Origin of the sequence: Streptomyces sp. NK08204 (assembly GCF_020400585.1) — a bacterium.
Classification (GTDB): domain Bacteria; phylum Actinomycetota; class Actinomycetes; order Streptomycetales; family Streptomycetaceae; genus Streptomyces.
Genome location: NZ_JAINVF010000016.1, coordinates 55,938 through 112,631 on the forward strand (window position 1 = coordinate 55,938; position 56,694 = coordinate 112,631).

A 56,694-nucleotide genomic window follows, 5' to 3' on the forward strand; every position below is an offset into this window, starting at 1 on the left:
GAACCCGAACTCCCCCGCAACATGCGGCGGTTCGACGTTCGCCGTGGTCACCCACGGCTCCCCGACCGCGAGGAAGGCCCCGCGGCTGAGGCCGTCCGCAAAGGACGGATCACGACCGGCCGGAACATGGGCCCGCAACTTCCCGGTTCTGTAACGGTATTGATCGATGAGATCAACCCCCCGGCATACTTTGTGCTCCGGGGGGTGTCGCATATGCGCACGAGACCACCCCCGGCTGGGTGAACGGGGAATTCGCCCGGTACTTCATCTCCAGGGGGAGAACTTGCGCAGACAAGTGAAGAGAGCTGCTGCGGCCACCGTGGCCACCGCCGCAGCCGTCGCCCTCGCAGCGGGTATGACCAGCCCCGCGTCGGCGAAGCCCGAGCAGCGCGCCCTCACCGCTGCCTCCTCGCACACCGCGAGGCACCACGTCACACTGATCACCGGCGACCGTGTCGCCCTCGACGCCAAGGGCCGCGTCGTGGGACTTCAGCGGGCCAAGGGCCGCGAGCACATACCCTTCCAGGTCCGCAAGGCCGAGGGGCACACCCTGGTCATCCCCGCCGACGCGGCCCACCTGGTCGCCTCCGGCAAGCTGGACCAGCGGCTGTTCGACGTCACCGAGCTGAACAAGGCCGCCACCCGCAGGGCCCAGAAGAACGGCCTGAAGGTCATCGTCCAGTACCGCGGTGCCGCCGCGGCGGCCAAGTCCGGCGTCCGCGGCGCGGGCACCCTGCGCCGCAGCCTCACCGCACTGAACGCGGACGCGGTGCAGACCCCGGTCAAGGACACCGCCGCGCTGTGGCACGCCGTGACCCACGGCGACCGCACCGCCTCCGGCATCGCCCACGTCTGGCTCGACGGCGTCCGCAAGGCCGCCCTCGACCAGTCCGTTCCGCAGATCGGCGCCCCCACCGCGTGGGCGGCCGGCTACACCGGCAAGGGCGTGAAGGTCGCCGTCCTCGACACGGGCGTGGACACCACCCACCCGGACCTCAAGGACCAGGTGATCGCGTCCAGGAACTTCACCTCCGCCGCCGACGCCACCGACCACTTCGGCCACGGCACCCACGTCGCCTCCATCGTGGCGGGCACCGGCGCCAAGTCGGGCGGCAAGTACAAGGGCGTGGCCCCGGACGCCAAGATCCTCAACGGCAAGGTCCTGGACGACACCGGCTCCGGCGACGACTCCGGCATCCTCGCCGGCATGGAGTGGGCGGCCGACCAGGGCGCCTCCGTCATCAACCTGAGCCTCGGCGGCTACGACTCGCCCGGCATCGACCCGCTCGAGGCCGAGGTCAACAAGCTCTCCGCCGACAAGGGCGTCCTGTTCGCGATCGCCGCGGGCAACGAGGGCCCCCACTCGATCGGTTCGCCGGGCAGCGCGGACGCCGCGCTCACCGTCGGCGCCGTCGACAAGAAGGACAAGCTGGCCGACTTCTCCTCCACCGGACCGCGCAACGGCGACGGCGCGATCAAGCCGGACGTCACCGCGCCCGGTGTGGACATCACGGCCGCCGCCGCCAAGGGCAGCGTCATCGACCAGGAGGTCGGCGAGAAGCCCGAGGGCTACCTGACCATCTCCGGCACCTCGATGGCCACCCCGCACGTCGCGGGCGCCGCCGCGATCCTCAAGCAGGAACACCCCGACTGGGGTTACGCCGAGCTGAAGGGCGCCCTCACCGGCTCCGCGAAGGGCGGCGACTACACGCCGTTCCAGCAGGGTTCGGGCCGTATCGCGGTCGACAAGGCCATCAAGCAGTCCGTGGTCGCCGACCCGGTCTCGGTGAGCTTCGGCACCCAAGCGTGGCCGCACACCGACGACAAGCCGGTCACCAAGAAGGTGACGTACCGCAACCTCGGCACCAAGGACGTCACCCTCACCCTCGCGGCCACCGCCAGCGACCCCAAGGGCCACACGGCTCCGGCGGGCTTCTTCAAGCTGGGCGCGACCAAGGTGACCGTCCCGGCGCACGGCAAGGCGTCCGTCAACCTCACGGCCGACACCAGGCTCGGCGGCACCCTCGACGGCGCGTACTCCGCCTATGTGACGGCGACGGGCGGCGGGCAGAGCGTCCGCACGGCCGCAGCGGTGCAGCGCGAGGTGGAGTCGTACGACGTCACGCTGAAGTTCGTCGGGCGTGACGGAAAGCCCGCCAAGTACTACGACGCCGACCTCAGCGGCGTCGCCGGCCTGGCGAACGGCACCCAGCTGAACCCCTACGACCCGTCCGGCACGGTGAAGGTGCACGTCCCCAAGGGCACGTACATCCTCAACAGCTCCACCTACGCGGACCCGGACAACGCCGCCAAGGGCATCGACTGGATCGCCCAGCCGAAGCTGAGCATCACCAAGAAGCAGACGATCACGATCGACGCACGCAAGGCCAAGCCGGTGGACGTCACCGTCCCGGCCACGGGCGTCAAGCCGGAGTTCGCCGCGCCGGAGTACGACGTCACGGTCGGGGACGGCCAGTACGGCTACGGCTGGTTCCTGGACTCGTACAAGAACTTCCACACCGCCCACCTGGGCCCGCAGCTGCCCGCCGGCTCGCTGTTCCAGCAGTGGGACGCCCACTGGACCAAGGGCACGGCCGAGGAGTACGACGTCACCAGCGGCGGCCCGGTCACCCGGCTCGCCACCGGCTACACCAAGCACTACAAGGCGAGCGACCTGGCCACCGTCAAGGTCCGGATGGGTGCGGCTGCGAGCGGCAAGAAGGGCTCCGTCAGCGCGGTCGGCTGGCTGCCCGGCAGCTCCAGCGCCTCCTCCGTCGGCATCCAGCAGAAGCTGCCCGGCAGCCGCACCCTGCACCTGTCCGCGAAGGACGGCACGAGGTGGGGGCTGGAGTTCGAGCAGGTCGGCGGTGTGGACCAGGACGGCTTCCCGGTCACCGAGGTGTCGTACGCGCTCGGCGACCAGGTCTTCAAGGCCGGCCAGACCTACAAGAAGACGGTCAGCACCGCGGTCTTCGGCCCGCACGTGGGCGCCGACTTCGGTCTCTACCGCGAGGGCAACCGGATCTACGGCTCCCTGCCGCTGGTCGCCGACTCCGCCAAGGACGCCGGGTACTCGCAGTTCACCTCGGTGACCACCACCCTGTACCGCGACGGCGTCAAGGTCGGCTCCAACGACGACCCGCTGTTCGGCGAGAAGACCTTCAAGGTCCCCTCCGGTGACGGCGCCTACAAGCTGACCACCTCGGTCAAGCGGTCGGCGAAGGTCGCGGCGGCGTCCTCGCGGATCGACGCGACCTGGACCTTCCACTCCAAGAAGCCGTCCACCGGCTCGGTGAAGCTCCCCGCCTCCGCCCTGCACTTCGGCGCCACGACCGGCCTGGACAGCCGCGTCGACGCCGGGAAGACGGTCACCTTCCCGGTCACCGTCGAGGGCTCGGCCGCGGGCAGCAACCTGAAGTCCCTGGCGGTGTACGTCTCCTACGACGGCAAGACCTGGAAGAAGGTCGACGTCCGCGGCGGAAAGATCACCGTGAAGAACCCCGCGAAGGGCAAGTCCGTCTCCTTCCGCGCCAAGATCGCCGACAAGCAGGGCAACACGTCGACGATCACGATCCACGACGCGTACTACGGCAAGTGAGCCGCCGTACCCAGTGGACCGAGTAGGCGTGGACTGAGCAGTCCATGAGCGGACGGCCCGCCGGAGGCACAGCTTCCGACGGGCCGTCCGTGCCTGTGCGCACGCATGAAGGCCCGGCTGGCCGAACGACGTAGGGTCCCCTCGTGACCGCAGCACTCTCCGCCATGATCACCGCCGTCGTCGGCGTCCTCGGCACGCTCCTCGCCCCGGTGCTGAGTCAGCGCCACGCGGCACGCCAACAGGTCCGGGAAACCGAACGCGCCGAGCGCAGGCTGCTGTTCGAGGAACGGCGCGCCGCGTACACCGCGATGAACCGTGCCTCCCGGCAGTTCCACACGCTCCTCAAGGACGCCCTGCACCGGCTCCGGGACGGCGTCTACACCGAGCACGACCGTGAGCAGCTGGAGGAGGCCCGCCGGGAGTACCGCGACCGTTACGCCGAGGCGCAGATGGTCGTACCCGAGCGCGTCCTGGACGCTTCCCGCGCCGTCAACGAGGTGCTCGCCGGCATCGACGCCGTCATCAAGCGTCTGGACCGCGGACTGGCCCGCGAGGGCGAGAGCGCCGAGCGGTCCCTGCAGGACCTGAAACAGGCGGACCCACTGCTGACGACGATGCGCCGCCTGATGAGGGCCGACCTCGGCATCCAGGACTAGGACAGGCTAGGACAGCACCAGGACAGGACCAGGACAGGACCAGGGGCGAGCGTCAGGGGACAGGACCAGGGGAGAGGACCAGGGGACAGGACTAGGACCGGGGCCAAGGCTCGGCGGACGGCGCCCGGTGGGGTGTGTCCGTGCCCCAGCTGGACAGCAGACGCAGGGAGTCGGCGCTGGAGGAGCCGGGTTCCGCGTGGTACGTCACCAGCGTCTGGTCCGTGTCGTCCGACAGGCGGAAGGACTCGAAGTTCAGGGACAGCTCGCCCACCAGCGGATGGTGGAAGCGCTTGACGCCGTGGTTCTTCTCCTTGACGTCGTGCGTGGCCCACAGCCGCCGGAACTCCTCGCTCTTGACGGAGAGTTCACCGACGAGAGCGGACAGCCTCGGGTCGTCCGGGTAACAGCCGGCGTTCATGCGCAGGGCACAGACGATGTCGATCGCCTTCTGATCCCAGTCGACGAACAGCTCGCGGTACTCCGGCTTCAGGAACACCAGCCGTGCCCAGTTGCGTTCGGCGGGCGGCAGCTGCCCCCAGTCGCCGAACAGGGCCGCCGCCGTCCGGTTCCAGGCGAGGATCTCCGCGCGCCGCCCGACCACGTACGCCGGCACCCCCTCCATCGAGTCCAGCAGATGCCGCAGCGCGGTCCGCACCTGCTGCTGCCGCGCGGCGGGCTTCTTCTTGTGCGCCTTCGGCTTGGCCAGATGGGTCAGATGCGCGTGCTCCGCGTCGGTCAGGCGCAGGGCACGCGCGATCGAGTCCAGCACCTCCCCCGAGACGTTCCGGCCGTTGCCCTGCTCCAGACGCGTGTAGTACGCCACCGAGACCCCGGCCAGCTGCGCCAGCTCCTCGCGGCGCAGCCCCGGCACCCGGCGGTGCCGGCCGAAGACGGCCAGGCCCACGTCCTCCGGCTTCAGCCGGGCCCGGCGGCTGCGCAGGAACTCGCTCAGCTCGGCCCGCCGGTCCAGGGGCCGGCCGGCTGCGGCTTCCGCCTGTTCGTCCATACCGCCCAGTATCGGCTGTCCCGGCTGGTCCTACGCATGGGAACCTGACACCGTCAGTAGTACGCACGACAGTCGTACGCAAAGGCGTGGTCTGGGTCCCGCGCGAACCGTCCGGCAGGCTGAGGCCGCACAGGTGAAAACGACCGGGCACGAGACCCGCTCACAGTTCCGCTAGGAGAACCCTCGGCATGACCACTGTTGCTGCGTACGCCGCGCCCGCCGCGAAGGCCCCGCTGGAGCGGACGACCATCGAGCGGCGCGCGGTCGGTGAGTTCGACGTCCTGATCGACATCAAGTTCGCCGGCATCTGCCACTCCGACATCCACCAGGCGCGCGAGGGCTGGGGCGAGGCGATATTCCCCATGGTCCCCGGCCACGAGATCGCGGGCGTCGTCCGCGAGGTCGGCTCCGGCGTCACCGGGTTCGCCGTCGGTGACCGGGTGGGCGTCGGCTGCATGGTCGACTCCTGCCGCGAGTGCGAGTACTGCGTCAAGGGCTTGGAGCAGTACTGCCTCAAGGGCATGACCGGCACGTACAACGCCATCGGCAGGGACGGCGAGCCCACCTACGGCGGCTACTCCGAGAAGATCGTCGTCGACGAGAACTACGTCGTCCGCATCCCGGACGGACTCTCCCTCGACGTGGCCGCCCCGCTGCTGTGCGCCGGCATCACCACGTACTCCCCGCTGCGCCACTGGAACGCCGGTCCCGGGAAGAAGGTCGCGATCGTCGGCCTCGGGGGCCTCGGCCACATGGGCGTCAAGCTCGCGCACGCGATGGGCGCGGAGGTCACGGTCCTCTCGCAGTCCCTGCGCAAGAAGGACGACGGCCTGAAGCTGGGCGCCGACCACTACTACGCCACCAGCGACCCGAAGACCTTCGACGAACTGCGTGGCACCTTCGACCTGATCATCTCGACGGTGTCGGCCCCCATGGACTTCGGTGCGCTCCTGTCCCTGCTCAAGGCGGAGGGCGCGCTGGTGAACGTGGGCGCCCCCGAGGAACCTGTCTCCCTCAACCTCTTCTCGGTGATCGGCGGTCGTAAGACCCTCGCCGGCTCCATGATCGGCGGCATTCGCGAGACCCAGGAGATGCTGGACTTCTGCGCGGAGCACGGCATCGGCGCGGAGATCGAACTGATCGACGCGGAGCAGATCAACGAGGCGTACGAGCGGGTCCTGTCCAGCGACGTCCGCTACCGCTTCGTGATCGACACGGCGACGATCTGACCCTCACCCGCCCCGGCAGCCGCACCGGCCGCCGGCAGCCGTGAGCACCACCGCACCTGCCGGCGCCGAACAGCGGCGGGTGTGGTGGTGCGCTGCGCCCCTACGCGACCGGGAAATCCTGGCCCGCGCGGTACGCCCGCACGTACACGCCCCCCTGGCGTTCCTCCCCGCCGGGCCGTACAACGTGAACACGCCCGAGCCCCGTCACCCGGGCCCTGGTGCCGGCCACCTCCAGCAGGGTGTTCTCGTCCACGGCGACTCCGTACGGCATGTCCCCGCGCCCGACCGCCGCGACGAGCCGCGCCAGTGTCCCCCACTGGGCGGCGTGGACATCGACACCGAACGGTACGAGCCCCAGCCCGGCCCGTACCTCGACCTCGGCCAGGTCCTCGCCGGTCTCCTCCGGACACACCGCAACCCCGTCCAGCAGCCACCCGCCGACCACGGCCCGCCGGGCGGCGAGTGCGGCGCCGGCGGAGAAGCCCGCGTACGGCACACCGCGCTCGGCGAGCAGCTCCGGCAGCCGTTCCAGGCACCCGGCGAACGCCTCCTGGTAGGCCGGGGTGAGTCCGCCGCACACCAGCAGCCCGTCGATCCCGTCGAGCGCCCGATCCGGTTCGAACCGCCCGCCGAGCGGCACGAGCAGCGGCTCGGGCGCACGCGTCGCACCGGCCTTGCTCAGCGCTCCCGCATACCGCTCGAACTGCGCGGCCCCGTCCCCCTCGTCCACGATCACACACCCGATCCGCGCGCCGCTCCCACCTGCGGCCCGCAGAAACGGCTCGTACAGCTCGGCGGCGTCCCACCCACCACCGACCAAGAACACCTGACGCTCGTGCACCCTCGCTCCTCCCCGACGCGCCCCCGCGCGGAACGGCGACTGTACGACGCGAGCCCCGCCCTCGTCGCCCGATTTCTGCCGCCCACCACCCGCGCCGACTGCCGGATGCGGGCGGGACGCCGCCGTGCAGGGGTGCTGTCGGCTGCGCCGCAGGGCGGGACGGTTCACGAGTGCGCTTGCCCGGCGAGTCTCGATGCCGAGTTCGTCCCGGATACGGAGCCGGTGTTCGTCCAGGCCGACCAGCTAGTTCACGGCTTGGCTCACAGCGTCGTGCACTTCAGACGTCGGGACCCAGCATCCCCGGTGTTTCTTGACGAGGGAGCCACGCAGGCCCATGGACAGCTTCAGCTCGACGATGTGGAGGGTGCCGTCCCCGCGGATCCGAGGGATGTCCATTTCGTCTCCCGGAACCAGGCGGCGCCGTACCGCCTGGCTTGCGAACTGGCCGCCGAGGATCCAGTGCTGACCGTCCAGGGCGCGTTGCAGGTCCGATTCGTTCGCTCGGGATCCTCCACCACCTTGCACAGTGCCTTGAGGTCGTGCCTGCGCCGCTGGACCTCTGCGGCTCGCAGCAGCAGCCGACCCTCGTTGTCCGCCGCCAGGACCGCCAGGACCGCCAGGGAGCCGGGGGACATCACGATGCGGCGGGCAGCTTGCTCCGGGTCTTCCAGGCCGACCCGCTCGAGGACGACCTGCTCGAGCCATGCGGCGACCTCGGCACTGCCACGAAGGATCCGGTACCGTCCCGGCCGCTCTGCGACTGTTGCAGATACGCGCGTCGCCGCCGACAGCCCCCACATGGGCGAGCAGCTCGCTCGGGCTCGACTCAGGATGCTGATTCAGGTAGTCGTTGCCGAGTTGCGCGAAGAACTTCAGAATCGCGGAGAGCGACCTTGCAAGATAGTCCTGGTGAGAGCTCAACGACGCTGTCGGTCGCTGAAACAGCCGGTATCGCTCCTCGAACTCGGGCCGCAGGATCCGCCCTTCGGCATAGTCCAGTGAGTCCTGCACCAGTCGCACGACCTGCCACTCATCCGCAGTCGCCGCCGTGGACCGTACGTGCTGCAGCAGGCCGATGAGCAGTTTCCCGTCCCTGCGGTTACGGCTGCGCCCACCGGTCATGTGCATGCACGCTGCTTCGAGCGCGTCCTTGACCCGGGGATCCACGACATGCTCCGCGAGGCACTCCAGCTGCAGTTGCAGCGCAAAATCAGACCTCACATCCACGGCGTGGATTGTGATGTGCGGCACTGACAATGGGGCAGGCGCATGTAAGCGCGGTCGTGGCCGCGGATCGCAGGCATCGCCATGCTGCGGTCCCAGCCGGCCGTGTTCGGACCGGTCACCTCCGACCCGGCCGCCTCGTCTCCGACCCAAGTCATTGTCGAATGACTTCACTTCCGCGGCCCTAGCGAGAATATTGTGCCCCGAGTTACGGTCTGGACCGTAGGGCTCTTCGTCCATAGAAATGCGAAAAATCTCAACGGGGGTATTATGTCCGGAATAACCGGTGCGGAAGACCTGTATTCGGCTATAGAGGAGTCGGCCGAGCTGTTGGGCGTGGACTGCTCGCGCGACAAGGTCTGGCCTGTCCTGACGGCGTACGAAGACGCGCTCGCGGATGCTGTGATCGCTTTCAGGGCGGGGACCGGTACGCGCCACGCGGGGGATCTCGACTGCCGCTTCACGATGGCCCCGGGTGAAATCGACCCGTACAAGCAGGCTCTGTCGACGGGCTTGCTGACGGACACCGACCACCCCGTCGGTGTCCTGCTCTCGGACATCGAGGAACGGTGTCCTGTCGGGGCCTACGCCATTGACTTCGGGGTCGTGGGCGGCTTCAAGAAGACCTGGCTGTTCTTCTCTCCGGAGAATATGCAGGAGCTGTCGAAGCTTGCCGAGATTCCGTCCATGCCGCGCAGCCTGGCCGAGAATCTCGACACCTTCGCCCGTCACGGCCTGGACGGCGAGGTGAGCCTGATCGGAATCGATTACCGGCACCGAACGGTGAACCTGTACTTCAGCAAGCCGCCCGCTGAATGTTTCGAGCAGAAGACCATCCTGTCGATGCACAGCGAAATGGGTCTCCCGGATCCGACCCAGCAGCTGCTGGAGTTCGGCCAGGAGGCATTCGGAATCTATGCGACCTTGAGCTGGGATTCCCCGAAGGTCGAGCGGATGTGCTACGCCAGAATGACCCAGGACCTGACGGAACTTCCCATTCCGGTCGACTTCGAAATTGAGAAGTTCTCGAAAAAGGTGCCGTGTGCCGATGGCGAACGCAGGTTCGTCTACGCCATCGCCGCGTCTTCCAAGGGCGAATACCACAAGGTCCAGTCGTACTACCGGTGGCGGCCTCAGATGCTGAAGCAGATGCTGATCGACCCCGCTGCCGGCTGACGTACTCCGGGCGAGCCCGAACTGACCGCGCAGGCCGGCGGTCCTCCGTCGCTGCCGGTTCGGGCGAGGCGACGCATCCCGCCCCGCCCGGCCGGCGGCCCTGTCCGGCGTCCGCCCTGGCGTAGTGGCCGTTCGAGCGCTTCCCGGGCATCCGCCGCTGGACGAACTCCGCGGCCGACGCCCGGTAGGTCGGCCATGCGGCCGATTCGGTGCACCAAGGGCCCCGTCGGGCCGGGAGCGGGGCCGGCCGCAGCGGGCCGACTGGTGCGAGGACGTCCGCAAGGGCAGGCGGAATCCCGGCCAGGTGTGCCCTCGGGTCAGCCGGGCAGCGTCGCCGGGCTGCCGCCGTTCGCCTCGTAACCGGCCACGGCCAGCGCGCGGTAGAGCGCGAACTCGGCGGCCGGGTCGGCGGACAGGGTCCAGGGGAGCGCGCCGACGTGACCGTCGACGTGTATCAGCTCGCGCATGGCCTCCGTCCAGCTCTCGGCCCGTACCAGGAAGAAGACCAGCAGATGGCGCACGTGCGCGAGCATCGGGTCGTCGGGGCGGGCGGCGTGCACCGCGTGCAGTGCGCCGTGGATCGCCCTGGTGACGACCTCGCTCTGGTAGAAGCCCGCGACCAGGTTGACCTCGGGAAGGTGCTCGAACACCGCGAACAGCGGCAGCGCGGCGAGCAGCGAGCCCTGCGGTGCACGGGCCGCCGCGCTCTCGGCGAAGGAGTACGCCAGCTCACGTGAGCCGTGCCACTTCTCGCACCAGTAGTGCAGCGCCGCCAGATGCGCACCCATGTGGTTCGGCGCGCGGTCGAGGATCTTCAGCCACAGCTGCTCGAACTCCGGCCGGGGGTAGGCGAGGGCACGGGCGACGGACAGCTCGACGATGTACGGAACCGGGTCGCCGGGGGCCAGCAGCGCCGCCTGGCCGCACGCCTCCCGGGCCTCCTCCATGATGATCCGGAAGTCCTCCGTGCCGGGTCGTGACGTCCGCCAGGCCTGCTGCACCAGGAACTCGGCGTGCACGGCCGCGCCGCCCGCGTCCCTGGGCTGCTCGACCCGCCACACCCTGAGCCACTGGCCCCCCGGCGTCTCGTGCACCCCGCCCGGCCGCTGCTGCAGCTCCAGGGCCGCGGCACCGGCGAAGGCCTGCACGCGCTGCCAGCGCAGCTCCCCTTCGCTCTCCGTACCGGCCAGCAGCTGGGCCGCCGCGCGGTAGTCATGCGTGCGCTCCACCAGTTCCAGGACGTCCAGCAGGTCCTGGTCCGGGCCGGGCATGCGCACGTCCAGCTCCTCCTGGCGCAGGAAGCCGTAGTCGGCCGGGTCGGCGGCATCGGGGTGATCGGGCGTGACCTGCTCGATCAGCCCGCGCCTGCGCCGGATGACCGGAAGCAGCACGAAACTCAGCATGAGCAGCGCCATCAGCAGCCAGAGAATCACCATGCCTCAAGCGAACCAGACGCCGCCGACAAATGGCCAACCCCCCTCCTGGCGCCTGTGGAAAACTTCCGGCCGGCTCATGACAGGCATATGCGGCCGCCTCCGCACGGCCCGGACGAGACCCTCATCCGTACGTCATCATCCGGCCAGGCGCACTACGCTCGGTGCAATGAGCGACACTCATGACAGCCAGCACTTCGAGACCCTCGCGATCCATGCGGGCAACACCGCGGATCCCCTCACCGGCGCGGTCGTCCCGCCCATCTACCAGGTCTCGACCTACAAGCAGGACGGCGTCGGCGGGCTGCGCGGCGGCTACGAGTACAGCCGCAGCGCCAACCCGACCCGCACCGCCCTGGAGGAGAACCTCGCCGCGCTGGAGGGCGGCAGGCGCGGGCTCGCGTTCGCGTCCGGCCTGGCGGCCGAGGACACCCTGCTGCGGACGCTGCTCACTCCCGGCGACCACGTGGTGATCCCCAACGACGCCTACGGCGGCACCTTCCGCCTCTTCGCCAAGGTCGTCAGCCGGTGGGGCGTGGAGTGGTCCGTGGCCGACACCAGCGACCCGGCCTCCTTGCGCGCCGCGATCACCCCGAAGACCAAGGCCGTATGGGTGGAGACCCCCTCCAACCCGCTGCTCGGCATCACCGACATCGCCGCCGTCGCTCAGATCGCCCATGAAGCGGGGGCCAAGCTCGTCGTCGACAACACCTTCGCGACTCCCTACCTCCAGCAGCCGCTGGCGCTCGGCGCCGACGTCGTCGTGCACTCCCTGACCAAGTACATGGGCGGCCACTCGGACGTGGTCGGCGGTGCGCTGATCGTCTCCGACCAGGCGCTGGGCGAGGAACTGGCCTATCACCAGAACGCGATGGGCGCCGTCGCCGGCCCCTTCGACTCCTGGCTGGTGCTGCGCGGCACCAAGACCCTCGCCGTGCGCATGGACCGGCACAGCGAGAACGCCACGAAGATCGCCGACATGCTGACCCGGCACCCGCGCGTGACGCGCGTCCTCTACCCGGGCCTGCCGGACCACCCCGGCCACGAGGTCGCCGCCAAGCAGATGAAGGCGTTCGGCGGCATGGTGTCCTTCCGGGTCGAGGGCGGCGAAGAGGCCGCCGTCGAGGTGTGCAACCGTGCCAAGGTGTTCACCCTCGGCGAGTCGCTGGGCGGTGTCGAGTCCCTCATCGAGCACCCGGGCCGCATGACGCACGCCTCCGCCGCCGGCTCCGCCCTGGAGGTCCCCGCCGACCTGGTGCGCCTGTCCGTGGGCATCGAGAACGTCGACGATCTGCTGGAGGACCTCCAGCAGGCCCTGGGCTAGCAGAACTGGCCGGCGGGCCCCCGGCTGGCAGAACCTGGCCGGCGGGCCCTGCGCCGGCCTGACCCGGTCCGGTGGGCGCAGGGCCCGCCGGCCCGTCACCAGCTGGTGACGACCGGCGTCGTCTGCGAGGGCCGCTCCGCCCACGGGCGCGCGTTCGCCGCCCACACGGCGAACACCACCACGGCGGCGCACAGCAGCAGCCACAGCGACCAGCCAGCCAGCCGTCGGCGCCGCAGCAGACGGGTGCCGCGGCGCACCACCTCCGCGTACAGATCAGGCGGCACCGGCGGTGGCGTCCGCTCCATGAGCCGCCGTGCGGCGGCCTCCCGCTCGGTCCGGTTCACCGGGCCCTCCCCGTGTGCCGTGGGCTCATGACGGCGCGACCTTCCTGCCCACCGCGCGCGGTGCGGGCGGCCGTACGGGATGCAGCAGCGTGGCGGTCGCGCGGTCGCAGACGGTGTGCACACGCTCCACGGTCAGTCCCAGCAGAGCCGCCGCCTGGTCCGCGGCGACGCCCTCGTACAGCCGCAGCACCACGATGAGCCGCTCCAGGGGGTCGAGGACGGCGAGCGGGCCGCCCGGGTGCGGGCGGGCACGGCCGAAGGCGCCGTACTGCTGCCACATTCCGCGCGCGAAGCGCGTGGCCAGGTACCGGCGGGCGCAGTCGTAGGGGTCCTCGCCGCGCAGCCGGTCCCAGCGGGCGTACGTGTGGGCGAGAGCCAGCGCCAGCAGGCGCCGCGCGCGCGGGTTGTCGTCCGGCGCCTCCCCGGTGAGCAGCGTGGCGGCATGCAGCAGCCGCCCTGCCGCGCCCGCGACGAACGCCTCGAACTCCCGGGCCCGACGGGCCCCACGCAATGCCTGCCGATCACGCACCGCGCCTCCCCCTCGACGGGGCCCTGCCCGGTACCGGCCAGGCGGACCGCGCACGACGCAGGACCTGGTCTCATATGAGGCCAGCCGCGGCCCCGGGTCAAGGGTCCGGGCCCCGCCGCATCCGCGGAAGCGGGCCGCGGGGGCTTCAGGAAGCCGGCGTCCGCTCCGCCGGCGGCAGGCCCTGCACCGCTGTCCGCGCGGAGAGCGCGTTGTTGAAGCGCGTCAGGAGCGTGCAGAACTGCTCGCGCTCCTCCGGCAACCAGTCGTGCGTCAGCTCGGCCATCAACTGGCGCCTGGAAGAGCGCACTTCCTCAAGCCGGGACAGGCCGCGCGGCGACAGCTGAAGAACCACCGCGCGTCCGTCTTCCGGGTGCGAGGTGCGCTTGACGAGCCCTGTGTCGACCAGGGGAGCCACCTGCCGGGTGACCGTGGAGGAGTCGATGCCCATGCTCGCGGCGAGTGCCTTGACGCCCATCGGGCCTTCGTCGTCGAGGCGGTTGAGCAGCAGGTACGCGGCGCGGTCCATGGAGGTGCGCACCTGTCCGACACCGCCGAGCCGGGTCTGTTCGGCACGGCGCGCAAACACCGCCACCTCGTGCTGGAGGGTGTCGAGGAGACCGGTGTCACCGACGGTCGTCATGTCCATCGACATGTCAGGTGTTGTGGGCATGGCCGGAGGCTCGCTTCATGAAGGAAGGTGCTGGGTTGGGGGACAGGTTACGCGGCTCGGGGCCGGGCCGTACCGGCGCTGCGCGAACCGGTCTCGGAGGATGGTCGGTACCGCCGTCCGTCACCGTGAACTGCGAGACTTGAGTCATGAGCTACGGCACCGCTGACTCCTTGCGTTCCGTCACCCTGGACGACGTGCTCGGAGCCCAGAAGATGCTCTCGGGCGTCGCACGGGTGACGGCGATGGAGGGCAGCCGGTACCTGTCCCAGCTGGTCGGCGCGCCGGTCCACCTCAAGTGCGAGAACCTCCAGCGGACAGGGTCGTTCAAGCTCCGCGGCGCCTACGTGCGCATCGCCGGGCTGCTGCCGGAGGAGCGGGCGGCCGGCGTGGTGGCCGCGAGCGCCGGGAACCACGCGCAGGGCGTGGCGCTCGCCTCCTCGTTGCTGGGCGTGCACGCCACGGTGTTCATGCCGAAGGGCGCTCCGTTGCCGAAGATCAGCGCCACCCGGGACTACGGCGCCGAAGTGCGCCTGTACGGCCAGGTGGTGGACGAGACGCTGGCCGCCGCGCAGGAGTACGCGTTCGAGACCGGTGCGGTGTTCATCCACCCCTTCGACCACCCGGACGTCATCGCCGGCCAGGGCACGGTCGGCCTGGAGATCCTGGAACAGTGCCCGCAGGTGCGCACGATCGTCGTCGGTATCGGCGGCGGCGGCCTGGCGGCCGGTGTCGCGGTCGCGGTGAAGTCGCTCAGGCCGGACGTCAGGATCGTCGGCGTACAGGCGGAGAGCGCGGCGGCGTACCCGCCCTCACTCACGGCCGGGCACCCGGTGTCGGTGGAGAACCCGACGACGATGGCCGACGGCATCAAGGTGGGGCGGCCGGGCGTGGTGCCGTTCGGGATCATCAGCGAGCTGGTCGACGAGGTGCGCACGGTCAGCGAGGACCAGCTGTCGGCCGCGCTGCTGCTGTGCCTGGAGCGGGCCAAGCTGGTGGTCGAGCCGGCCGGTGCGAGCCCGGTCGCGGCGCTGCTCGACGAGCCCGGCGCCTTCGCCGGACCGGTCGTCGCCGTGTTGTCCGGCGGCAACGTCGACCCGGTGCTGCTCCAGCGGGTGCTGCGGCACGGCATGGCCGCGCAGGGCCGGTACCTGGCCGTTCGACTCCGCCTGACGGACCGGCCCGGTGCCCTCGCCACGCTCCTCGGGGTGCTGTCCGCGGCGGACGCCAACGTCCTCGACGTGAGCCACGTACGGACCGACCCGCGGCTCGGGCTCACGGAGGCAGAGGTGGAGCTGCACCTCGAGACCAAGGGGCCGGCGCACTGCGCGGAGCTCGGCCAGGCGCTGCGTGCGGCCGGTTACACGGTCATCGACTGAGGCTGTCCGTCCGACCATCCCGGGCTGTCACCCGTTCGAGGAAATCCATTGAGAAACGCGATATATCGCGTTAGTGTGTGTCGTGTCGCGCTTCCGGTCGCCTGCCGACCGACCGGAAAAGCAGGGGCGGAGGCCGGCGCGCGAACCTAGCCTGTCCTTTTCCTGAATGAATCCCCGACGACGTGGAGGCCCATATGCCAGGCGCCATCTATGCCGAAGGCCTGGTGAAGACCTTCGGTGACGTAAGGGCACTGGACGGCGTCGACCTCGATGTTCCCGAGGGAACCGTCCTCGGCCTGCTCGGACCGAACGGCGCCGGCAAGACGACGACCGTCCGCTGCCTGACGACGCTGCTGCGCCCCGACAGCGGCAAGGCGGTCGTCGCGGGCGTGGACGTGCTCAAGCACCCCGACGCCGTGCGTCGCTCCATCGGCCTGTCCGGCCAGTTCGCCGCGGTCGACGAATACCTGACCGGCCGGGAGAACCTGCAGATGGTCGGGCAGCTGTACCAGATGAGGTCCAGGGCGGCCAAGGCGCGCGCGGCCGAGCTGCTGGAGCGGTTCAACCTCGCGGACGCCGCCGACCGCCCCGCCAAGACCTACTCCGGAGGCATGCGCCGCAGGCTCGACCTCGCCGCCGCCCTCGTGGTCTCGCCGCCCGTGATGTTCATGGACGAGCCGACGACCGGCCTCGACCCCCGCAACCGGCAGCAGTTGTGGGAGGTCATCCAGGAACTCGTCTCCGGTGGCACCACGCTGCTGCTCACCACGCAGTACCTGGAAGAGGCCGACCACCTCGCCCACGAGATCGCGGTGGTCGACCACGGCCGCGTCATCGCCAAGGGCACCTCCGATCAGCTCAAGGCTCGCACCGGCGGCGAGCGCGTCGAGGTCGTGGTGCACGAGAGCGAGCGCATACCGACAGCCGCCCAGGTGCTGCGCGGCTTCGGCAAGGGCGAGGTCACGGTGGAGGAGCACACCCGCAAGCTGACCGTCCCCGTCTCCGGTGGCGCCAAGCTGCTCGCGGAGGTCATCCGGGAGCTGGACTCCCGTGGGATCGAGATAGACGACATCGGACTGCGTCGTCCCACCCTCGACGACGTCTTCCTGTCCCTGACCGGACACGTGGCCGAGGCGAAGGACGAGGACAACGGCAAGGAGGCCGTCAAATGAGTGCCGTCACCGACGCCGTGCGCGTCACACTGCCCGCGAATCCCCTGGGGCAGTCGTTCCGGGACTCGATGGTGATCGCGAAACGCAATCTGATCCGCATGTCCCGGATTCCTGAAATGATCGTCTACGGGCTCATCCAGCCCATCATGTTCGTGGTGCTGTTCACCTACGTCTTCGGCGGTTCCATGCGGATCGGTGGCAGCAGCAGCGCCGCCGACTACAAGAACTTCCTCATCGCCGGCGTCTTCGCACAGACCGTCACCTTCGCGACCGCCAGCTCCGGCGCGGGCATCGCCGACGACATGCACAAGGGCCTCATAGACCGCTTCCGCTCCCTGCCGATGGCGCGTGGCGCGGTGCTGACCGGGCGCACGTTCGCCGATCTCGTGCAGACGGCCCTGACCCTGGTCGTGCTCGCCGTGGTCGCCCTGCTGGTGGGCTGGCGCGTCGGCTCCGACGGCGACACGAACGCCGGCAAGGTCCTCGCCGCCTTCGGTCTGCTGCTCCTCCTCGGCTACGCGTTCACCTGGATCGGCGCCCTGATCGGCATGTCCGTGCGCACCCCCGAGGCGGCCACGTCCAGCGGACTGATCTGGCTGTTCCCGGTCACGTTCATCTCGAACGCCTTCGTGGACACCGGGCACATGACCCCGTGGCTGCGGCACATCGCCGAGTGGAACCCCTTCTCCGCCACCGCGCAGGCCTGCCGGGTGCTCTTCGCCAACCCGGGCCAGTCCACGTCGCACGCCTGGCCCATGGAGCACCCGATCTGGGCGTCGCTGATCTACTCGGTCCTGATCATCGCGATATTCCGCAGCCTCGCGGTGCGCAAGTACCGCTCGGCCACGGCCTGAGCGAGGATCTCCCGGCACGCCGATGCCCCCGGCGTCCGATGGCGGACGCCGGGGGCATCGGCGCAGATCAGGGGGCTGGGATCAGCCCGAGTAGGGCTCGGCCTTCAGGATCCTCACCGAAGCCTTCTTGCCGTTGGGCAGCTCGTACTCCGCGTCCTCGCCGACCTTGTGGCCGATGACGCCGGACCCGAGCGGGGACTGCGGCGAGTAGGTCTCGATGTCGGCGCTCGCGTACTCGCGGGAGGCGAGCAGGAACGTCAGCGTGTCGTCCTCGTCACCGTCGAAGGCGATCGTCACGACCATGCCGGGCGCCACGGCGCCGTCCGCCGAGTCAGGGGCCTCGCCGACCTTCGCGCTTTCGAGGAGCTGGGTCAGCTGCCGCACACGCAGCTCCTGCTTGCCCTGCTCCTCCTTGGCCGCGTGGTACCCGCCGTTCTCGCGCAGGTCGCCCTCCTCGCGCGCCGCCGCGATCTTGGCGGCGATCTCGGTGCGCGCAGGACCAGTAAGGTACTCAAGCTCGTCCTTGAGCTTGTTGTACGCCTCCTGGGTCAGCCAGGTGACGTTCTCGCTGGTCTGGGTCACAGGGTGCTCCTCGTCGGTACTGGGAATACAAAGCATCGCCCTACCCAGAAGAATGTTCCCTCTGGGGTGGGCGAAACCACGAGCCTAACAATTCACAAGCGGAAGGGGGAGGACATAAGCCATAAGAATCGCATCAGTGCAGGTCGAGGCGGTTCTTATTCCGGGCGACATCGGTCATGTCGGCCGCGGTGCCCCAGGAGGATCAGCCGGCGTGGCAGCCGAGCAGCTCGGCCGTCGTGCCCGGGCCCGTCGTGCGGAGCGTGACGACCTTGTCGATGCGTGTGGCCGATCCGGTGAAGCGGAAGTCCGCCCGGCCCACCTCGGAGCCGTCGGCCGCCTGGGAGCGCAGCGTGCAGTAGCCGGAGACCCCCGCGTCCTTGTGGACCTCGAGATGGATCCTGACCGCGTCCCGGGACGCCTGGAACGTGATCACCTGGGCGCTGATCTTGTTCTGCGTGACGTAGTGGTACCCGAAGTAGCCGACGAGGGCGATCAGGGCCGCGCCGAACACTGCTCCGGCGACCTTGAGCCTGCGGTCGGAGCGCTCGTCCGAGGAACGGCCGTAGCGCCCCTCGGGCAGCCGGGTGCTCGCCGTACTCATGATCGTCCTCTCGGCAGGGACGGGACGGATGTCCCGAAAGGGGCCCCGAAGCCGGAGCCCGGAATTATTCGCCCCCCGATTCGGTCACTATAGAAGCCGCCGATCGCACCCGGAGCCACGGGGGCGCCGAGTTACCGAGGATTGAGTCTTGACTGACCAGCTGCGACTGATGGCCGTGCACGCCCACCCCGACGACGAGTCGAGCAAGGGCGCGGCCACCATGGCGAAGTACGTGTCCGAGGGGGTGGACGTGCTGGTGGTGACCTGCACCGGCGGAGAGCGTGGGTCCATCCTCAATCCGAAGCTGCAGGGCGACACGTACATCGAGGAGCACATCCACGAGGTACGCAAGAGGGAGATGGACGAGGCCCGCGAGATCCTGGGCATCAAGCAGGAGTGGCTCGGCTTCGTCGACTCAGGCCTGCCCGAGGGCGACCCGCTGCCGCCGCTGCCCGACGGCTGCTTCGCCCTGGAGGACGTCGACAAGGCGGCCGGAGAGCTGGTTCGCAAGATCCGCTCCTTCCGCCCGCAGGTGATCACCACCTACGACGAGAACGGCGGGTACCCGCACCCCGACCACATCATGACCCACAAGATCAGCATGGTGGCGTTCGAGGGTGCGGCGGACACCGAGAAGTACCCCGAGTCCGAGTTCGGCCCGGCCTACCAGCCGCTCAAGCTCTACTACAACCAGGGCTTCAACCGCCCCCGCACCGAGGCGCTGCACAACGCCATGCTGGAGCGCGGCCTGGAGTCGCCCTACGGGGAGTGGCTCAAGCGCTGGAAGGAGATCCAGCGCGTCGAGCGCACGCTGACCACGCACATTCCGTGCGCGGACTTCTTCGAGATCCGCGACAAAGCGCTGATCGCCCACGCCACGCAGATCGACCCCGACGGCGGCTGGTTCAAGGTACCGATGGAGCTCCAGAAGGAGGTCTGGCCGACGGAGGAGTACGAGCTGGCTAAGTCCCTCGTCGACACCTCCCTCCCCGAGGACGACCTCTTCGCAGGCATCCGCGACAATGCCTGACATGACTGCAAGCCTGGCACTGACGCATCTCGTCCCCCTCGCCAAGGAGGTGGACGAGAACAAGGTCACCCCCGGCGTCCTCGGTTTCATCGTCTTCGCGGTGATGGCCCTGGCGGTGTGGGGCCTGATGAAGTCGATGAACAAGCACATGCACAAGGTCGACTTCGAGCAGGCCCCGGAGGCCGGAGCCGACGCCGGGACCGGCAAGAAGGCCACGCCCAAGGCCCAGCGGAGCTGAGCCGCCGGGCCGGTGCCCCGGTCGGCACGGCGACCCCCTGAGCTTGCGCGCCCGGCGGCTCGGCACCGTGCCGAGCCGCCGGACCTGCAGCCCGCCTCCAGCTGTACGCCCCGCTTCAGCGGCAGGGCGTACGTGGTCACGCACTCCTGCGGCTTCTCGTCCCGCAGCGGTGCGCGCGGCGCCCCGCCGGCCCGGCCGGATCGGCTCCTGCTGTGTGAACGCCGCACCGGGCCGGCATCTGGCAGCCGACCCGCCCTCCGCATACGGGGTGCTCTTCTGCGGCGGCGGGAGGGGGCGGGGTGGCGATCATGGGGCTGGTGGGGACATGGTGCCGAATTCGCAGTCCTGCGCGCCGTGCGTCGTCAGCCTTCGCCGGGACAACGCCAGGTATGCACAGACGCCGGCCAGGGTCGCCTCCGCGACCGCGCAGGCCAGGGCCTGAGCGAGGGCGGTTCCTGCCTGTGCCGTCGTTATGTCGAACCATGCGTCCAGCACCGCCGCCGACGCGGTCGCGGAGGCGGTGAGGCGGGCGCGGGGATCGCCGCGCAGACCCAGCAGGGCCGTCCCCGCGCAGCCCGCCGCCATCAGGACGTCCAGGCCGATCCAGGCCAGGGACCAGTGCCGTACCTCCGTGTCGCCCGGGAGGGTCAGGGCGAGCACCACCGTCCACGGCACGAGCAGCACGGCCCCCGCTCCGAGCAGGATCAGCGTCCACCTCTTCCTCCTCGTCATCGCCGGCGTCGTCACCGTCCCCGCCTTCAGCGTCATCCCCGTCACCATCGCCATCCCCATCACCGTCCCCGTTCAGCCGTCCGGTGGCCGTCTGCCGGCACGTCCGCCTCGTCCCGCTCCCGAACACTTCCCACGGTAGATCGCCGAGAAAGCTCTGCAAATAAAATTCGGCATACGTCAGGGATGGGTCAGGGTCCGCTCAGGGTTCTCGGGGTTACCGTGGCCGCATGAGCGACGGCATGCCCGAGATGACCAGCCTTGAGCGCACCGCGCTCTACAAGTCCCTCGGCAACCCCCTGCGCCGCCGGATCCTCGACTACCTCGGCCGGCACGGCGAGGCGAACTCGACGGTCCTCGCTCGCGAACTCGGCGAAAGCTCCGGCACCACCAGCTATCACCTGCGCAAACTCGCCGAGCAGCGACTCATCGAGGAGATCCCGGAGAAGTCCGGCGGACGCGAGCGCTGGTGGCGGGCGCTGCCGTTCAGTCACACCACACCCGACCCGGCCAGGATGTCCCCCGAGGAGTACGCCGCCGTCGCGCAACTCGCCCACCTGAAGATCGAGGCCGACACCGCTCTCTTCCGCCGCGCCCACCAGGAGTACCGCGGCCCCGAGGGCTGGGCCCAGGTGCAGCGCAGCGGCACCTGGCTGACCAGGGAGGAACTGCTCGCGTTCATGCGCGAGTACCACGCCCTGCTCAACCGCTACGGCCACCCGCGCGAGGAGGCACCCGAGGGCGCACGCCCGGTGTCGATGCGTTTCTACGCCGTTCCGGAGCCCGTGGGAGAGTGGAACGGTGAACCGACTGGCCCATGAGACGTCCCCGTATCTGCTCCAGCACGCCGACAACCCCGTCGACTGGTGGCCCTGGTCGGCCGAGGCCTTCGACGAGGCACGCAAGGCCGGCAAACCCGTTCTGCTGAGCGTCGGTTACTCCAGCTGCCACTGGTGTCATGTCATGGCCCACGAGTCCTTCGAGGACCAGGACACCGCCGACTATCTCAACGAGCACTTCGTCAGCATCAAGGTCGACCGCGAGGAGCGCCCCGACGTCGACGCCGTCTACATGGAAGCCGTCCAGGCGGCCACCGGGCACGGTGGCTGGCCCATGACCGTCTTTCTCACGCCGGACGCCGAGCCCTTCTACTTCGGCACCTACTTCCCGCCGGAGCCCCGCCACGGCAGCCCCTCCTTCCGGCAGGTGCTGGAGGGCGTCCGGCAGGCCTGGACCGACCGGCGGGAGGAGGTCGGGGAGGTCGCCGGGAAGATCGTGCGGGACCTGGCCGGCCGGGAGATCGGCTATCAGGCCGCCGAGGTCCCCGGGGAGCAGGAACTGGCGCAGGCGCTGCTCGGGCTCACCCGTGAGTACGACCCGCAGCGCGGCGGGTTCGGCGGCGCGCCGAAGTTCCCGCCGTCGATGGTGCTGGAGTTCCTGCTGCGGCATCATGCGCGGACCGGCGCCGAGGGCGCGTTGCAGATGGCCCAGGACACGTGTGAGCGGATGGCCCGCGGCGGGATCTACGACCAGCTCGGGGGCGGGTTCGCCCGTTACTCCGTGGACCGGGACTGGATCGTGCCGCACTTCGAGAAGATGCTCTACGACAACGCCCTGCTGTGCCGGGTGTACGCGCACCTGTGGCGGGCCACCGGGTCGGATCTCGCGCGCCGGGTCGCGCTGGAGACGGCCGACTTCATGGTCTGTGAACTGCGCACGTCAGAGGGCGGCTTCGCCTCCGCGCTGGACGCGGACAGCGACGACGGCAGCGGCCGGCACGCCGAGGGCGCGTACTACGTGTGGACCCCCGAGCAGTTCCGTGAGGTCCTCGGGGACGATGCCGAAACCGCCGCGCAGTACTTCGGGCTGACCGAGGAAGGAACCTTTGAACACGGCCGGTCCGTGCTCCAGCTCCCGCAGAACGAAGGGGTGTTCGACGCCGACAAGGTCGCGGAGATCAAGCTGCGCCTGTTGGAGCGGCGTGCCGAGCGGCCCGCGCCCGGCCGGGACGACAAGGTCGTCGCCGCCTGGAACGGGCTCGCGATCGCGGCGCTCGCCGAGACCGGCGCCTACTTCGGCCGGCCGGACCTCGTCGAGGCCGCGGTCGGCGCCGCCGATCTGCTCGTACGGGTGCATCTCGACGAGCAGGGACGGCTCGCCCGGACCAGCCGGGACGGCCGCGTGGGGCCCAACGCGGGAGTGCTGGAGGACTACGCCGACGTCGCCGAGGGCTTCCTGGCGCTCGCCTCTGTGACGGGGGAGGGCGTCTGGCTGGACTTCGCCGGGCTCCTCCTCGACCATGTGCTCACGCGCTTCGTCGACCCCGGGAACGGGGCGCTGTACGACACCGCCTCCGACGCCGAGCGGCTCATCCGCCGCCCCCAGGACCCCACCGACAGCGCCACGCCCTCCGGCTGGACGGCCGCGGCCGGTGCCCTGCTGGGCTACGCGGCGCACACCGGGTCGGAGCCTCATCGGGGCGCCGCCGAGCGGGCGTTGGGCGTCGTCAAGGCGCTCGGGCCGCGCGTGCCCCGGTTCATCGGCTGGGGGCTTGCCGTCGCGGAGGCGCTGCTGGACGGGCCGAGGGAGGTCGCGATCGTCGGGCCGTCCCTCGCCGACGACAGGACGGCCGCCCTGCACCGCACGGCACTGCTGGCCACCGCCCCGGGTGCCGTCGTCGCCGTCGGCGCTCCGGACAGCGGCGAGTTCCCCCTTCTTGCCGACCGGCCCCTCGTGGGCGGCGAACCTGCCGCGTACGTCTGCCGTGACTTCACGTGCGACGCCCCGACCACCGATCCGGTGCGGCTGCGCCACGCGCTGGGTGCCGGAATCGGCTAGGGGCTCGGCCGAGGCTCGGCCGAGTCCGGCTCCTCGCAGCACGGGGGTGACGTCAGCTGCCGTAGCCGAGGATCAGCAGGACCAGCAGGACCTGGGCGCTCCACTGGAGCACCACGGTCCAGGCCCGCGCGCCGGTCCAGCGACGCCGTGGCCAGACCAGGGCCGCGAGACCGGCGACGACGGCCGTGACGAGACTGCCGTGGACGAGTGCCCCCGGAATCCGGGGGCACTCGTTGTACTCGGCGCAGCGAGTGCCCTGGTAGGTGGACAGGGCGGCGATGGCCGCCGCGAGCACGCTCGGCAGGAGCAGGGCCAGGCCCCAGGCCGACCACCGGGTGAGGGTGCGGCCGGGAGCCGGTGGCCGCACAGGGTTCACTGTCGTCGTCATGCCCCCAGCCAACCGCGCCGGGCGTGCCCGGACGACCGGCTCCGGTACTCAACCGTTCTGGGTACGCATGCTCAACGCCCGCTCCACGACCGCCTCCAGCTGTTCGTGGTGCGCGCCCTTCCAGTAGGCCCGACCGCACTGCGTGCACCGGGCGAAGACGTCGTAGGTGCGCTGGGTGCCGTCCTTGAGCTGGTCGGCGAGCTCTTCCTTGGTGGCCTCGCGCAGCAGGCCGTTGCAGGCCGTGCAGCGGGTCCAGGGACGGAGTTCGGGGGCGAACCGGTCCAGGACGTCCTGGAGCTGGTCGTCGGGGCGGGTGCTGTAGACATAGGCGCCGGCCCACAGTTCACGGCGGCGCAGCAGGCCCCGGTCGCGGCTGAGCATGACGCGCCGCTCGGCCGCCGAGCGGGCGGCCAGGGCCGCGTCGCCGATGTCGGTCGACTCGTAGGCCGTGTCCACGCCGAGCAGGCGAAGCCGGCGGGCCAGAGTGCCGAGGTGGACGTCGAGGAGGAAGCGGAGCGGGGCGCCCGGGACCTGCTGGGGGCGTTCGACCGCCCGGACCGACACCCGCTCCCCGGCCCGCGGGATGTGCGCCGTGCGCACCTCGCGGCCGTCGACGACCAGCGCGCCGACCTCGGTGAGCGGGATGCCGAGGGATTCGATGACGTGGCCGAGCGTGGAGACGCCGTCCGTGATGAGGGCCGTGGCGCCGCCGCGACGGGCGGGGGGCACGAACACGTTGAGTCCAGGGGCCACTTCGACGTGGATCTCGGTTCCGTTCACCCCGTCAGGATGGCACGGGCGGTCATGCGTGCTGGTAGGCGACCAGCGAGATGCCGACGTAGTGGACGACGAAGGCGGCGAGCGTCAAGGAGTGGAAGACCTCGTGGAAGCCGAACCAGCGCGGTGACGGGTTCGGCCGCTTGATGCCGTAGATCACTCCGCCGGCGCTGTAGAGCAGGCCGCCGACGATCACCAGGACCAGGACGGCGATACCGCCGGTGCGCATGAAGTCGGGCAGGAAGAAGACGGCCGCCCAGCCCATCGCGATGTAACAGGGCGTGTAGAGCCAGCGCGGGGCGCCCACCCAGAAGACACGGAAGACTATGCCGGCCGCTGCGGCGCCCCAGATGCCCCACAGCAGCCACTGGCCCTTGGCGCCCGGCAGGAGCAGCAGGGTGAGCGGGGTGTAGGTGCCCGCGATGATCAGGAAGATGTTGGCGTGGTCGAGGCGGCGCAGGATGCCGTCCATGCGGGGACTCCAGTTGCCCCGGTGGTACAGCGCGCTGACGCCGAACAGCAGGCACGCGGTCAGGACGTAGATGCCGCAGGCGATCCGGCCCCGCGCCGAGTCGGCGAGGGCGGTGAGCACCAGGCCCGCGATGAGTACGGCCGGGAACATACCGAGGTGCAACCAGCCGCGGAGCCGGGGCTTGACCTGGCGCGGCAGGGAGGCCACGACCGGGACGGGCTCAGCGGGAGCGGTGGTGGCGGCGGGGACGGGCGCGGTCATGGGCGGCATCGTACCTACGTCACCGTAAGTCGGATGTCAGAGGCCTGCGGTGACCGGCGGAGGCCGAGGGGAGGGTGGCGGTGACCAGCGGGGGAGGTCGGCGGACGGGGGAGCGGTGACTGGCCGGGCGGGCCGGAGGAGGGCGGCGGAGGTGGCTGGGACCGGCGGACGGCGGGGGCCGGGGGGTGGGGCCGACGGAACAGGTTGTCCAGGGTGGCTGGGGGCTGGCGGGACGTCTGCGGTGACCGGCGGAGGCCGAGGGAAGGGCGGCGGTGACCGGCGGGGGAGGTTGGCGGACGGGGGAGCGGTGACTGGCCGGGCGGGCCGGAGGAGGGCGGCGGAGGGTGGCTGGGACCGGCGGGACGGCTGGCGGGGTGAGGCCGGCGGGGTGGCGGGTGGTGACCGGTAGGGAGGCTGGCGGGGTGGCGGGTGGTGACCGGTAGGGGCGCCCCGCCGACTTGCGGTTGGTGCTGGCAGGTGAGGGGAGGGTGGCGGGGGTGATTGGTGGCGGCTGGAGAGATGAGGCAGACGGGACAGCCGGTCGGTGATCTGCGCGAACGCAAAAAGACCTTCAGCTGAATCCAACATGGACGCAAAGAATCACGAAAAGCGTGGCATTCCTCACGCTGCTCACCTGTGAGGCCCTCTGGACAGATGCGCAAGTACGTCGGATGATCAAATGAGTGCGGTCGGCACCGGATGAGCGGCTACGAAGCATCCGGGTCGCGGCCCCCACGGGGCGACAAGACAAAATCCCTCACTTAGGAGCAATCGTGGCGCGCGACAACGCGGCTCCCTCCGTCCTTCCCACCAACCACCGGGAACTGATCTCGTGGGTCAACGAGATCACCGAATTGACGCAGCCGGACAGGGTGGTCTGGTGCGACGGCTCCGAGGCCGAGTACGAGCGGCTGAGCGAGGAGCTGGTGGCCAAGGGCACCTTCAAGAGGCTCGACCCCGTCAAGCGCCCGCACTCCTACTACGCCGCCTCGGACCCGACCGACGTCGCCCGTGTCGAGGACCGGACCTTCATCTGCTCCGAGAAGGAGCAGGACGCGGGCCCGACCAACCACTGGAAGGCCCCCGCGGAGATGCGGGAGATCTTCTCCGGCGAGAAGGGCCTGTTCCGCGGCTCGATGCGGGGCCGCACGATGTACGTCGTCCCGTTCTGCATGGGCCCGCTGGGCTCCTCGCTGTCCGCGATCGGCGTCGAGATCACCGACTCCGCGTACGTCGCCGTGTCCATGCGCACCATGACCCGTATGGGACAGGCGGTCCTCGACGAGCTGGGCGACGAGGGTTTCTTCGTCAAGGCCGTCCACTCCCTGGGTGCCCCGCTGGAGGAGGGCCAGGAGGACGTGCCGTGGCCCTGCAACCAGACCAAGTACATCTCCCACTTCCCGGAGACCCGCGAGATCTGGTCGTACGGCTCCGGCTACGGCGGCAACGCACTGCTCGGCAAGAAGTGCTACGCCCTGCGCATCGCCTCCGTCATGGCCCGCGACGAGGGCTGGCTGGCCGAGCACATGCTGATCCTCAAGCTCACCCCGCCGCAGGGTGAGGCGAAGTACGTGGCCGCCGCCTTCCCGAGCGCCTGTGGCAAGACCAACCTCGCCATGCTGGAGCCCACGGTCTCCGGCTGGACGGTGGAGACCATTGGCGACGACATCGCCTGGATGCGCTTCGGCGAGGACGGCCGTCTGTACGCGATCAACCCCGAGGCCGGCTTCTTCGGCGTCGCGCCCGGCACCGGTGAGCACACCAACGCCAACGCGATGAAGACCCTGTGGGGCAACGCCGTCTTCACCAACGTCGCACTGACCGACGACGGCGACGTGTGGTGGGAGGGCATGACCGAGCAGGCTCCCGCGCACCTGACCGACTGGAAGGGCAACGACTGGACGCCGGCCTCCGAGACCCCGGCGGCCCACCCGAACGCCCGCTTCACGGTGCCCGCCTCCCAGTGCCCGATCATCGCGCCTGAGTGGGAGGACCCGAAGGGCGTGCCGATCTCGGCGATCCTGTTCGGCGGCCGTCGCGCCAGCGCGGTGCCGCTGGTCACGGAGTCCTTCGACTGGAACCACGGTGTCTTCCTGGGCGCGAACGTCGCCTCCGAGAAGACCGCCGCCGCCGAGGGCAAGGTCGGCGAACTGCGTCGCGACCCCTTCGCGATGCTGCCGTTCTGCGGCTACAACATGGGCGACTACATGGCCCACTGGATCGACGTGGCCAAGGACAAGGACCAGTCCAAGCTGCCGAAGATCTACTACGTCAACTGGTTCCGTAAGAACGACGAGGGCAAGTTCGTCTGGCCGGGCTTCGGCGAGAACAGCCGCGTCCTGAAGTGGATCGTGGAGCGCCTCGAGGGCAAGGCCGAGGGTGTCGAGACCCCGATCGGCATCCTGCCGACGCGGGACGCCCTGGACACCAACGGCCTGGAGCTGGCCGACACCGACCTGGACTTCCTGCTCACGGTCGACAAGGAGGTCTGGCGCGAGGAGGCGGCCCTCGTCCCCGAGCACCTCAACACCTTCGGCGACCACACCCCGAAGGAGCTGTGGGACCAGTACCACGCGCTGGTGGAGCGCCTGGGCTGACAGGCCCCGTCAAGGCTCCGCGGCCGGTCGTCGTGCCCTGACCAGCGATCGTCCCGACCGGCCGCGGTGTGAATCGCCAAGCCGATCCGGCCCCGCACAACGGCGTGCGGGGCCGGTCGCGTGTGCCCCCTTGATTGCGAGAACTTTGCCTTGCTTTTATGGTGCCTGCGAGCCTCACTGATCCCAGTGAGGCTCAACCATGCCTGTGGGGGACACAGTTGAATACAGCACACCGTTCCGGACGCCTGGCGGCCACGCTGCTCGCCGCCACCCTCGCCGGAGCCGGCCTGACCGTCGCCGTGGCACCCGTCGCGCACGCGGCGCCGTACGACGCGGTCGCCAAGCTGCCGATCTCGTCGTACTCGGCGATCGCGGTCGACTCCGTGCACGAGCGCGTGTACGTCGCCGACAACAACTTCGGCAGCCAGTTCAATCAGGGCGTCATCGCCGTCTACGCCTTCGACGGCGCGTGGGTCACCACGATCACCACGCCGCGTCACGTCTCCGGTCTCGCACTCAGTGCCGACAGCTCCGTCCTCTACGCCGGTGTGCGGGACCGGGTGCTGACGTACGACACCACCACCTACGCGAACACGGGCGGCGTGTACGGTGCCACGGACACCTGTGGTGGCAGCGTCGCCTTCTCCGGCGGGAAGGCGTACTACACCGCGGCGTACTCGTGGTACATCTCGGACTGCGACAACGCGCACACCGACATGTACTCCTATGACGGCACCACCGTGGCGAGCACCGGCTGGAACGACTTCGGCAGGCTCCAGCTGGAGGCCGGCCCCGGCGACCGGATGGCCGTGGGCCAGCCGCTCAACACGCAGGCGGCCGACCCCTTCCTCGCGGTGTTCGACACCAGCAGCGGAAGCGCGGTCAAGGTCGCCTCCCGCCGATTCGCCGACGCGGACGGCAAGGGCGCGCTGAACTTCAAGGACGTGTCGTTCTCCGCGGACGGCGGCAAGGTGGCGGTCGCCGACGGCACCGCGGGCACGCGGCTGCTGAACACCTCCGACCTGTCGGACGCGGGCACCGCCTATCCGGCGCTCCCGGCCGGCGCGAGCGCGTCCGCCGTGGCCTACAGCGGCGACGGCACGTACCTGGCGCGTGGCGCCGCGGCGAGCGGTGCCACGCCCGACCTGCTGCTGGCGCCCGCCGATCCGACGGACGCCACGGCCCCACTGGAGTTCGCGTTCGAGGGCAGCCTCGACGGTGACCGGGTCGCCCCGCGTGGCCTGCGGTGGTCCGCGGACGGGTCCCGGCTGTTCGCGGTGACCACCAACGCCGCCGGCAACCAGTACTGGCTGCATGTCATCCAGCCCCCGGCCGTCCAGTACGGCGCGCGCTTCACCGGCGACCTCTCCCACAGCCCCGTCCAGGCGGTCGCGGGCGAGCCGCTGGCGGTGCGCGGCAAGCTGGAGTACGACGGACCGGCGCCCGCCGAGCCGCTGAAGGTGAGGGCGACCCGGAAGGACTCGGCCGGCAGCCACGACCTCGGCACCTTCACCGTCAAGGACGACGGCACGTTCACCGTTCTCGACGAGCCCGACCTGACCGGCGACGCCACCTACACGGTGTCCTTCCTCGGCGACCTGACGCACCGCCCCGCCGACGACATCACCACCACCGTGACGGTCGCCAAGGCGCCCACGGCGATCGCTCTCAACGCCCCGGCGGAGGCGACGCTCGACGGCGGTGTCACGATCACGGGCACGTTCACCGCGCAGGGCAAGGCCCTGCCCGAGCGGGCCGTGCTCACGGTCGAGCGGACCGACCGGCTCGGCAGCGGAGTCCTCAGCTCCGTCACCGTCGCCGCCGACGGCACCTTCACCATCAACGACATCCCGCGCACCCGCCGCGAGGTGACCTACGCGGTCAGCTGGCCCGGCGACGACCTGCACGAAGGGTCGAGCGCGCAGGCCACGGTGTTCGTCCGGCGGTGACGCTCCCGCAGTGCTGAGCGGCGACCCGGTCCGCGCGTACCTGCGGGGGCGCGCGGACCGGCGCCGACCGGTTACCCCCTCGGGGTCAGTGAGCGGTGCTGGGGTGCTGAGGCTCGGACAGGGCGGCGGCGTGCGCGTCCATGCGTTCGGCCGCGAGGATCGCCGCGGTCGTGTCGGCGCGGGAGGCGGCGACGACGAGGGCACGGCCGGCGAGCGTGTGCGCGCGACGGTGCAGTGTGGTGGGGTCGCCGTCCGGGGAGAGTGTCGCGCGGGCCGGGGTCTGTCCTCCGCGCAGCCGCGTGACCTGCCCGGCGAGGCGTTCGGACGCCGTGTCCAGGTCGACGCAGGGGGTCAGCGCGCGCAGCTCGTCGGTGACGGTGAGCAGCGCGGCGAGATGCCCGGCGAGCTGGATGTCCAGTTCCTCCTCGCGCGACCGGCGGGGGAGGTCGGGGGCGGTGCCGGCCATCGTGCTGTGGACCGACTTCATACGGATCGGTTCGTACATGGGATGGCCTCCTGCACTTGACAGGAAGCCATCCTAGCTTGGATTGCGTCTAAAATTGTCCCGTGTTGCAGGGTGTGGTCCGCAGGCCACGGTCCGCAGGCCACGGTCCGCTCGGTCACGCCTGGCTGTAACCGTCCAGGAAGGTGCCGATGCGCGTCACCGCGTCCCTGAGATCCCCGATGCTCGGCAGTGTCACCACGCGGAAGTGGTCCGGCTCGGGCCAGTTGAAGCCGGTGCCCTGGACGACCATGATCTTCTCCTGGCGCAGCAGGTCCAGGACCATCCGGCGGTCGTCCTTGATCTTGAAGACCTTGGGGTCGAGACGCGGGAAGAGGTACAGCGCGCCCTTGGGCCGTACGCAGCTCACGCCAGGGATCTGCGTCAGCAGCCCGTATGCGGTGTCCAGCTGCTCCTTCAGTCGGCCGCCCGGCAGCACCAGGTCGTTGATCGACTGGCGTCCGCTGAGCGCGGCGGCCACCCCGTGCTGGCCCGGCACGTTCGCGCACAGGCGCATGTTCGCCAGGATCGTCAGGCCCTCGATGTAGGAGTCGGCGTGCGCACGCGGCCCGGAGATCGACATCCACCCCACGCGGTATCCGGCCACCCGGTAGGACTTCGACATGCCGTTGAAGGTGAGGGTGAGCAGGTCGGGGGCGATCTTCGCGGTCGGGGTGTGGGTGGCGCCGTCGTAGAGGATCTTGTCGTAGATCTCGTCCGAGCAGACCAGCAGGTTGTGCCGGCGGGCGATGTCGGTCAGGCCCTTGAGCATCGCCTCGTCGTAGACCGCGCCCGTGGGGTTGTTCGGGTTGATGATGACGATGGCCTTGGTGCGGTCGGTGACCTTCCGCTCGACGTCGGCGAGGTCGGGCATCCAGTCGGACTGCTCGTCGCAGCGGTAGTGCACCGCGGTACCGCCCGACAGCGACACCGCCGCCGTCCACAGGGGGTAGTCCGGGGCCGGGACCAGGACCTCGTCGCCGTCGTCCAGCAGGCCCTGCATCGCCATCACGATCAGCTCGGAGACGCCGTTGCCGATGAAGACGTGCTCGACGTCCGTCTCGATGCCGAGGGTCTGGTTGTGCATGACGACCGCGCGGCGGGCGGCCAGCAGGCCCTTGGCGTCGCCGTAGCCGTGCGCCGTGGAGACGTTGCGGAGGATGTCCTCGAGGATCTCCGGCGGGCACTCGAAGCCGAAGGCGGCCGGGTTGCCCGTGTTGAGCTTCAGGATGCGGTGACCAGCTGCTTCCAGGCGCATCGCCTCTTCGAGCACCGGGCCCCGGATCTCGTAACAGACGTTGGCGAGCTTCGTCGACTGGATCACCTGCATGCCGTGAGCTTACGGCGCGCTCATGTCTTATGCGTCGTGTTTTACGCCACGTGATCCCCCGTAATTCACGTTGTTATCGATGGCTGCTGTCTCAGGAGTAACTTGCGTCCCTAGAATCCATGGGCATGTCCACCGAACGCGAGTACGAGGTGGGGGCGTACGGCGTGCACGGACCGGTCGATGCAGCCGAGGGTCCGCCGAACGTGTACCACCCGCAGGCGGCCACGGCCCCGTCGTACGAGGAGTACGCCGACCCCGCCGCCGCCCATGGCTGGCAGAGCGCCTACGACGAGACGCGCGAGCTGCCGCCTGCCGTGCTGTCCGCCACGGCCACCACCGTCGACTCCGCCACCCCGCCCACCGCCGACTCCACCGCCGACTCCACCGCCGGCCCGGGCGCCGACCTCGATGCCGACCCCGATGCCGGCCCCGATGCCGGCCCCGATGTCGGCTCCACCGACGCCGACTTCGACGCGCAGGTTCCGCCGTTCGCCGGACCCGGCGAGGAGGGGCAGGGCCGTGCCGACCGCAGGCGGCAGCGGAAGCGTGGTGGCCGCCGCCGGGTGGCCGTCGTCGCGGGTGCCCTCGGCGTGCTCTGCGCGGGCGTGGCGATCGCCGGGCTGGCGGACTCCGGGACCTCGTCGGGGCCGCGTTCCGACGGGCGCCCCAGCACCTCCGGCGACGCTGGGGACGCCACGAGTGCCGACCCGGGCGCCACCACCTCCCCGGCCGCCGGTGACGGCAGCCCCAGTGCCGGCTCGTCCGACGCCTCCAAGGCCTCCGGCACGCCGACGGGCGACGCCGCTACCGGCGCGAGCGGGCAGCCGTCGTCGACCGGCACCTCCCCGGCCGCCGGCACCTCCAAGGCCCCGTCGCCGACGTCCACGCCCGTCGCCACGACGCCCGACAGCACCGACTCCGCGGGAACGGGCAAGGCGCGCGGGCACGGCCCGACCAGGAAGCCGAGGTAGGCGCTCGCCCTCTCCATCGCGCCGATCGGACAGCGCGGCCCGGTGGGTGACGTGGCGTCAGGCCGGATCAGTCGCATACAGGTCCTTGCCCGGGCAACCCCCTCTGACGAGAATGCCCATGACAAGACGGCGGCCGGAAGATCTCCGGCCGCTCACGTCTGCAGAGGGGACCCCCACATGCGCAAGCCTCTCCTTGCCGCGCTCTCCGCCCTGGCCATCGCCGGGCTCGGCGCGGTCCCCGCCGTCGCCGCCCCGCACGCCGAGGCGGCCCGGTCGGCCCACTCGGTCACGGCGGCCGAGGCGGTCACGGCAGCCAAGGCGGTCAACTCGGCCAAGGCGACGACCGTCGACTTCGCCGGCACCGTCTCGCTCAGCAACTGCTCCGGTTCGGTGGTCCGCTTCCCGAACTCCGTCGACACCGACCCCGCGCTCGTCATGACCAACGGCCACTGCCTGGAGACCGGGTTCCCGCAGCCCGGTCAGGTCATCACCGGCCAGTCCTCCAGCCGCACCTTCGGCCTGCTGAACTCCAGGGGCACCAAGGTCGCCACGCTCCGCGCCAACCAGGTCGTCTACTCGACCATGACCGACACGGACGTCACGATCTACCGCCTGACCACCACCTACGCGCAGATCAAGAGCACCTACGGCATCAGCGCGCTCACGGTGAACGACACCCACCCGGTCGCCGGCACCGCCATCAGCGTCGTCTCCGGGTACTGGAAGCGGATCTACAACTGTGACATCGACGGGTTCGTGTACCAGCTGAAGGAGGGCGGCTGGACCTGGAAGGACTCGGTCCGCTACACCTCCGCCTGCAACACCATCGGCGGCACCTCCGGCTCCCCGGTGATCGACACCGCCACCGGCAGGGTCGTGGCCGTCAACAACACGGGCAACGAGAACGGCGAGAGCTGCACGGTGAACAACCCGTGCGAGGTGGACGAGAACGGCAACATCACCGTCCGTCAGGGCATCAACTACGCCGAGGAGACCTACCAGATCCCGGCCTGTTTCACGACCGGCAACCAGCTGGACCTCAGCGCGTCCGGCTGCACCCTGCCCAAGCCGTGACGGCGGCCTGGCCGGGCGTTCGGCGGACCGACCGCCCGGCCAGGACGTCCGTCCGCCGGCCGTCCTCGACGACGAAACGGCCGTCGATCACGACGTACGGGATCCCCGTGGGGAGTTCGCCGGGCGCGGCGGACGGGGCGCCGGCGGCGACCGTGGCCGGGTCGAACAGCACCAGGTCGGCCCGGTAGCCCTCGCGTACCAGCCCGCGGTCCGGCAGCCGCAGCCGGGCCGCAGGCCGCGCGGTGAGACGGGCGACGCACTCCTCCAGGGACAGCACCCCCGACTCCCGCACGTAGTGCCCCAGATAACGCGGGAAGGTGCCGTACGCACGCGGGTGCGGTTCGGCGCCCCGGAGGATGCCGTCCGAGCCGCCGGTGTGGGCGCGGTGCCTCATGATCGCGCGGACGTTCTCCTCGTGGCCCACGTGATGGAGGATCGTCGTGCCGAGCCGGTCTTCGACCAGCAGCCGGTGTGCGACCGCCCACGGGGTCTCGCCGCGCAGCTGCGCCGCCTGCCGGACCGTACGGCCCACGAAGTCGTCCAGGGCCGGGTCGGTGACTCCGGAGACCTCGACCGTGTCCCAGTCCACGGGCACACCGTGGTTGCCGTCCGAGCCGGTCACCTCCAGGACGTGCCGGACGCGTTCGGCGGTCGCCGGGTCGGTGAGACGGGCCAGGGTCTTTGCCGGGCCGCCCTCGCCCGCCCAGCCCGGCAGCAGCGCGGCGAGGGTGGTGCAGCCCGAGGTGTAGGGGTAGCTGTCCAGGGTGATGTCCGCACCGGAGTCCAGTGCCCGGTCGAGCAGGGCGAGGAGCTCGGGGGCGCGGCCCTTGTTCACGTCGAAGTTCAAGGTGGCGTGGGCGAGATGGAGGGGGCAGCCGGCCTCCCGGGCCACGGAGACCATCTCCGCGTACGCCTCCAGCGCGCCGGCGCCGTAGGAGCGGTGGTGCGGGCAGTAGTAGCCGCCGTACTCGGCCACCACCCTGCACAGTTCGGTGAGTTCGGTGTCCGTGGCGTACCGGCCGGGGGTGTAGGTGAGCCCGGACGACAGTCCCACCGCGCCCTGCTCCAGCCCTTCCGCCACCAACCGCCGCATCCGGTCCAGTTCCTCGGCCGTCGCCGCCCGGTCCTCCCAGCCGACGGCGAGCGCACGGACCGTGCCCTGCGGGACCAGGTAGGCCGCGTTGACGGCGATGCCGCGGTCGAGCCGGTCGAGGTACTCGCCGACCGTGCGCCAGTCGAAGTCGATGTCGTCGCCGTACCCGTTCCAGCCGGCGATCGCCCGGCGCACGTCCTCCAGCGTGCGGTCGTCCACGGGCGCGTACGACAGCCCGTCCTGGCCGATGACTTCGAGGGTCACTCCCTGCGCCACCTTCGCGGTGTGTTCGGGGTCGCGCAGCAGGGCCAGGTCGGAGTGGGCGTGCATGTCGATGAAGCCGGGGGAGAGGACCAGGCCCTCCGCGTCCAGCTCGCGCATGGCGCTCGGGCGTTGGCAGCCGGCCGCGGCGGCCTCCTTGACGATCGAGACGATACGGCCGCCGTCGACCACGACATCGGCGCGGTACGACGGTTCACCACTGCCGTCGACCACGTCCGCGTCACGGATGACCAGATCCTCCACGAAGGCTCCCCAGGAGTACGAGCTGCCGGCAGGCGCTGGAAGCGGGTGCGCGCTAGAAGTAGGTGCGGATGTAGTCGACGACCGTCCCGTCCGTCTCGGCCACCGGGATCAGCTGCCACTTCTCGAAGGTCGTGCACGGATGGGACAGGCCGAAGCCGACCCAGTCGCCGACCTCGACGTCCGCCTCCGGGGCGGTGCGCAGCCACAGGTGCTGGTCGGACAGGGCGGTCACCTCGATACCGAGTGCCGGGTGTTCGCCGCCGTTGCGGCGGACCACGTGGGGCACGGGCAGGTCGAGGTCGTAAGGGGCGTCCCGCTTGCCCGCGTTGACGAAGGCCTGGCCGCCGGACGGACGGGAGACGACCTGGGTCCACAGCCGGAACGCCGGCTCCAGGGCACCTTCCTCGGGGACCCGGTTGAACGGGGTGAGCCGGCGGTAGTGCACGTCGTCGTGCGAGACGTACGCACCCGAGCGCAGCAACTTCAGGACCGGCAGCGTCATGCCGGGGATCACGGCGAAGACGTCGGCGACCGCGTCGAACCACTCGCTGCCGCCGGCACTCACCACGATCTCCTCGGCCCCGGCGAACCGTCCCGCCTTGTCGAACTCGACGGCGAGCGCGACCAGCCGCCCCAGCCACTCACGGACCCGCTCCGGGCCGGCACCGGGTACCTGGGCCTCGTACCCCGCCACGCCCACCAGCCGCAGCGCCCGCGTACCGGCCACCGCGTCCGCGACCGCCCGCGCGTCCGCCTCCGTGCGCACACCGGTACGGGCTTCGTCGCCGGCGGCCAGCTCCACGACGACGTCCACCGGCCGTGCGGCGCCGCGCAGGGCCGCGTCCATCAGCTCCACACCGCGCACGGAGTCGACGTAGCAGACGAAGGCGAACTCCGGGTCGGCGGCGAGTTCGGCGGCGATCCAGCGCAGGGCGGGGGCGTCCACCAGCTCGTTGGCGAGGAAGATCCGCCGTACCCCGAAGGCCCGCGCCACCCGCACCTGGTGCGGCACCGCGAGGGTGATGCCCCAGGCGCCGTGCTCGATCTGGCGCTGGAAGAGCTGGGGGGCCATCGAGGTCTTGCCGTGCGGGGCGAAGGCGAGACCGTGCCGGGCGGTGTACGTCTCCATGAGCGCCAGGTTGTGCTCCAGGCGCTCGGCGGACAGGGCGAGGACCGGGGTGGTGAAGCCGCCGGTGAAGAGGTTGCGGCGCTGGGCGGTCAGCTCCGCGACGGTCAGTCCGTCGGCGTCCGGCGGCAGGCCCTTGAAGCGGTGGTCGATGCGTTCCTCGGCCAGGCGGGCGAGCGCTTCGGTGCTCATGGAGCCCCTCTCTGCTGTTGCCGTTGCACTACCTGCAACAGCCATTTCATCTGGTGCTTACTGGTGTCTAGCATCTCGCCGGTACCGGCACGCCCGAATGGGCGAGAAGCCCGAGAAGAGCCAGAAGAGCCAGAAGAGCGAGAAGCCCGAGAAGCCCGAGAAGAGTCAGAAGAGCGAGAAGAGGGAGAAGGCATAGAAGGCCAGAAGAGTGAGAAGTCCGCGCTCATCCCGAAGACCCACACCGCCCCGCCGGCGAAGTTCTCCCAACAGCCGCTACTGCGACGAACAGGGCCTGACCGAGCCGTCCGTCGCCCGGACGACCGTCTACGCCGGCCTCTTTGCCGGGCATCTCATCGAGATCGACGCGCTCGCGGTTCTCGGCTGACTGGTTCCGGCACAGGAAAGTCGTCCATACTGCCGCCGTGGAGCAGCGCATAGGATCGAGCAGCAAGCCCCTGAAGGGGGAGCCCGTCACGGGCGCCGGTTTCGACCCGGCGTTCATCCCGGGACTCACGGGCCCCGCCCCGGCACCGGCCCCGGAGGACGCGAAGCGGGGGCCAGAGCCGGAGACCGCGGAGGCGGGGACGACGGAGGCGGCGCCGGTGGAGAAGCCGGTGGCGCAGGAGGAGACGGTCACCGACGCGGACGACGCACCGCAGGACGCGGCAGGTGACGGTCCCGTCTTCGAGGCGTCCGACCGCCGCGCCAGGATCGTCGCCGACCACAAGGGCGTCCGCCTCAGCCTGGACGAGGAGGCGTGCGAGTTCCGCTGGGACGAGATCGCGGCGGTCGAGACGGAGTCCCCGCGCTTCGGCAAACGCTTCACGATCACCGTCCACACCCCTGACCGCCGCTGGTACCCGATCGAGATCGAGGCGACGGCCAGGGCCGGCTTCAAGGAGTGGGAGTCCCAGCTGGACGAGGTCCTCGACGCGTACTTCGAGGAGGCCTAGCCGGTCGCCCGGGACCTACGGTGGGCGTTCTTGAGCAGCTGCGACACCGCGCCCCTGTACCGGTCGAGGCCCGTTCCCCTGCGAGCGGGCTGAACGGCCGTGGCGTCACGGCAGGGCGTGTACGTGGGCGCCCACCGCGTTCGACCAGGCGTTGCCCGAGGACGCGTCCCAGTTGGTCGACCAGGCCATCGCGCCCCGCAGGTCGGGGTAGGTCCTGGACGGCTTGAAGGAGCCGCAGTTCGTCCCCGCCGTCAGGCAGTCCAGGGCGTTGTCGACGACCGTGGGGGAGACGTAGCCGCTGCCCGCGCCGCTGGTCGAGGCCGGAAGGCCCAGGCCTACCTGGGAGGGTGACAGCCCGCCCTCCAGCTGGATGCAGGCCAGGGCGGTCAGGAAGTCCACGGAGCCCTGGCCGTAGACCTTGCCGTCGCAGCCCAGCATGGAACCACTGTTGTAGTACTGGGTGTTGACGACCGTCAGGATGTCCTTCACGTTCAGCGCGGTCTGGAAGTACGCGCTGGACGTCGACTGCATGTCGAGCGTCTGCGGGGCCATCGTGATGATCAGGGACGAGCCCGCCTTCGCCGACAGCGCGCGCAGGGCCTGGGTCATGTACGTCGCGTTGAGGCCGTTCTCCAGATCGATGTCGACACCGTCGAAGCCGTACGTCTGCATCAACGCGTACACCGAGTTCGCGAAGTTCGCCGCCGACGCCGAGTCGTTGACCGACACGGTGCCGTTCTGGCCGCCGATCGAGATGATCACCTTCTTGCCGGCGGCCTGCTTGGCCTTGATGTCCGCCTTGAACTGGTCGGCCGTGTAGCCGCCGAGACCGGCGGAGTCCAGGGTGAAGCCCACCGCGCCCGGGGTCGAGGTGGCGTCCGCAAAGGCGACGGCGATGATGTCGTACGCGGACGGGACGTCGGAGATCTTCTGGACCGTCGCGCCGTTGTTGAAGTTCTGCCAGTAGCCCGTCACCGCGTGCCTGGGCAGCGCACCGCCTCCGCCGCCTCCGCCGCCGGACGTCGTCGTGGCCGTCACCGTCGCCGATTTCGCCGACTCGCCCGCCGCGTTGGTCGCGGTGACCTGGAAGCTGTACGACGTGGACGCGGCGAGGCCCGTGATCGTGGCCGACGCGCCCGTCACCGCCGTCACCTTCGTGCCGTTCTGGTAGACGTTGTAACCCGTCGCGCCCGTTACCGCGTTCCAGGACAGGGAGGCCGACGAGGACGTCGTACCGGAGACCGTGAGGCCCGCCGGGGCGGCCGGGACCGTGGGGGCGGGGTCGCCGCCACCGCCGCCGTCGGGGCCGTAGACCGAGATGTCGTCGGCGTAGTAGGCGGACTGGCCGTACCAGCCATGGGTGTAGACGGTGACCGAGGTAGTGGACGCACCCGTGGTGAAGGTGGTCGAGAGCTGCGTCCAGGCCGTGGTGTCGGGGGTCCAGGCGGAGACATCGGTGGTGCCGGTGCCGGTCACGCCCAGGAAGGAGTAGCCGCCCCGCACCCAGGCGCTCAGCGTGTACGTCGAGCCGGGCTCGACCGCCACCGTCTGGGTGCACCGGGCGTCGTCCTGGCCGGCCGGGGCTGCCTTCAGGGCCGAAGAGCCGCCGTGCACCGGTGAGGAGACCGTCGTGCCGCTGTTCGCCGTGCAGGTCCAGCCGGTGAGGCCGGACTCGAAGCCGGCGTTCTTGACGTTGTTGACGTCCGCCGCGGACGCGGGGACGGCGGCCAGGCCCGCCAAGGACAGGGCGAGGGCGGTGACGGCGGACCAGGTGGCGGTCCGGGTGGCGATCCGTCCTCTGCGTCTGGGCATGCCTGATGCGCGGTCCATTGGCGCCTCCGGTGGGGGAGTTGAGGGGGAGGGGAGACGGTGGCCACCGTTGCGTACAAGTTGGTCCAGACCAATCGCGCTGTCAAGAGGTCCAGACCGGAACGGCTCGCGAGTCGGCGCTCAACCTGTCCTGTTTTGAAGCGACTTGTGCGCTGTGAGTTCCACGCTGGCTGCACAAACGCTGTTCTCCGGTCATTCGGCCGTGGATACAGTGCTCACATAGTCACGCACTGAAGTCGTCCGGCGCACGGGAGTGACTCCGGTGAGCCCGGCGGGTGTGAAGAGCGGAGTGCTGCGCGTGCCAACTGCCATTGCCGTGACCAGTGCCGACATGGCACTGCCGCCGCAGGACGAACGAACCATGCCCGCCGTCGTGCTGGCCGACCTCGACCGACGGCCGCTGGAGCACACGCTGACCGAACTCCAGGGCGTCATCGAGCAGCACGGGTACGTGGTCGTCGTGTGCTCGCAGGCCACCCCGGAGCCCGTCGTACGGCGCCTGCACACCCTGCGCTCGCTGCTGGAGAGCGACCGGGTCGCCGTCTTCCGCCCCGGACTGCCGCCCCTCGGCATCGCCGTCCTGGCACGGCAGCTGCGCCAGCTCGCCTCCTGCGACCTGACCCCGGGCGTGCTGGCCTCCGCCGGACGGCTGCTCACCCACTACATCCACGCCGGTGCCGTCCTCGGCTCGGTCGCCCGGCTGGACCGCGTTCCCGTCGGCCTCAAGGCACACGCCAAGTCCTGGCTGCCCGGCAGCCAGTTCGCCGTGCTCGCCCACCCCGAGCCGCAGCTCGTGCGGATAGCACCCGGCGCCGCCACGCTCAAGGGTCCCGACTTCAGCACCTGGATGCTCGTCGCGAAGGGGCAGCTGCAGACCGACTGGCTCGCCGGGCTGGCCAAGGAGTGGGGCGTGCAGGGGCTGCGCGAGGCGCCGCTGCCCGCCGAGTCCCCGCTGTGGTGGGGGACCGGCCGCGCGGTCGAGTTCTGCAGCTACCTCGCCGATCTGCCGGTGCTCTACCAGCTCGTCACCTCCGTGCGGCAGAGCACGTGCCACTGGTGCGGCATCGACGTCATCGGCGACCGCTGCGTCTTCTGCTCCGCCACCCCGCCGCCCGCCCACGAACCACCCGCGGCCCGCGCCCTGGAGCAGCGCGCTCCCGGCCGACGGGCCCTGGAGCAAAGTTCCTCGGGCCGCCGCGCCCTGGAACAACGCCCCCCGGAACAACGCCCCCCGGAGCAGCGCACGCCCGCCTGACCGGCGCCGAGAACACTCGCTCACATCCCGCTCGACCGATTCCCCCATGAGGTTGCACGGTTCATGAACTCCCGTCAGCGCCGCGGCGTCATACTCCTGATCCTGTCGGTCCTGTGTGCTCTCGGCGCGTTCGCCGGCGTGCTCTCCGTCATCGACAACGTGCAGTCCAAGGTCGGCCACGAGGTCACCGCCTACCGCGTCAGGTCCGACGTGCAGCCGTACACCGCCCTGGACACCGGCCAGTTCCAGAAGATCAAGATGCCCAGGCGGTGGCTTTCCGGCAACGCCGTGACCGATCTCCGTCAGATCCAGGGCAAGATCGCCGTGACCACCCTGCGTCGGGGCTCCCTGCTCCAGACCGACATGATCGTCGACCAGCCCGCGCTCCAGCCAGGACAGCAAGAGGTCGCCATCATGATCGACGCGGCCACCGGTGTCGCCGGCAAGATCACCCCCGGCTCGCGGGTCAACGTCTACGCCACCTTCGAGGGACAGAAGGACGGCGACCCCGACCAGTCGAAGATCATCGTGACCAACGCCCGCGTCCTCGACGTCGGCCGGATCACCGCCCTCGACCCCGACAGCAGCAAGAACCAGCAGCAGCCCACCGAGGCCGTCCCCATCACCTTCGCGCTGTCCACCCTCGACGCCCAGCGCATCACCTACGCCGAATCCTTCGCCCAGCGGGTCCGGCTCGCCCTGGTGGCCCCCGGCAGTCAGACCAGCGTCCCCGACAAGGACCGCACCTACGAACTCACGACGGACAAGTGAGAGGCGGCCGAGCATGCCCACCAGGATCCTCCCGGCCGGCGCGGACCCGGACGCCGTACGCTCCCTCGTCACCCTGCTCAGCCAGCTCCCCGACGCCGAACCGCAGCCGCCCGTCGGTGATTCCACCCAGCTGGTCGACAGCCTCGCCCGCCTCGCCGCCACGTCGGTCGACGAGCTGCCCGAGGTCGTCGTCGTCCACGAACGCATCGGGCCCATCCCTGCGCTGGAGCTGATCCGCGAGGTCGCCCTGCGCTTCCCGGCCGTCGGCGTGATCCTCGTCACCACCGACGCGAGCCCCGGCCTGTTCGCCGCCGCCATGGACTCCGGCGCCCGCGGCCTGGTCGCGCTCCCCCTCTCGTACGACGAACTCGCCGTCCGGGTACAGGCCGTCGCCCAGTGGTCGACCGGCGTACGACGTCATCTCGGCCACGGCGCCGATGTGTTCAGCGGCGCCGGCGGTACCGTCGTCACGGTCAGCGGGGCCAAGGGCGGGGTCGGCGCGACCCTGGTGGCGATCCAGCTCGCGCTCGCCGCCCAGACCTCCGGCCGGTCCACCGCCCTGGTCGACCTCGACCTGCAGACCGGTGACATCGCCTCCTACCTGGACGTCCAGTTCCGTCGCTCGGTCGTCGACCTCGCCGCCATCACCGACATCTCCCCACGCGTCCTCGCCGACGCCGTCTTCCGCCACGACACCGGCCTGGCCCTGCTCCTCGCACCCGCCGAGGGCGAACGCGGCGAGGAGGTCACCGACCGCGCCGCCCGCCAGATCGTCAGCGCCCTGCGCTCCCGCTACGAGGTGGTCGTGGTGGACTGCGGCGCCCAGCTCGGGGGCGCCGGCGCCGCGGCCGTGGAGACGGCCGACACCGCCCTGCTGGTGGCCACCCCCGACGTGATCGCCGTACGCGCCGCCAAGCGGACCGTGCGCATGTGGGACCGGCTGCAGGTCCGCAAGGCCGAGGAGACGACCCTCGTCGTCAACCGCCACACGCGCGGTACGGAGATCCAGCCCGCCCTCATCCAGCGCATCACCGGCACGGCCCTGGCACGCACGGCCGTCCCCGCCGCCTTCAAGGAACTCCAGGGCGTCGTCGACGCCGGACGCCTGCACGAACTCGACAGCAGGAGCACGGTGAAGCAGGCGCTGTGGGGGCTCGCGGGCGAGCTGGGGCTGGCGAAGGCGGCCGAGGGGCCCTCGCACCGGGGTGGGACACGCAGTTCGGTCGGTTTCCGGCGGCGGAAGGAGTGACGAGCCGATGAGACGCCTGCGAGGGGACGACCGGGGGCAGGTCACCATCGAGTTCCTCGGGATGACCCCGCTGATCGTTCTGACCCTGGTGCTGATGTGGCAGGCCGTGTTGGTGGGGTACACCTTCACGCTCGCGGGGAACGCTGCGGACGAGGCGGTGCGGGCGGGCACAGTGGTGGAGTCGGGGGGTGCGCGTGAGGCCGCGTGCAGGGCGGCGGGGCTGAAGCACCTGTCGGCGGCATGGAGGGGGAGTGCCGAGGTGCACTGTGGTGGAAGCGGCTATGTGACGGCCGAGGTCACGCTGCACGTGCCGGTCCTCTTTCCCGGACTGATCGACTTCCCCGCCCGGGTGCACGGCAAAGCCGGTGCCGTGGAGGAGGAGGTGGAGCGCTGAGATGCCGTACGGGCGCAGACGACGCAGACGTGACAGCGGGCAAGTCGCCATCGAGTACCTCGGGTTCCTCCCCGTCCTGCTGATCGTGGGGCTCGCCGGCATCCAGATCGGGGCGGTCGCCTACGCGGCCGAGCAGGCCGGTACGGCGGCTCGGGCGGGAGCGCGGGCGGCCTCCTTGGGGAAGGGGGCACAGGAGGCGTGTGACCAGGCGGCCAGTCTCAAGGTGAACTGCTTCGCCGAACGGGGCGGCGACTCGGTCACCGTCACCGCCAGCGTCACCATCCCCAAGATCCTCTGGGGATTCGGCGATGCCCGCAAGACCGCCACCATGCCCATGTCCCGCGACGACTGACCGAGGAGAACGAACCGATGAGCCTGCGGGCACGCATCAACACTCCCGAGGAGCACGGCAGTCGGGGCGAGGACGGTCACCTGGTCGCCGCCTACCGGGCCAAGCTGCTGGAGGAGATCGACCTCGCGGAGATGAGCGCGCTGGCCGCCGCCGAGCGCCGGGCCCGGCTCGAACGGGTGCTCGGGCACATCATCAGCCGTGAGGGCCCGGTGCTGTCGACCGTGGAGCGCTCGCAGCTGATCCGCCGGGTGGTGGACGAGGCGCTCGGCCTCGGCATCCTGGAGCCACTGCTCGAAGACGCGTCGATCACCGAGATCATGGTGAACGGACCCGACGCGATCTTCGTCGAGCGCGGCGGCCGGGTCGAGCAGTTACCGCTGCGCTTCGTGTCCGCGGACCAGCTGATGCAGACCATCGAGCGGATCGTGTCGACGGTCAACCGCCGGGTGGACGAGTCCAACCCGATGGTCGACGCCCGGCTGCCGTCCGGCGAGCGCGTCAACGTCATCATCCCGCCGCTGTCGCTGACCGGCCCCACGCTCACCATCCGCCGCTTCCCGCGCTCCTTCACGCTCCAGGAGCTGATCGGCTTCGGCTCGCTCGACGAGCACATGACGTTCCTGCTGGCGGGCCTGGTGCAGGCGAAGTTCAACATCATCGTCTCGGGCGCCACCGGCACCGGAAAGACGACCTTGCTGAACGCCCTGTCCGGGCTGATCCCGCCGCACGAACGCATCATCACCATCGAGGACTCCGCCGAACTCCAGCTCCAGCAGACGCACGTCGTCCGGCTGGAGTCACGGCCACCCAACGTCGAGGGCAAGGGCGAGGTCACCATCCGGGACCTGGTGCGCAACTCGCTGCGCATGCGGCCCGACCGGATCGTCGTCGGCGAGGTGCGCGGCGGGGAGTCCCTCGACATGCTGCAGGCGATGTCCACGGGCCACGACGGCTCCCTCGCCACCGTGCACGCCAACAGCGCCGAGGACGCCCTCACCCGCCTGCAGACCCTCGCCTCCATGTCCGACGTGGAGGTCCCCTTCGTCGCCCTGCACGACCAGATCAACAGCGCCGTGGACGTCATCGTGCAGCTCACCCGGTTCGCCGACGGTGCCCGCCGCATCACCGAGATCGCGCTGCTCGACAGCCACGGCGGGGAGCCGTACCGGCTGGCCACCGCGGTCCGCTTCCACGCCCAGCCCATGACCCCCGACGGCCGGGTGTACGGCACCTTCGAGTACTTCCCGCTGCCGCGCCGCACCGCCGACCGCCTCTACATGGCGAGCCAGCCCATCCCGCAGGCCTTCGGAGTCGCCCGCTCCGCGGACCAGCTCGCCACCCGAGAAGCCAGGTAGGACCAAGGACCATGGAACTCCACACCCTCGTCCAGCTGACCACCGGCGTCGCCCTGCTGACCTGCGTCCTGGCCGTCGCCGGCGTGCACAGCTACGCCGCGGGCCGGGCCCAGCGGGCGGTGCTGATCGACCGCCTCTCGCACACCGGGCAGCCACAGGCCACCGGCCGCCGGCGTCGCTTCCGCAACCTGGACCGGCGGCTGCGCCGTACGACGCTGGGCCGGAAGCTGGAGCTGCGGCTGGCGGCCACCGGCCTGGACGTCACCCCGGGCGAGTTCTTCGCCGGCATGCTCGCCACCGTCGCCGCACTGTGGCTGATCGGCCAGGCGACTCTGGCGCCCTTCTTCGGCCCCCTGGCAGGCCTCCTGGGCATCTGGGCAGCCCTTCAGTTCCTCAACTGGCAGCGCCAGAAACGCATCGAGCGCTTCATCAACCAACTCCCCGAACTGGCCCGCATCCTGGCCAACGCCACCCAGGCGGGCCTCGCCCTGCGCACCGCGATCGGCATGGCCGCCGAGGAGCTGGAGGCCCCGGCGGGCCAGGAACTCGCCAAGGTCGCCGACCAGCTGGCGATCGGCCACTCCATGGACGACGCGCTCGGCGAACTCGCCGACCGGCTGCCGTCCCGGGAACTCGTCGTCCTGGTCACCACCCTGGTCCTGTCCAACCGCGCGGGCGGCCAGGTCGTCTCCGCCCTGCGGAACCTCACCGAGACGCTGGAGGAGCGCAAGGAGACCCGTCGCGAGATCCGCACCCAGCTCTCCCAGGTGACCATGACCTCGTACGCCGTCCCCGTGCTCGGCGTCGGCGCCCTGTTCCTGATGAACGCCGTCAAGGACGGCGCCCTGGACCGCATGACCGGCTCACCGATCGGCCAGGCCTGCGTGACCATCGCGTTCGCCCTGTACGCCGTCGGCTTCGTCCTCATCCGGCGCCTGAGCCGGATCGATGTCTGAGGGGGACGGCCCGATGGCACACGGACTCCTGGGACTCCTCCTGGCCCTGACGGCGGGCGCGAGCGTCTGGGGCATCTTCGCGGGCATCCGCATGTACCGCGCGGACGCCAAGCTCCCCGGCGACCTCGCCGTCGCCCTGGAGGTCGGGGCCACCCGCACCGGCGCGGTCGGCTCCGTCGTCGACCGCCTGGGCATGCGCTACGCCCCCGCCGTCCTGCGCCTGATGGGGCCCCGCCTGGTCGCCAGGTACCGCCGCAAGATCGACCTCGCGGGCAACCCCGGCGGCCTGACCATCGACCGCTACGCGGCCCGCCGCGCGGTCTACGGGGCGCTGGGGGCCGTCGGCTTCCTGGTCTTCCTCCTCCGCGGCCAGTGGTTCGTCGCCCTGCTGCTCCTGCTCTTCGGCGCGTTCTGGACGGAGGTGGGCATCTGGTCGGCGATCCGGATCCGCAAGGACGTGATCGAGCGGACCCTGCCCGACTTCCTGGACGTGCTCGCCGTGGTGGTGAGCGCGGGCCTCGGCTTCCGGCAGGCCATGGACCGGGTGGCCTCGCGGTACGAGGGCCCGTGGGCCGACGAACTCCGCATCACACTGCGCCAGATGGACCTCGGCATGAGCCGCCGCCAGGCCTTCGCGGAACTGCGGCGCAGGAACGACTCCGAGCAGGTCGCCATGTTCGTCACGGCCTTGCAGCAAGGGGAGGAACTGGGCGCACCCATCGTCGACACCCTCGTCGCCCTGGCCAAGGACATGCGTCGCACCGACGCCCAGAACGCCCGCCGCAAGGCCGCCCGCGCAGTCCCCAAGGCCACGCTGATGATCACCACCTTCATGGTCCCGGCGACCATGCTCCTCCTGGCCGCGGGACTGCTCCTGGGCTCGGGCGTGGACTTCGGCTCGCTCACGGGGAAGTGAGGGGCGGGGTGGCGGTGGGGGCTGTGTTCCGGCGGGGCGGCTGGAGACGGTCGGCGAGGGAGGGGGCGTGGTTCCGGTCGGCGCGGTGGAGGCGGTTCCGGCCGACTGAGGAGCCCCGGCAGCCGGAACAGGCCCGGTGCCGGCCGACTGAGGAGCCCCTGCCGTCGGGACAGGCCTGGTTACGGCCGACGGAGGAGTCCGAGTTCCGGCCGACTGAAGAGGCCCGGCCCTCGGAACCGGCCCGGAACCGGCCCTCGGAGAAGATCCAGGTCCGTGCCCTGCAGGCCATGTGCCGGCAGGTCTTCGGCTTCCGGCTCGCCATGATCGCCCTGGCCGCCCCCGCCGCCCTGCTCAACGCGGCCCCCGGCATGGGCACCCGCCTGGTCGGAGCGGCCGTCGTCGTCACCTTCATGGTGTCGTACGTCCTCTTCCGCGACTGGGAACGCTTCGGCCCCCTCCTCCTGCGCCACCCCAGCCTCCTCGCCGCCGACACCCTCTTCGGCTCCCTCCTCCTCGTCTCGGCGGGTCCGGACACCACCCTCGCCTACGTCAGCGTGTGCACCCCGCTGCTGGCCGGCCTGGTCTACAGCTGGCGCGGCGCTGCCTGCTTCGCCTCCCTGCAGTCCCTGATCCTGCTCCTGGTCCACGCCACGCTGAAGGACGACCGCCGAACGGGCGTGGCCGAGTCCCTGCTCCTGCCCGGCCTGTGCGTCATCGCCGGGGCCATGGGCTCCACCCTGCGCAACCTGATGCTCCGTTTCGGCGCGGCGACCGAGGCCCTGACGACGGTGCGGGCCCGGCTTGCGGCGACGGAGGCGGTGAGCGCGGAACGGGCCCGGCTGGCACGCGAGATGCACGACTCGCTGGCCAAGACCCTGTACGGCGTGGCCCTCGCGGCGGACGGCCTGGCGGCGACGGCCTCCGCCGCCGCCCCTGACCCGGCTCGCATCCGGGAACAGGCGGAACTGGTCTCCCGCTCGGCACGCCGGGCGGCGGCGGAGTCACGGCACCTGCTGACGGAGCTGCGCCGGGACCCGCCCACGGCCGAGGGCCGGCCGATGGACATGTGGCGCCAACTCGCCCTGCTGATCGAGGATGTCAGCAGCCGTACCGGCCTTGTGGTGACCTACGACGGCCCGGCGGCCGGCAGCACCCCAGCCGTGCCCGCCCCATTGGCCCGCCACCTCCTCTCCATCGCCGCGGAGGCGCTGGAGAACGCCCACCGGCATGCGTCGGCGACCCGCGTCGAGGTGCGCGGGGGAGTCCGCGGCGAGCTGCTGCGCCTCAGCATCCACGACGACGGATGCGGCCTCCCGCCCGACACCACCCTGGAACACCTGCGCCGCTCCGGCCATTTCGGCCTGCTCGGCATGGTGGAACGGGCCGCACAGGCGGGCGCCCGCATCAGGGTCGGGCGAGGCGGCCATGAACGGGGCACGGAGGTTCGCGTGGAACTTCCCCTGACCGCACTCCAGGAAATGTGAAAGGGCGGAGAGGAGTCACAAGATGGAGCACAGGCACCCCTGGCGGGCCTTCCCGCCCCCCACCGCGCCGGCGCCTCTGCGGGTGCTGGTGGCCGACGACAACCCCGTGGTCCGGGCGGGCCTCACGGCCCTCCTCTCGGGCCATGAGGACACCACGGTGGTGGCGGAGGCGGCGGACGGCCGGCAGGCCTACGAGGCGGCGCTCAGGCACCGGCCGGACGTCATCCTGCTCGACGTCCGCATGCCGGGCGTCGACGGAATCTCGGCGTTGCCGCACCTGGTGCGGCTGGCTCCGGTCATGATGCTCACGTACAGCCATGAGACGCAGACCGTGCGGGAGGCATTGCGCCTGGGCGCCGGGGGATACCTGGTCCACGGTGAGTTCACGACGGAGCAGCTGGTGAGGGCGGTACGGGACGTACGGGAGGGGCGGCCTCATGTGACGCCGGGCGCGGCACGGGCGTTACTGGTCGAGCTGCGTGAGAGTGCGAATGCACACGAAGCTGCGGAACGTCCTGTTCCTGTAAGGGAAAGTGCGCCCGAAGAGCTTTCGCAGGTGCAATCCAGTGTGGGAAAGTCGTTCCGGTCGGCGTTCCAACTGAGCACCAGAGAGGCGGAGATCATGGACCTCATCGCGTCCGGCATGACCAACCAGCAGATCGCCGCCGTGTGTTTCATCAGCGAGAAGACCGTCAAGAACCACATCAACCGCATCTTCGCCAAGCTCCACACCACCACCAGATCCCAGGCGACGGCCAAGTGGCTGGGGGTGGCCTGAGATGACCTGGGTCCGCGATTGGGTCCTGGGACCCTCTGCCAGGTGGGACGAGCCGCAGTACGGTGCCGGGATCGCAGGTCGAGCTGGAGGGGAAGACCGTGAGCAAATGGTTCCACACCACCGTCGCGTACTTACAGGCCCACGCCGCCCGCGACGACCGGGGGCAGACCGCGGTGGAATACCTAGGCATCATCGCCGTGGTGGTGGCGATCGTGCTGGCGATCACGGGTACGAGCATCGGGCAGACGATCTTCGACGCGATCAGGACGAAGATCTCAGAGGTGACGAGCGGCTGATCCACTCACGCCGGTCCGGTGACGCAGGGCAGGCCTTCCCCATCTACATCACGGTGGCGGCGGGCCTGCTTTTCCTTGCGTTGGCCTACCTTGCTGTCGGCCAGGCCGCGGTGAACCGGAGCGGCGCCCAGACCGCAGCAGATGCGGCGGTGCTTGCGGCAGCTCAGAAAACCCGGGACCAGCTCGCGGACCTGTGGGTGCACGACGTACTCGACCCGGCCAAGTGGCAGGACATCTTCGACGGACACGGGGCAGGCGACTCCTGCGCGCGTGCGTATCAGCTCGCTGCACAGAACAGCGCCCAGGTGGAGCACTGCTGGCATCACACGCTTTCTTACGACGTCGCCGTCAGGACGAACAAGAAAGTCGGACACTCTGTGGTCCCCGGCACCGAGGACTTCCAGTCGACGGCTTCCGCCCGTGCCGTGATCGAGCCGCTCTGTGAGTTCAAGCTTCCCGCGGCGCACGCGGGCCACGACAAACTGCCACGACTCAACTGCAAGGACCGGCAGTGGGATCTGAAACCGGAGGACCTCACCGAGCTTCCGAGGCCGGAGGATCTCTTCGACGTCCACCTGGCCGCCGACCGATAGGCGAACGACGAGTGAAGAAGGAAGCGGAGCGATGAGCATTCGGTTCACTGCGAAGGCTCGCAAGGGGACGGTCGCGCTCGTCCTTGCGGCCGGCCTGGCCCTCGGTGTGGCCGGTTGCGGCGGCGGCCACGCGGACAAGAAGTCACAGGCGTCGGCATCGGCTTCCAAAGCCGGCGGATCCGGGCCGAGCACCCAGGAGGGGCAGTCGGACGATCCTTTGGCCGAACTGCAGGGCTCGGACGGTCTGCTTCTCCGGATCACTTCCGCTCAACGTGATTCCGGTGGCTTCGTCACCGTGAACGGCACCCTGAAGAACGATGGAGCCAAGAGCGCCCTCATCCCGTCCGCGCTGAGCGGCAACGAAACCGAGATCATCAGGAACGGCACTTCGCTGGGAGGCGCCACACTGGTCGATCCCAAGGGCAAGAAGCGGTACTACGTCCTGCGCGACACAGATGGCCGTCCTTTGACCACCACCGGTCTCTCGTCACTCAAGGCCGGTGACAGCCTCGCGGTGTTCATGCAGTTCCCCGCACCCCCGGCGAATGCCACCCAGGTGGAGTTCCAGCTGCCGACGTTCTCCTCCGCCACCATCCAGATCTCCGGGTGAGGCTCCCGTGACCGTGACCACACCACGCGTCCCCCTGGCCCTGACCGCCGCCGTCCTCCTGGTGGCAGCGAACCTCTGGTCCGCCGCCCTCGCCCGTGCAGACGACTCCGGACCGAGTGAACCTCCGGGGACCGAGCCCTCCGCATCCGCCCCCGTGAAGGTCGACCCCACCGACCCGGATCTCAAGCTCCCCGACGGGGCCACCCTCGCCGAGCCGAAGGTGTTGGACATCAAGTCGGTCGTGGAGGACCAGAGCGGAGACGAGCGGCGCGAGGACACCAACGCCGACGTGACCTTCGCTCTCCAGGCCGAGGTGCTGTTCGGCAAGAACAGCGCCGGTCTCGGTGCGGACGCCAAGGCCCGTATCGGCGCCATCGCCGAGGAGATCAGGAAGCAGAACGCGACGCAGGTACGCGTCTTCGGCTTCACCGACGACCTCGGCTCCGCCACCCATGGCGACCTCCTGTCCAGGCAGCGTGCCAACGCCGTGCAGGCCGTGCTGGACCAGGACCTGAACGACCCGGACATCACCTTCGAGGTCCGCGGCTACGGCGAGCAGTACCCGATCGCCGACAACTCCACCGAGGAGGGCCGGAAGAAGAACCGCCGGGTCGAGGTCTCCTTCCCGCGCACGGCGAGCTGACCGTACCCGCGGTCGGGAAGCGGTCCAGGTCCGCCGCTCACTCGACGATCGGCAGATTCGTTCCCGGCCGGGGGACTGTGACCAGGCCCTTTCCGCGCCGGGGGTGGAACGGATCTGCCGATTTCCGCTGCTACAGCGGCTCGACGGTCACTCGTGTTCCCACCCTCATCCCCCACTCGGCCATGGCACCCGACTCCGCCTCCAGTACGTGCCGGGAACGGAGCCGGGGGAGGCCGCAGCGGCCCGGCCTCATCGTGTGCACGGCTATGACGGTGAGATGGCGGTCCAGGTAGGCGACATCGATGGGGAAGCGCATACGGAAGGTGTGCACGCTGTTGGCCGGCGAGAGCAGCATCGCCCCGTCGACCGAGTTCCGGCCCAGCAGCCCCTTCGTACGGGCCCGGTACGAGGCCGCTATCTCCAACGGCAACACGACCGCCGGGCCACCCCCGCCCCCGGGCACGATCAGCCTGCCGCGCCCGTCCTGCCAGCGTCTCCCCATGGCGCCCCTTCTCATCTCCTGCCGTCACTACCCTGCCCTGCCCACCAGGAAGCGGCCCATGTCCGTCGGAGGCGTTGTCAGTGGTGCCTGCCACACTGCCTGGCATGACCGACATGCGGGCGGACACCCGGCCCGACGACGTGTGCCTGCGGGCCGTGATCGACGACGACCTCGAACTGTTCCTCGCCTACGAGCACGACCCGGAAGCCGTCCGGCGGTCGAGATTCGCGCCCCGGCCGCGGGAGGCGTTCCTCCGGCACTGGCGCGAGCGGGTGCTCCCGGACCCCGACTGCCTCGTGCGGACGGTCGTCGTGGACGGGGAGGCCGCCGGGAACGTCGTGTCCTGGACGGAAGGTGAGCGGCGCTTCGTCGGGTACTGGCTCGGCCGGCCTTACTGGGGGCGCGGCATCGGCACCCGGGCCCTCGCGCTGTTCCTGCGGGAGGACCGCACCCGGCCCCTGTACGCCGACCCCTTCTCCGGCAACACCGCCTCGGTCCGCCTCCTGGAGAGCCACGGCTTCGCACGTGCCGGCACGGTCCGCCACGGGGAGGACGAGCACGTCCTGCTCGTCCTCGGGGAGCCCGGCGGGCCCCACGCCTGAGCCACCGCGGAGACCTGGTCAGTCCGTCGATGTGACCCGGGGGTGGTCCCCGGTCGCCCCGTCGATCAGCTCGCGCAGAATGTCCATGTGTCCGGCGTGCCGGGCGGTCTCCGTGGTCATGTGGACGAGGGCCCAGCGCAGGGAGACCGAGTGGTCCCGCCAGGCGGGCCGGCCCTGCGCGTCCAGGGGCAGCTCGGTGATCACGCGGTCGGCGGCGGCGCGGGCGCGGCCGTAGAAAGCGGTGATCTGCTCCGTCGTCTCTCCGGGGGCCGCCTGCATGTCCTCGCTGCTGTACGGGTCGAACCACAGGGGTTCCGGCTCGCCTCCGAACGTCTCCACGAACCAGCCGTACTCGACCGAGGCCAGGTGCTTGACCAGGCCGAGCAGGGTCGTCCCGGTCGGAGTCATCGGCCGGCGCAGCTGCTCGTCGTCCAGCCCCTCCAGCTTCCAGAGCACGGCGTTGCGGTGCCGGTTCAGACTCGCGTGCAGGATGTCCTTCTCATCGGCGGTGTAGGTGCCGGCGGGGGTCGGAGAGACCGCGGAGTTCGTCATGAGCGCGGAAATTAGCAGGCCCCACCGACAACGCCCTGCGACCATGAGGCGCATGCCAGGCAACCGTTCCTTTGAAGAGCTCGTGGCGGAGGGGGCTGCCGTGCCCGCCGAGGGGTGGGACTTCTCCTGGTTCGAGGGGCGGGCCACCGAGGCGCGGCCCTCGTGGGGATATGCCCGCTCGGCGGGGGAACGGCTCGCCGGAGCCCAGGCCGTGCTCGACATCCAGACCGGCGGTGGCGAGGTGCTGGACTTCGCTCTGGCCACGGCAGGCGCCCTCGCCCCGCATGCCCCGCCCGGAACCCTGGATCCCCCGGATGGCCCCGGCGGTCCCTTCCGCCCCCTCCTGATCGCGGCCACCGAGGGCTGGCCGGCGAACCTGGCCAAGGCCACCGCGCTGCTGCGACCGCGCGGGGTCGTGGTCGTCGGTGTCCCGGACGACGCGCCGCTGCCGTTCGCCGACGAGGCCTTCGACCTGGTTCTCAGCCGGCACCCGGTGCGCCCGGACTGGCCGGAGATCGCACGCGTGCTGCGGCCGGGCGGTACCTACTTCGCCCAGCATGTGGGCCCGGCCAGTGTCTTCGAGCTGATCGAGTACTTCCTGGGGCCGCAGCCGGAGCCGGTGCGCGGTGCCCGCGCCCCCGAGCAGGAGCGCGCCGACGCCGAGGCGGCGGGACTGCAGGTCGTGGGGCTGCGCGCGGAGCGGTTGCGGATGGAGCTCCATGACATCGCCGCCGTCGTCCACCTCCTGCGTAAGGTGGTGTGGCTGGTCCCCGGCTTCACCGTCGAGGCGTACGAGCCCCGACTCCGGGAGCTGCACGAGCGGATCGAGAAGGAGGGTCCGTTCGTCGCGCACAGTGCCCGGCAGCTCCTCGACGTCCGGAAACCAGGCACACCGCGGAGATGACGAAGCGGTGAGAACGAGGCAATTCGAGTGCTCGTTCAGCTCACGTTCCTCTGGAGTTCCCACATCGTTATCGGCGCGAGTTCACCTGCGCCCCACCGGTCACGTAAGTTCACAGCAGGTAATTCGCGTCAGCAAAGCTGCGCGGGCGGCGCCGCGCAGTGGAGGGGGCTGCGCGGTGTCGTGATGCCTGGTGATCACCGTGTGACCGCAGAGCGGAACCGTCAAGTCACTGTTCACTGGTGGTTCGCCCGTCGGGGGGATGGTCGGACAACCGGTCAAGGTGCACCCAAAGGCAGTCAAAGGCTTCCGATTTGTGGATGATCCGGTCGGATGGCCTTGGAATCCACTGTGAAACGGCCGGGAGGCACCCCTTAACTCAGCATTCCCAGGACACCGGTGCGTCGCCGGATGTACGCGGAGAGTAGTTGTGGCGCGCCGAAGCACCCACCAGCCCTTACGAAGGGTTATGGTGGAAACCCCCCCTCGGGCCGGTCCGTCTCCCCCCCACGGACCGGCCCGTTTCTTTCCCGGGGGCACCGCGCGGCCGGTCAGAACCGCACGGCAAGCGACCGGCGTCCCAGCTCAAGGGGCCGGCGCTCCAGCCCGGGGACCGCACCCCGAGCCGGGACCGAAGCGGAAGCTGAGGGTACGCTTCAACACCTGCACTACCCCCCGGAGGGTCACGTGATCCTGCGCGACAAGCTGCGCGGCCTGCTCGTCAGGCTCTACGCACGCCGGGTGGAAGGCCACCTGGACCACGCTCAGGTGCCCAAGCACATCGGCGTCATCATGGACGGCAACCGCCGCTGGGCGAAGGCCGCCGGCTCCAGCACCGTACGCGGCCACCAGGCCGGCGCCGACAAGATCGAGGAGTTCCTCGGCTGGTGCACCGAGGCCGACGTCGAGGTCGTCACCCTGTGGCTGCTGTCCACGGACAACTTCGACCGCCCGCAGGCCGAGCTGCGCCCCCTGCTCGGCATCATCGAGGACACCGTGCGCACCCTCGCCGCCGAGGGCCGCTGGCGCGTCCACCACGTCGGCGCGCTCGACCTGCTGCCGGGCGGGCTGCAACGCACCCTGAAGGAGGCCGAGGCGGCCACCGCCCACATCGACGGGCTACTCGTCAACGTGGCCATCGGCTACGGCGGACGCCAGGAGATCGCCGACGCCGTGCGCTCCATGCTCCTCGACGCCCACGACCGGGGCGTGCCGATGGAGGAACTCGCCGACTCCGTCGACATCGACATGATCGGCCGCCACCTCTACACCAGCGACCAGCCCGACCCGGACCTGGTGATCCGCACCAGCGGCGAGCAGCGGCTGTCCGGTTTCATGCTGTGGCAGACCGCCCACGCGGAGTACTACTTCTGCGAGGTCTTCTGGCCCGCCTTCCGCAAGGTCGACTTCCTTCGCGCTCTGCGCGACTACGCCGCACGTCACCGCCGCTACGGCGGCTGACGCCGAGCGGACCCCGCCGGCCGGGGCCGGAACCGGGTCCCACGCCCCGCTCGCCGCAGCGGGAGGGCCCTATACCCCGGTTGGTGTGGAAGCAACAAGGAGTTCACCGGCTCGCTCGCGGCCCCCTCTGCATGGCGGCGCGTGTTCGAGGGCATAAGCCAAGCAGGTCGACACCCGAACCCCGGGCGTCGGATCTCAGCGGGCGGCTCGGGGCCGTCCGCCCGGGAGGCCCGCTTGCACCAGCCCGACCGTGCGGCCACTGCACGGAAGCAGCCGCTGAGGGCCGGTACCCGGCCCGCCGTACGCGGGCCCAGGGACCGGCACATATGGCTTCCCCTCTCCCGGTCCAGCTTCCACTTCGTCGCTCCCCGACCTCATCCGAGGGGGTACGTCCTTCCGTGGTGACCAGCACAAAGCGCCACAAGCCAGACCGGCGCACGTATGTTCTCGACACCAGCGTCCTGCTGGCCGACCCGAACGCCCTGACCCGCTTCGACGAGCACGAGGTCGTGCTCCCCATCGTGGTGGTCACGGAGTTGGAGGCCAAGCGGCACCATCCGGAACTCGGTTACTTCGCCCGTCAGGCGCTGCGCCTGCTGGACGACTACCGGGTACGCAACGGCCGCCTCGACGCCCCGATCCCGATCGGGGAACTCGGCGGGACCATCCGTGTCGAGCTGAACCACTCGGACCCCAGCGTGCTGCCCACCGGCTACCGCCTGGGGGACAACGACTCCCGCATCCTCGCGGTGGCCCGCAACCTGCAGGCCGAGGGGTACGACGTCACCGTCGTCTCGAAGGACCTGCCGCTGAGGATCAAGGCGTCGTCCGTGGGCCTCCTCGCCGAGGAGTACCGGGCCGAACTCGCCATCACGGAGAACTCCGGCTGGACCGGAATGTCCGAACTGACCCTCTCCGGCGAGCAGGTGGACATCCTCTTCGAGGAAGGGCACGTCCACGTACCGGAGGCTGCCGACCTTCCCGTGCACACCGGCCTGACCATCCAGTCGGAGCGCGGCAAGGCGCTCGGCCGGGTCGGCGCCGACGGGAACGTCCGCCTGGTGCGGGGCGACCGGGAGGTGTTCGGTATCAAGGGCCGCAGCGCCGAGCAGCGCATCGCGCTCGACCTGCTGCTGGACCCGGACGTCGGGATCGTCTCGATGGGCGGCCGGGCCGGCACGGGCAAGTCGGCGCTCGCGCTGTGCGCGGGCCTGGAGGCGGTCCTGGAGCGCCGTCAGCACCAGAAGGTGATGGTCTTCCGGCCGTTGTACGCGGTCGGCGGGCAGGAGCTGGGGTATCTGCCGGGCACCGAGGCCGAGAAGATGAGCCCGTGGGCGCAGGCGGTCTTCGACACGCTGTCCGCGGTCACCAGCCGCGAGGTCATCGAGGAGGTCACCGCGCGCGGGATGCTGGAGGTGCTGCCGCTCACCCACATCCGCGGCCGGTCCCTGCACGACGCGTTCGTGGTCGTGGACGAGGCGCAGTCCCTGGAACGGAACGTCCTGCTGACCGTTCTGTCCCGGATCGGCGCCAA

The 56,694-nt window shown here is 70.4% G+C and carries 54 protein-coding genes and 1 pseudogene (1 of these 55 cut by a window edge); 36 read left to right on the forward strand and 19 right to left on the reverse strand.

The features are described from left to right. The first annotated feature begins 295 nt into the window (after positions 1–295). Positions 296–3,598 (forward strand): S8 family peptidase, encoded by a 3,303-nt coding sequence (locus tag K7G59_RS23015; RefSeq protein WP_225837175.1) that lies wholly within the window; start codon positions 296–298, stop codon positions 3,596–3,598. A 143-nt stretch (positions 3,599–3,741) separates the two neighbouring features. Continuing rightward, positions 3,742–4,254: a hypothetical protein gene (locus K7G59_RS23020; RefSeq protein WP_225837177.1), complete on the forward strand. Its 513-nt coding sequence runs from the start codon at positions 3,742–3,744 to the stop codon at positions 4,252–4,254. 91 nt (positions 4,255–4,345) lie between these two features. Here K7G59_RS23020 and K7G59_RS23025 read toward each other — a convergent pair whose 3' ends face one another. Then, on the reverse strand, positions 4,346–5,260 hold the full coding sequence (locus K7G59_RS23025; RefSeq protein ID WP_225837180.1) for a helix-turn-helix domain-containing protein: 915 nt from the start codon (positions 5,258–5,260) through the stop codon (positions 4,346–4,348). Between the two features lie 188 nt (positions 5,261–5,448). On the opposite strand from K7G59_RS23025, the gene K7G59_RS23030 reads away from it, so the two are divergent. Next, positions 5,449–6,489: an NAD(P)-dependent alcohol dehydrogenase gene (locus K7G59_RS23030; RefSeq protein ID WP_225837182.1), complete on the forward strand. Its 1,041-nt coding sequence runs from the start codon at positions 5,449–5,451 to the stop codon at positions 6,487–6,489. A gap of 100 nt (positions 6,490–6,589) precedes the next feature. Here K7G59_RS23030 and K7G59_RS23035 read toward each other — a convergent pair whose 3' ends face one another. Beyond that, positions 6,590–7,330 (reverse strand): hypothetical protein, encoded by a 741-nt coding sequence (locus tag K7G59_RS23035; RefSeq protein WP_225837184.1) that lies wholly within the window; start codon positions 7,328–7,330, stop codon positions 6,590–6,592. A 1,494-nt stretch (positions 7,331–8,824) separates the two neighbouring features. On the opposite strand from K7G59_RS23035, the gene K7G59_RS23040 reads away from it, so the two are divergent. After that, entirely contained in the window at positions 8,825–9,730 is a 906-nt protein-coding gene (locus K7G59_RS23040) for an aromatic prenyltransferase (RefSeq protein ID WP_225837201.1), read from the forward strand. Between the two features lie 317 nt (positions 9,731–10,047). Here K7G59_RS23040 and K7G59_RS23045 read toward each other — a convergent pair whose 3' ends face one another. Then, on the reverse strand, positions 10,048–11,166 hold the full coding sequence (locus K7G59_RS23045) for a hypothetical protein (protein ID WP_225837203.1): 1,119 nt from the start codon (positions 11,164–11,166) through the stop codon (positions 10,048–10,050). Between the two features lie 166 nt (positions 11,167–11,332). On the opposite strand from K7G59_RS23045, the gene K7G59_RS23050 reads away from it, so the two are divergent. Next, a complete protein-coding gene (locus K7G59_RS23050; protein WP_225837205.1) occupies positions 11,333–12,487 on the forward strand; it encodes a cystathionine gamma-synthase in 1,155 nt (384 codons plus the stop codon). A 95-nt stretch (positions 12,488–12,582) separates the two neighbouring features. Here the strand turns inward: K7G59_RS23050 and K7G59_RS23055 are convergent, their stop codons facing one another. From K7G59_RS23055 to K7G59_RS23065, 3 genes are all read right to left on the reverse strand, one after another. Next, positions 12,583–12,831 carry a hypothetical protein gene (locus K7G59_RS23055; protein WP_225837208.1) on the reverse strand — a complete coding sequence of 83 codons (249 nt, stop codon included), beginning with the start codon at positions 12,829–12,831 and terminating at the stop codon, positions 12,583–12,585. 25 nt (positions 12,832–12,856) lie between these two features. Next, positions 12,857–13,360, reverse strand: a complete 504-nt coding sequence (locus tag K7G59_RS23060) for a sigma factor-like helix-turn-helix DNA-binding protein (protein ID WP_225837210.1) — start codon at positions 13,358–13,360, stop codon at positions 12,857–12,859. Positions 13,361–13,505: 145 nt separating this feature from the next. Then, complete coding sequence (locus K7G59_RS23065; RefSeq protein WP_374114265.1) at positions 13,506–14,012, reverse strand: MarR family winged helix-turn-helix transcriptional regulator; 507 nt, start codon at positions 14,010–14,012, stop codon at positions 13,506–13,508. 164 nt (positions 14,013–14,176) lie between these two features. Here K7G59_RS23065 and ilvA point away from each other — a divergent pair, with 164 nt between their 5' ends. The 3 genes from ilvA (at position 14,177) to K7G59_RS23080 (ending at position 17,432) form a co-directional block, all read left to right on the forward strand. Further along, complete coding sequence (gene ilvA / locus K7G59_RS23070) at positions 14,177–15,406, forward strand: threonine ammonia-lyase (RefSeq protein ID WP_225837214.1); 1,230 nt, start codon at positions 14,177–14,179, stop codon at positions 15,404–15,406. Between the two features lie 194 nt (positions 15,407–15,600). Then, a complete protein-coding gene (locus tag K7G59_RS23075) occupies positions 15,601–16,578 on the forward strand; it encodes an ATP-binding cassette domain-containing protein (protein ID WP_225837216.1) in 978 nt (325 codons plus the stop codon). Next, positions 16,575–17,432 (forward strand): ABC transporter permease, encoded by an 858-nt coding sequence (locus K7G59_RS23080; RefSeq protein WP_225837217.1) that lies wholly within the window; start codon positions 16,575–16,577, stop codon positions 17,430–17,432. The genes K7G59_RS23075 and K7G59_RS23080 overlap by 4 nt, the downstream gene beginning before the upstream one ends. Positions 17,433–17,513: 81 nt before the next feature. Here K7G59_RS23080 and greA read toward each other — a convergent pair whose 3' ends face one another. Further along, positions 17,514–18,014, reverse strand: a complete 501-nt coding sequence (gene greA / locus K7G59_RS23085; RefSeq protein WP_225837218.1) for a transcription elongation factor GreA — start codon at positions 18,012–18,014, stop codon at positions 17,514–17,516. Positions 18,015–18,216: 202 nt separating this feature from the next. Continuing rightward, entirely contained in the window at positions 18,217–18,615 is a 399-nt protein-coding gene (locus K7G59_RS23090; RefSeq protein WP_225837219.1) for a DUF4307 domain-containing protein, read from the reverse strand. Between the two features lie 148 nt (positions 18,616–18,763). Between K7G59_RS23090 and mca the strand changes: the two genes are divergently transcribed. Together mca and K7G59_RS23100 are read left to right on the forward strand one after the other, a co-directional pair. Continuing rightward, positions 18,764–19,645 carry a mycothiol conjugate amidase Mca gene (gene mca / locus K7G59_RS23095; RefSeq protein ID WP_225837220.1) on the forward strand — a complete coding sequence of 294 codons (882 nt, stop codon included), beginning with the start codon at positions 18,764–18,766 and terminating at the stop codon, positions 19,643–19,645. Then, on the forward strand, positions 19,638–19,883 hold the full coding sequence (locus tag K7G59_RS23100) for a hypothetical protein (RefSeq protein WP_225837221.1): 246 nt from the start codon (positions 19,638–19,640) through the stop codon (positions 19,881–19,883). Before mca ends, K7G59_RS23100 begins: the two co-directional genes overlap by 8 nt. Before the next feature lie 306 nt (positions 19,884–20,189). Here K7G59_RS23100 and K7G59_RS23105 read toward each other — a convergent pair whose 3' ends face one another. Further along, complete coding sequence (locus K7G59_RS23105) at positions 20,190–20,669, reverse strand: hypothetical protein (RefSeq protein ID WP_225837222.1); 480 nt, start codon at positions 20,667–20,669, stop codon at positions 20,190–20,192. A 173-nt stretch (positions 20,670–20,842) separates the two neighbouring features. Here K7G59_RS23105 and K7G59_RS23110 point away from each other — a divergent pair, with 173 nt between their 5' ends. Beyond that, the gene (locus tag K7G59_RS23110; protein WP_225837223.1) at positions 20,843–21,433 is read left to right on the forward strand and encodes a helix-turn-helix domain-containing protein; all 591 of its coding nucleotides are present in this window, start codon (positions 20,843–20,845) and stop codon (positions 21,431–21,433) included. Further along, entirely contained in the window at positions 21,414–23,450 is a 2,037-nt protein-coding gene (locus tag K7G59_RS23115; RefSeq protein ID WP_225837225.1) for a thioredoxin domain-containing protein, read from the forward strand. The genes K7G59_RS23110 and K7G59_RS23115 overlap by 20 nt, the downstream gene beginning before the upstream one ends. 52 nt (positions 23,451–23,502) lie before the next feature. On the opposite strand, the gene K7G59_RS23120 is transcribed toward K7G59_RS23115, so the two are convergent. From K7G59_RS23120 to K7G59_RS23130, 3 genes are read right to left on the reverse strand one after another with little or no spacing between them, the layout of a single operon-like run. Next, a complete protein-coding gene (locus K7G59_RS23120) occupies positions 23,503–23,838 on the reverse strand; it encodes a hypothetical protein (RefSeq protein WP_225837227.1) in 336 nt (111 codons plus the stop codon). 48 nt (positions 23,839–23,886) lie between these two features. Then, complete coding sequence (locus tag K7G59_RS23125; RefSeq protein WP_225837230.1) at positions 23,887–24,618, reverse strand: Mut7-C ubiquitin/RNAse domain-containing protein; 732 nt, start codon at positions 24,616–24,618, stop codon at positions 23,887–23,889. 22 nt (positions 24,619–24,640) lie between these two features. Beyond that, positions 24,641–25,348: a hemolysin III family protein gene (locus K7G59_RS23130; RefSeq protein ID WP_225837232.1), complete on the reverse strand. Its 708-nt coding sequence runs from the start codon at positions 25,346–25,348 to the stop codon at positions 24,641–24,643. A gap of 773 nt (positions 25,349–26,121) precedes the next feature. Here K7G59_RS23130 and K7G59_RS23135 point away from each other — a divergent pair. Together K7G59_RS23135 and K7G59_RS23140 are read left to right on the forward strand one after the other, a co-directional pair. Further along, positions 26,122–27,945, forward strand: coding sequence for a phosphoenolpyruvate carboxykinase (GTP) (locus tag K7G59_RS23135; protein ID WP_225837234.1), 1,824 nt, complete (start codon positions 26,122–26,124; stop codon positions 27,943–27,945). A 158-nt stretch (positions 27,946–28,103) separates the two neighbouring features. Continuing rightward, on the forward strand, positions 28,104–29,894 hold the full coding sequence (locus tag K7G59_RS23140; RefSeq protein ID WP_374114263.1) for an Ig-like domain repeat protein: 1,791 nt from the start codon (positions 28,104–28,106) through the stop codon (positions 29,892–29,894). A gap of 85 nt (positions 29,895–29,979) precedes the next feature. Here K7G59_RS23140 and K7G59_RS23145 read toward each other — a convergent pair whose 3' ends face one another. Together K7G59_RS23145 and K7G59_RS23150 are read right to left on the reverse strand one after the other, a co-directional pair. After that, positions 29,980–30,399, reverse strand: coding sequence for a hypothetical protein (locus K7G59_RS23145; RefSeq protein ID WP_225837239.1), 420 nt, complete (start codon positions 30,397–30,399; stop codon positions 29,980–29,982). A 115-nt stretch (positions 30,400–30,514) separates the two neighbouring features. Next, the gene (locus K7G59_RS23150) at positions 30,515–31,726 is read right to left on the reverse strand and encodes a pyridoxal phosphate-dependent aminotransferase (RefSeq protein WP_225837240.1); all 1,212 of its coding nucleotides are present in this window, start codon (positions 31,724–31,726) and stop codon (positions 30,515–30,517) included. A 125-nt stretch (positions 31,727–31,851) separates the two neighbouring features. Here K7G59_RS23150 and K7G59_RS23155 point away from each other — a divergent pair, with 125 nt between their 5' ends. Next, positions 31,852–32,697, forward strand: a complete 846-nt coding sequence (locus tag K7G59_RS23155; protein WP_225837241.1) for a hypothetical protein — start codon at positions 31,852–31,854, stop codon at positions 32,695–32,697. 177 nt (positions 32,698–32,874) lie between these two features. Then, the gene (locus tag K7G59_RS23160; RefSeq protein ID WP_225837242.1) at positions 32,875–33,771 is read left to right on the forward strand and encodes a serine protease; all 897 of its coding nucleotides are present in this window, start codon (positions 32,875–32,877) and stop codon (positions 33,769–33,771) included. Here K7G59_RS23160 and K7G59_RS23165 read toward each other — a convergent pair. Together K7G59_RS23165 and K7G59_RS23170 are read right to left on the reverse strand one after the other, a co-directional pair. Continuing rightward, positions 33,737–35,389: an amidohydrolase family protein gene (locus K7G59_RS23165; RefSeq protein WP_225837243.1), complete on the reverse strand. Its 1,653-nt coding sequence runs from the start codon at positions 35,387–35,389 to the stop codon at positions 33,737–33,739. The two genes, K7G59_RS23160 and K7G59_RS23165, sit on opposite strands and share 35 nt — an antisense overlap. A gap of 52 nt (positions 35,390–35,441) precedes the next feature. Further along, positions 35,442–36,707, reverse strand: coding sequence for an amino acid deaminase (locus K7G59_RS23170; RefSeq protein WP_225837244.1), 1,266 nt, complete (start codon positions 36,705–36,707; stop codon positions 35,442–35,444). Between the two features lie 274 nt (positions 36,708–36,981). Between K7G59_RS23170 and K7G59_RS23175 the strand changes: the two are divergent. After that, a pseudogene (locus tag K7G59_RS23175) lies at positions 36,982–37,092 on the forward strand (RidA family protein); the annotation flags it as partial. A gap of 37 nt (positions 37,093–37,129) precedes the next feature. After that, positions 37,130–37,660: a hypothetical protein gene (locus K7G59_RS23180; protein ID WP_225837245.1), complete on the forward strand. Its 531-nt coding sequence runs from the start codon at positions 37,130–37,132 to the stop codon at positions 37,658–37,660. A gap of 105 nt (positions 37,661–37,765) precedes the next feature. On the opposite strand, the gene K7G59_RS23185 is transcribed toward K7G59_RS23180, so the two are convergent. Continuing rightward, positions 37,766–39,490: a glycoside hydrolase family 18 protein gene (locus K7G59_RS23185; protein ID WP_308295079.1), complete on the reverse strand. Its 1,725-nt coding sequence runs from the start codon at positions 39,488–39,490 to the stop codon at positions 37,766–37,768. A gap of 331 nt (positions 39,491–39,821) precedes the next feature. On the opposite strand from K7G59_RS23185, the gene K7G59_RS23190 reads away from it, so the two are divergent. The 14 genes from K7G59_RS23190 (at position 39,822) to K7G59_RS23255 (ending at position 51,142) form a co-directional block, all read left to right on the forward strand. Further along, positions 39,822–40,745 carry a hypothetical protein gene (locus tag K7G59_RS23190; RefSeq protein ID WP_263976670.1) on the forward strand — a complete coding sequence of 308 codons (924 nt, stop codon included), beginning with the start codon at positions 39,822–39,824 and terminating at the stop codon, positions 40,743–40,745. 63 nt (positions 40,746–40,808) lie between these two features. Then, positions 40,809–41,516, forward strand: coding sequence for a Flp pilus assembly protein CpaB (cpaB, locus tag K7G59_RS23195; protein ID WP_225837249.1), 708 nt, complete (start codon positions 40,809–40,811; stop codon positions 41,514–41,516). Between the two features lie 13 nt (positions 41,517–41,529). Next, positions 41,530–42,765, forward strand: coding sequence for an AAA family ATPase (locus K7G59_RS23200; RefSeq protein ID WP_225837251.1), 1,236 nt, complete (start codon positions 41,530–41,532; stop codon positions 42,763–42,765). Between the two features lie 7 nt (positions 42,766–42,772). Next, positions 42,773–43,159, forward strand: a complete 387-nt coding sequence (locus K7G59_RS23205) for a TadE/TadG family type IV pilus assembly protein (RefSeq protein ID WP_225837253.1) — start codon at positions 42,773–42,775, stop codon at positions 43,157–43,159. Between the two features lies 1 nt (position 43,160). Beyond that, positions 43,161–43,511 (forward strand): TadE/TadG family type IV pilus assembly protein, encoded by a 351-nt coding sequence (locus K7G59_RS23210; RefSeq protein WP_225837255.1) that lies wholly within the window; start codon positions 43,161–43,163, stop codon positions 43,509–43,511. 17 nt (positions 43,512–43,528) lie between these two features. After that, complete coding sequence (locus K7G59_RS23215) at positions 43,529–44,866, forward strand: CpaF family protein (protein WP_225837257.1); 1,338 nt, start codon at positions 43,529–43,531, stop codon at positions 44,864–44,866. Between the two features lie 11 nt (positions 44,867–44,877). Beyond that, on the forward strand, positions 44,878–45,822 hold the full coding sequence (locus tag K7G59_RS23220; protein WP_225837259.1) for a type II secretion system F family protein: 945 nt from the start codon (positions 44,878–44,880) through the stop codon (positions 45,820–45,822). Positions 45,823–45,850: 28 nt separating this feature from the next. Further along, a complete protein-coding gene (locus K7G59_RS23225) occupies positions 45,851–46,738 on the forward strand; it encodes a DUF5936 domain-containing protein (RefSeq protein ID WP_225837345.1) in 888 nt (295 codons plus the stop codon). A 287-nt stretch (positions 46,739–47,025) separates the two neighbouring features. Then, a complete protein-coding gene (locus K7G59_RS23230; RefSeq protein ID WP_225837261.1) occupies positions 47,026–48,222 on the forward strand; it encodes a histidine kinase in 1,197 nt (398 codons plus the stop codon). 22 nt (positions 48,223–48,244) lie between these two features. Then, a complete protein-coding gene (locus tag K7G59_RS23235) occupies positions 48,245–49,000 on the forward strand; it encodes a response regulator transcription factor (protein WP_225837265.1) in 756 nt (251 codons plus the stop codon). Positions 49,001–49,098: 98 nt separating this feature from the next. Next, positions 49,099–49,296, forward strand: a complete 198-nt coding sequence (locus tag K7G59_RS23240; protein ID WP_225837267.1) for a Flp family type IVb pilin — start codon at positions 49,099–49,101, stop codon at positions 49,294–49,296. Then, positions 49,296–49,889, forward strand: a complete 594-nt coding sequence (locus K7G59_RS23245) for a pilus assembly protein TadG-related protein (RefSeq protein ID WP_374114266.1) — start codon at positions 49,296–49,298, stop codon at positions 49,887–49,889. The genes K7G59_RS23240 and K7G59_RS23245 overlap by 1 nt, the downstream gene beginning before the upstream one ends. A gap of 31 nt (positions 49,890–49,920) precedes the next feature. Beyond that, on the forward strand, positions 49,921–50,499 hold the full coding sequence (locus K7G59_RS23250; protein ID WP_225837269.1) for a hypothetical protein: 579 nt from the start codon (positions 49,921–49,923) through the stop codon (positions 50,497–50,499). A gap of 7 nt (positions 50,500–50,506) precedes the next feature. Beyond that, positions 50,507–51,142 carry an OmpA family protein gene (locus K7G59_RS23255; protein WP_225837271.1) on the forward strand — a complete coding sequence of 212 codons (636 nt, stop codon included), beginning with the start codon at positions 50,507–50,509 and terminating at the stop codon, positions 51,140–51,142. A gap of 130 nt (positions 51,143–51,272) precedes the next feature. On the opposite strand, the gene K7G59_RS23260 is transcribed toward K7G59_RS23255, so the two are convergent. Next, positions 51,273–51,644, reverse strand: a complete 372-nt coding sequence (locus K7G59_RS23260) for a DUF192 domain-containing protein (protein WP_225837273.1) — start codon at positions 51,642–51,644, stop codon at positions 51,273–51,275. Between the two features lie 104 nt (positions 51,645–51,748). On the opposite strand from K7G59_RS23260, the gene K7G59_RS23265 reads away from it, so the two are divergent. After that, a complete protein-coding gene (locus tag K7G59_RS23265; RefSeq protein ID WP_225837275.1) occupies positions 51,749–52,246 on the forward strand; it encodes a GNAT family N-acetyltransferase in 498 nt (165 codons plus the stop codon). Between the two features lie 18 nt (positions 52,247–52,264). Here K7G59_RS23265 and K7G59_RS23270 read toward each other — a convergent pair whose 3' ends face one another. Then, the gene (locus K7G59_RS23270; RefSeq protein ID WP_225837276.1) at positions 52,265–52,798 is read right to left on the reverse strand and encodes a DinB family protein; all 534 of its coding nucleotides are present in this window, start codon (positions 52,796–52,798) and stop codon (positions 52,265–52,267) included. Positions 52,799–52,850: 52 nt separating this feature from the next. Here K7G59_RS23270 and K7G59_RS23275 point away from each other — a divergent pair, with 52 nt between their 5' ends. The 3 genes from K7G59_RS23275 to K7G59_RS23285 all read left to right on the forward strand — a co-directional run. Beyond that, on the forward strand, positions 52,851–53,702 hold the full coding sequence (locus tag K7G59_RS23275; RefSeq protein WP_225837278.1) for a methyltransferase domain-containing protein: 852 nt from the start codon (positions 52,851–52,853) through the stop codon (positions 53,700–53,702). A gap of 684 nt (positions 53,703–54,386) precedes the next feature. Beyond that, positions 54,387–55,160 carry an isoprenyl transferase gene (locus tag K7G59_RS23280; protein ID WP_225837280.1) on the forward strand — a complete coding sequence of 258 codons (774 nt, stop codon included), beginning with the start codon at positions 54,387–54,389 and terminating at the stop codon, positions 55,158–55,160. A 398-nt stretch (positions 55,161–55,558) separates the two neighbouring features. Further along, positions 55,559–56,694, forward strand: partial view of a PhoH family protein gene (locus tag K7G59_RS23285; protein WP_225837282.1) — the 5' portion only. 190 nt of this gene lie beyond the right edge of the window; the window shows 1,136 of its 1,326 coding nt (coding positions 1–1,136); its start codon is at positions 55,559–55,561; its stop codon lies off the right edge, out of view.

Bases quoted from the DNA above. Each gene is read 5' to 3' on its own strand.
- K7G59_RS23120 (WP_225837227.1), bottom strand. From the start codon at position 23,838: ATGACGACGACAGTGAACCCTGTGCGGCCACCGGCTCCCGGCCGCACC.
- ilvA (WP_225837214.1), top strand. From the start codon at position 14,177: ATGAGCTACGGCACCGCTGACTCCTTGCGTTCCGTCACCCTGGACGAC.
- K7G59_RS23075 (WP_225837216.1), top strand. From the start codon at position 15,601: ATGCCAGGCGCCATCTATGCCGAAGGCCTGGTGAAGACCTTCGGTGAC.
- K7G59_RS23065 (WP_374114265.1), bottom strand. From the start codon at position 14,012: ATGTCGATGGACATGACGACCGTCGGTGACACCGGTCTCCTCGACACC.
- K7G59_RS23215 (WP_225837257.1), top strand. From the start codon at position 43,529: ATGAGCCTGCGGGCACGCATCAACACTCCCGAGGAGCACGGCAGTCGG.
- K7G59_RS23185 (WP_308295079.1), bottom strand. From the start codon at position 39,490: ATGGACCGCGCATCAGGCATGCCCAGACGCAGAGGACGGATCGCCACC.
- K7G59_RS23050 (WP_225837205.1), top strand. From the start codon at position 11,333: ATGAGCGACACTCATGACAGCCAGCACTTCGAGACCCTCGCGATCCAT.
- K7G59_RS23025 (WP_225837180.1), bottom strand. From the start codon at position 5,260: ATGGACGAACAGGCGGAAGCCGCAGCCGGCCGGCCCCTGGACCGGCGG.
- K7G59_RS23080 (WP_225837217.1), top strand. From the start codon at position 16,575: ATGAGTGCCGTCACCGACGCCGTGCGCGTCACACTGCCCGCGAATCCC.
- K7G59_RS23235 (WP_225837265.1), top strand. From the start codon at position 48,245: ATGGAGCACAGGCACCCCTGGCGGGCCTTCCCGCCCCCCACCGCGCCG.
- K7G59_RS23220 (WP_225837259.1), top strand. From the start codon at position 44,878: ATGGAACTCCACACCCTCGTCCAGCTGACCACCGGCGTCGCCCTGCTG.
- K7G59_RS23130 (WP_225837232.1), bottom strand. From the start codon at position 25,348: ATGACCGCGCCCGTCCCCGCCGCCACCACCGCTCCCGCTGAGCCCGTC.
- K7G59_RS23105 (WP_225837222.1), bottom strand. From the start codon at position 20,669: ATGGCGATGGTGACGGGGATGACGCTGAAGGCGGGGACGGTGACGACG.
- K7G59_RS23090 (WP_225837219.1), bottom strand. From the start codon at position 18,615: ATGAGTACGGCGAGCACCCGGCTGCCCGAGGGGCGCTACGGCCGTTCC.
- K7G59_RS23040 (WP_225837201.1), top strand. From the start codon at position 8,825: ATGTCCGGAATAACCGGTGCGGAAGACCTGTATTCGGCTATAGAGGAG.
- K7G59_RS23155 (WP_225837241.1), top strand. From the start codon at position 31,852: ATGTCCACCGAACGCGAGTACGAGGTGGGGGCGTACGGCGTGCACGGA.
- K7G59_RS23170 (WP_225837244.1), bottom strand. From the start codon at position 36,707: ATGAGCACCGAAGCGCTCGCCCGCCTGGCCGAGGAACGCATCGACCAC.
- K7G59_RS23205 (WP_225837253.1), top strand. From the start codon at position 42,773: ATGAGACGCCTGCGAGGGGACGACCGGGGGCAGGTCACCATCGAGTTC.
- K7G59_RS23030 (WP_225837182.1), top strand. From the start codon at position 5,449: ATGACCACTGTTGCTGCGTACGCCGCGCCCGCCGCGAAGGCCCCGCTG.
- K7G59_RS23200 (WP_225837251.1), top strand. From the start codon at position 41,530: ATGCCCACCAGGATCCTCCCGGCCGGCGCGGACCCGGACGCCGTACGC.
- K7G59_RS23260 (WP_225837273.1), bottom strand. From the start codon at position 51,644: ATGGGGAGACGCTGGCAGGACGGGCGCGGCAGGCTGATCGTGCCCGGG.
- K7G59_RS23275 (WP_225837278.1), top strand. From the start codon at position 52,851: ATGCCAGGCAACCGTTCCTTTGAAGAGCTCGTGGCGGAGGGGGCTGCC.
- K7G59_RS23210 (WP_225837255.1), top strand. From the start codon at position 43,161: ATGCCGTACGGGCGCAGACGACGCAGACGTGACAGCGGGCAAGTCGCC.
- K7G59_RS23145 (WP_225837239.1), bottom strand. From the start codon at position 30,399: ATGTACGAACCGATCCGTATGAAGTCGGTCCACAGCACGATGGCCGGC.
- K7G59_RS23230 (WP_225837261.1), top strand. From the start codon at position 47,026: ATGTGCCGGCAGGTCTTCGGCTTCCGGCTCGCCATGATCGCCCTGGCC.
- K7G59_RS23160 (WP_225837242.1), top strand. From the start codon at position 32,875: ATGCGCAAGCCTCTCCTTGCCGCGCTCTCCGCCCTGGCCATCGCCGGG.
- K7G59_RS23250 (WP_225837269.1), top strand. From the start codon at position 49,921: ATGAGCATTCGGTTCACTGCGAAGGCTCGCAAGGGGACGGTCGCGCTC.
- K7G59_RS23045 (WP_225837203.1), bottom strand. From the start codon at position 11,166: ATGGTGATTCTCTGGCTGCTGATGGCGCTGCTCATGCTGAGTTTCGTG.
- K7G59_RS23140 (WP_374114263.1), top strand. From the start codon at position 28,104: ATGGTGCCTGCGAGCCTCACTGATCCCAGTGAGGCTCAACCATGCCTG.
- K7G59_RS23100 (WP_225837221.1), top strand. From the start codon at position 19,638: ATGCCTGACATGACTGCAAGCCTGGCACTGACGCATCTCGTCCCCCTC.
- K7G59_RS23150 (WP_225837240.1), bottom strand. From the start codon at position 31,726: ATGCAGGTGATCCAGTCGACGAAGCTCGCCAACGTCTGTTACGAGATC.
- K7G59_RS23265 (WP_225837275.1), top strand. From the start codon at position 51,749: ATGACCGACATGCGGGCGGACACCCGGCCCGACGACGTGTGCCTGCGG.
- cpaB (WP_225837249.1), top strand. From the start codon at position 40,809: ATGAACTCCCGTCAGCGCCGCGGCGTCATACTCCTGATCCTGTCGGTC.
- K7G59_RS23190 (WP_263976670.1), top strand. From the start codon at position 39,822: ATGGCACTGCCGCCGCAGGACGAACGAACCATGCCCGCCGTCGTGCTG.
- K7G59_RS23110 (WP_225837223.1), top strand. From the start codon at position 20,843: ATGAGCGACGGCATGCCCGAGATGACCAGCCTTGAGCGCACCGCGCTC.
- K7G59_RS23270 (WP_225837276.1), bottom strand. From the start codon at position 52,798: ATGACGAACTCCGCGGTCTCTCCGACCCCCGCCGGCACCTACACCGCC.